The sequence below is a fragment of the Bacillus sp. FSL K6-1033 genome (assembly GCF_038630765.1).
GTDB classification, from domain to species: domain Bacteria; phylum Bacillota; class Bacilli; order Bacillales; family Bacillaceae; genus Bacillus; species Bacillus altitudinis.
Window position 1 is genome coordinate 461,371 of the sequence record NZ_CP152041.1, and the last position, 57,671, is coordinate 519,041.

Annotated in this window: 55 protein-coding genes and 1 riboswitch (1 of these 56 running past the window's edge); of the genes, 36 read left to right on the top strand and 19 right to left on the bottom strand. The window is 42.6% G+C overall.

Going from position 1 to position 57,671, the window contains the following annotated elements:
* Positions 1-20 precede the first annotated feature (20 nt).
* Positions 21-1,445, bottom strand: coding sequence for a PLP-dependent aminotransferase family protein (locus MHH31_RS02195; RefSeq protein ID WP_342495221.1), 1,425 nt, complete (start codon positions 1,443-1,445; stop codon positions 21-23).
* 108 nt (positions 1,446-1,553) lie between these two features.
* On the opposite strand from MHH31_RS02195, the gene gabT reads away from it, so the two are divergent.
* From gabT to MHH31_RS02210, 3 genes are read left to right on the top strand one after another with little or no spacing between them, the layout of a single operon-like run.
* Positions 1,554-2,870, top strand: a complete 1,317-nt coding sequence (gene gabT, locus MHH31_RS02200; protein ID WP_024720201.1) for a 4-aminobutyrate--2-oxoglutarate transaminase — start codon at positions 1,554-1,556, stop codon at positions 2,868-2,870.
* Positions 2,871-2,891: 21 nt separating this feature from the next.
* On the top strand, positions 2,892-4,280 hold the full coding sequence (locus MHH31_RS02205; protein WP_008347228.1) for an APC family permease: 1,389 nt from the start codon (positions 2,892-2,894) through the stop codon (positions 4,278-4,280).
* Positions 4,255-5,649 carry an NAD-dependent succinate-semialdehyde dehydrogenase gene (locus MHH31_RS02210; RefSeq protein ID WP_008347226.1) on the top strand — a complete coding sequence of 465 codons (1,395 nt, stop codon included), beginning with the start codon at positions 4,255-4,257 and terminating at the stop codon, positions 5,647-5,649. The genes MHH31_RS02205 and MHH31_RS02210 overlap by 26 nt, the downstream gene beginning before the upstream one ends.
* A 45-nt stretch (positions 5,650-5,694) precedes the next feature.
* Here MHH31_RS02210 and MHH31_RS02215 read toward each other — a convergent pair whose 3' ends face one another.
* The 3 genes from MHH31_RS02215 to MHH31_RS02225 form a co-directional block, all read right to left on the bottom strand.
* Complete coding sequence (locus tag MHH31_RS02215; RefSeq protein ID WP_008347224.1) at positions 5,695-6,291, bottom strand: NAD(P)H-dependent oxidoreductase; 597 nt, start codon at positions 6,289-6,291, stop codon at positions 5,695-5,697.
* 130 nt (positions 6,292-6,421) lie between these two features.
* Positions 6,422-7,036, bottom strand: a complete 615-nt coding sequence (locus tag MHH31_RS02220) for a DUF1775 domain-containing protein (protein ID WP_048001278.1) — start codon at positions 7,034-7,036, stop codon at positions 6,422-6,424.
* A 16-nt stretch (positions 7,037-7,052) separates the two neighbouring features.
* Entirely contained in the window at positions 7,053-8,687 is a 1,635-nt protein-coding gene (locus MHH31_RS02225; protein WP_342495222.1) for a copper resistance protein CopC, read from the bottom strand.
* Positions 8,688-9,194: 507 nt separating this feature from the next.
* Here MHH31_RS02225 and MHH31_RS02230 point away from each other — a divergent pair.
* The 4 genes from MHH31_RS02230 (at position 9,195) to MHH31_RS02245 (ending at position 14,340) form a co-directional block, all read left to right on the top strand.
* The gene (locus tag MHH31_RS02230) at positions 9,195-10,637 is read left to right on the top strand and encodes a PTS mannitol transporter subunit IICB (RefSeq protein ID WP_041508263.1); all 1,443 of its coding nucleotides are present in this window, start codon (positions 9,195-9,197) and stop codon (positions 10,635-10,637) included.
* Between the two features lie 95 nt (positions 10,638-10,732).
* A complete protein-coding gene (locus tag MHH31_RS02235; protein ID WP_019743148.1) occupies positions 10,733-11,167 on the top strand; it encodes a PTS sugar transporter subunit IIA in 435 nt (144 codons plus the stop codon).
* A gap of 1 nt (position 11,168) precedes the next feature.
* The gene (locus MHH31_RS02240; RefSeq protein ID WP_342495223.1) at positions 11,169-12,290 is read left to right on the top strand and encodes a mannitol-1-phosphate 5-dehydrogenase; all 1,122 of its coding nucleotides are present in this window, start codon (positions 11,169-11,171) and stop codon (positions 12,288-12,290) included.
* A 301-nt stretch (positions 12,291-12,591) separates the two neighbouring features.
* Positions 12,592-14,340 (top strand): methyl-accepting chemotaxis protein, encoded by a 1,749-nt coding sequence (locus MHH31_RS02245; RefSeq protein WP_039166197.1) that lies wholly within the window; start codon positions 12,592-12,594, stop codon positions 14,338-14,340.
* A gap of 45 nt (positions 14,341-14,385) precedes the next feature.
* On the opposite strand, the gene MHH31_RS02250 is transcribed toward MHH31_RS02245, so the two are convergent.
* Genes MHH31_RS02250 through MHH31_RS02260 form a run of 3 tightly spaced genes read right to left on the bottom strand, consistent with a single transcriptional unit; the run spans position 14,386 to position 16,664 of the window.
* Positions 14,386-15,252: an RnfABCDGE type electron transport complex subunit D gene (locus tag MHH31_RS02250; protein ID WP_259254012.1), complete on the bottom strand. Its 867-nt coding sequence runs from the start codon at positions 15,250-15,252 to the stop codon at positions 14,386-14,388.
* On the bottom strand, positions 15,210-16,187 hold the full coding sequence (locus MHH31_RS02255; protein ID WP_259254011.1) for an FAD:protein FMN transferase: 978 nt from the start codon (positions 16,185-16,187) through the stop codon (positions 15,210-15,212). The genes MHH31_RS02250 and MHH31_RS02255 overlap by 43 nt, the downstream gene beginning before the upstream one ends.
* A 15-nt stretch (positions 16,188-16,202) precedes the next feature.
* Positions 16,203-16,664, bottom strand: a complete 462-nt coding sequence (locus MHH31_RS02260; protein WP_096881014.1) for an FMN-binding protein — start codon at positions 16,662-16,664, stop codon at positions 16,203-16,205.
* A gap of 350 nt (positions 16,665-17,014) precedes the next feature.
* Here MHH31_RS02260 and MHH31_RS02265 point away from each other — a divergent pair, with 350 nt between their 5' ends.
* Positions 17,015-17,407: a RidA family protein gene (locus MHH31_RS02265; RefSeq protein ID WP_007498112.1), complete on the top strand. Its 393-nt coding sequence runs from the start codon at positions 17,015-17,017 to the stop codon at positions 17,405-17,407.
* 43 nt (positions 17,408-17,450) lie between these two features.
* On the opposite strand, the gene MHH31_RS02270 is transcribed toward MHH31_RS02265, so the two are convergent.
* The 3 genes from MHH31_RS02270 to MHH31_RS02280 are packed head-to-tail and all read right to left on the bottom strand — an operon-like array spanning position 17,451 to position 18,421.
* Positions 17,451-17,693: a DUF2651 family protein gene (locus MHH31_RS02270; RefSeq protein ID WP_096881015.1), complete on the bottom strand. Its 243-nt coding sequence runs from the start codon at positions 17,691-17,693 to the stop codon at positions 17,451-17,453.
* 31 nt (positions 17,694-17,724) lie between these two features.
* Entirely contained in the window at positions 17,725-18,018 is a 294-nt protein-coding gene (locus tag MHH31_RS02275) for a DUF5316 family protein (protein ID WP_017358499.1), read from the bottom strand.
* A gap of 25 nt (positions 18,019-18,043) precedes the next feature.
* Positions 18,044-18,421 carry a VOC family protein gene (locus MHH31_RS02280; RefSeq protein ID WP_058336799.1) on the bottom strand — a complete coding sequence of 126 codons (378 nt, stop codon included), beginning with the start codon at positions 18,419-18,421 and terminating at the stop codon, positions 18,044-18,046.
* A gap of 185 nt (positions 18,422-18,606) precedes the next feature.
* Here MHH31_RS02280 and MHH31_RS02285 point away from each other — a divergent pair, with 185 nt between their 5' ends.
* The 8 genes from MHH31_RS02285 to MHH31_RS02320 all read left to right on the top strand — a co-directional run bounded on the left by MHH31_RS02285 (position 18,607) and on the right by MHH31_RS02320 (position 25,281).
* Positions 18,607-18,873 (top strand): excalibur calcium-binding domain-containing protein, encoded by a 267-nt coding sequence (locus tag MHH31_RS02285; RefSeq protein ID WP_080673874.1) that lies wholly within the window; start codon positions 18,607-18,609, stop codon positions 18,871-18,873.
* 127 nt (positions 18,874-19,000) lie between these two features.
* On the top strand, positions 19,001-19,756 hold the full coding sequence (locus MHH31_RS02290; RefSeq protein ID WP_008347194.1) for a Cof-type HAD-IIB family hydrolase: 756 nt from the start codon (positions 19,001-19,003) through the stop codon (positions 19,754-19,756).
* Positions 19,757-19,929: 173 nt separating this feature from the next.
* A complete protein-coding gene (locus MHH31_RS02295; protein WP_039166171.1) occupies positions 19,930-20,688 on the top strand; it encodes a 5-oxoprolinase subunit PxpA in 759 nt (252 codons plus the stop codon).
* Positions 20,689-20,712: 24 nt separating this feature from the next.
* The gene (locus MHH31_RS02300; RefSeq protein ID WP_007498097.1) at positions 20,713-21,930 is read left to right on the top strand and encodes an NRAMP family divalent metal transporter; all 1,218 of its coding nucleotides are present in this window, start codon (positions 20,713-20,715) and stop codon (positions 21,928-21,930) included.
* A 4-nt stretch (positions 21,931-21,934) separates the two neighbouring features.
* Complete coding sequence (locus MHH31_RS02305; RefSeq protein WP_342495224.1) at positions 21,935-22,726, top strand: putative hydro-lyase; 792 nt, start codon at positions 21,935-21,937, stop codon at positions 22,724-22,726.
* Between the two features lie 19 nt (positions 22,727-22,745).
* Positions 22,746-23,492: a 5-oxoprolinase subunit PxpB gene (gene pxpB / locus MHH31_RS02310; RefSeq protein WP_335352086.1), complete on the top strand. Its 747-nt coding sequence runs from the start codon at positions 22,746-22,748 to the stop codon at positions 23,490-23,492.
* Positions 23,489-24,493: a biotin-dependent carboxyltransferase family protein gene (locus MHH31_RS02315; protein WP_342495225.1), complete on the top strand. Its 1,005-nt coding sequence runs from the start codon at positions 23,489-23,491 to the stop codon at positions 24,491-24,493. The genes pxpB and MHH31_RS02315 overlap by 4 nt, the downstream gene beginning before the upstream one ends.
* A gap of 14 nt (positions 24,494-24,507) precedes the next feature.
* A complete protein-coding gene (locus tag MHH31_RS02320) occupies positions 24,508-25,281 on the top strand; it encodes an IclR family transcriptional regulator (protein ID WP_342495226.1) in 774 nt (257 codons plus the stop codon).
* 34 nt (positions 25,282-25,315) lie between these two features.
* Here the strand turns inward: MHH31_RS02320 and MHH31_RS02325 are convergent, their stop codons facing one another.
* Positions 25,316-25,951, bottom strand: coding sequence for an FMN-dependent NADH-azoreductase (locus MHH31_RS02325; RefSeq protein ID WP_024720223.1), 636 nt, complete (start codon positions 25,949-25,951; stop codon positions 25,316-25,318).
* Positions 25,952-26,366: 415 nt separating this feature from the next.
* Here MHH31_RS02325 and MHH31_RS02330 point away from each other — a divergent pair, with 415 nt between their 5' ends.
* The 3 genes from MHH31_RS02330 to MHH31_RS02340 all read left to right on the top strand — a co-directional run bounded on the left by MHH31_RS02330 (position 26,367) and on the right by MHH31_RS02340 (position 30,378).
* Positions 26,367-26,993 carry a GDSL-type esterase/lipase family protein gene (locus tag MHH31_RS02330; protein WP_135010105.1) on the top strand — a complete coding sequence of 209 codons (627 nt, stop codon included), beginning with the start codon at positions 26,367-26,369 and terminating at the stop codon, positions 26,991-26,993.
* A gap of 93 nt (positions 26,994-27,086) precedes the next feature.
* Complete coding sequence (locus tag MHH31_RS02335) at positions 27,087-28,169, top strand: C45 family peptidase (protein ID WP_135010103.1); 1,083 nt, start codon at positions 27,087-27,089, stop codon at positions 28,167-28,169.
* 121 nt (positions 28,170-28,290) lie between these two features.
* The gene (locus MHH31_RS02340) at positions 28,291-30,378 is read left to right on the top strand and encodes a BglG family transcription antiterminator (RefSeq protein ID WP_342495227.1); all 2,088 of its coding nucleotides are present in this window, start codon (positions 28,291-28,293) and stop codon (positions 30,376-30,378) included.
* A 15-nt stretch (positions 30,379-30,393) separates the two neighbouring features.
* On the opposite strand, the gene MHH31_RS02345 is transcribed toward MHH31_RS02340, so the two are convergent.
* Positions 30,394-31,005: a class I SAM-dependent methyltransferase gene (locus tag MHH31_RS02345; RefSeq protein ID WP_259254005.1), complete on the bottom strand. Its 612-nt coding sequence runs from the start codon at positions 31,003-31,005 to the stop codon at positions 30,394-30,396.
* 155 nt (positions 31,006-31,160) lie between these two features.
* Here MHH31_RS02345 and MHH31_RS02350 point away from each other — a divergent pair, with 155 nt between their 5' ends.
* Entirely contained in the window at positions 31,161-32,030 is an 870-nt protein-coding gene (locus MHH31_RS02350; protein WP_342495228.1) for an SDR family oxidoreductase, read from the top strand.
* Between the two features lie 293 nt (positions 32,031-32,323).
* A complete protein-coding gene (locus MHH31_RS02355; protein ID WP_216896158.1) occupies positions 32,324-32,746 on the top strand; it encodes a pyridoxamine 5'-phosphate oxidase family protein in 423 nt (140 codons plus the stop codon).
* 593 nt (positions 32,747-33,339) lie between these two features.
* Here the strand turns inward: MHH31_RS02355 and MHH31_RS02360 are convergent.
* Both MHH31_RS02360 and MHH31_RS02365 read right to left on the bottom strand, forming a co-directional pair.
* Positions 33,340-33,522 (bottom strand): hypothetical protein, encoded by a 183-nt coding sequence (locus MHH31_RS02360; RefSeq protein WP_113767193.1) that lies wholly within the window; start codon positions 33,520-33,522, stop codon positions 33,340-33,342.
* Positions 33,523-33,535: 13 nt separating this feature from the next.
* A complete protein-coding gene (locus MHH31_RS02365; protein WP_144668130.1) occupies positions 33,536-33,754 on the bottom strand; it encodes a hypothetical protein in 219 nt (72 codons plus the stop codon).
* Positions 33,755-33,914: 160 nt separating this feature from the next.
* On the opposite strand from MHH31_RS02365, the gene MHH31_RS02370 reads away from it, so the two are divergent.
* Positions 33,915-36,164, top strand: a complete 2,250-nt coding sequence (locus MHH31_RS02370) for a hypothetical protein (RefSeq protein ID WP_342495229.1) — start codon at positions 33,915-33,917, stop codon at positions 36,162-36,164.
* Positions 36,165-36,221: 57 nt separating this feature from the next.
* On the opposite strand, the gene MHH31_RS02375 is transcribed toward MHH31_RS02370, so the two are convergent.
* Together MHH31_RS02375 and MHH31_RS02380 are read right to left on the bottom strand one after the other, a co-directional pair.
* Positions 36,222-36,518, bottom strand: a complete 297-nt coding sequence (locus MHH31_RS02375; protein ID WP_008347156.1) for a DUF3817 domain-containing protein — start codon at positions 36,516-36,518, stop codon at positions 36,222-36,224.
* 128 nt (positions 36,519-36,646) lie between these two features.
* On the bottom strand, positions 36,647-37,321 hold the full coding sequence (locus MHH31_RS02380; RefSeq protein WP_342495230.1) for a GntR family transcriptional regulator: 675 nt from the start codon (positions 37,319-37,321) through the stop codon (positions 36,647-36,649).
* Positions 37,322-37,474: 153 nt separating this feature from the next.
* Between MHH31_RS02380 and MHH31_RS02385 the strand changes: the two genes are divergently transcribed.
* The 14 genes from MHH31_RS02385 (at position 37,475) to MHH31_RS02450 (ending at position 56,245) form a co-directional block, all read left to right on the top strand.
* On the top strand, positions 37,475-38,302 hold the full coding sequence (locus MHH31_RS02385) for an AraC family transcriptional regulator (RefSeq protein ID WP_342495231.1): 828 nt from the start codon (positions 37,475-37,477) through the stop codon (positions 38,300-38,302).
* Positions 38,292-39,224, top strand: coding sequence for a DMT family transporter (locus tag MHH31_RS02390; protein WP_138278124.1), 933 nt, complete (start codon positions 38,292-38,294; stop codon positions 39,222-39,224). Before MHH31_RS02385 ends, MHH31_RS02390 begins: the two co-directional genes overlap by 11 nt.
* A 99-nt stretch (positions 39,225-39,323) precedes the next feature.
* Positions 39,324-40,379, top strand: a complete 1,056-nt coding sequence (locus tag MHH31_RS02395) for a tartrate dehydrogenase (protein WP_342495232.1) — start codon at positions 39,324-39,326, stop codon at positions 40,377-40,379.
* A 72-nt stretch (positions 40,380-40,451) separates the two neighbouring features.
* On the top strand, positions 40,452-42,638 hold the full coding sequence (locus MHH31_RS02400; RefSeq protein WP_342495233.1) for a DNA topoisomerase III: 2,187 nt from the start codon (positions 40,452-40,454) through the stop codon (positions 42,636-42,638).
* Positions 42,639-42,835: 197 nt separating this feature from the next.
* Entirely contained in the window at positions 42,836-43,918 is a 1,083-nt protein-coding gene (locus MHH31_RS02405) for a glycosyl hydrolase family 8 (RefSeq protein WP_342495234.1), read from the top strand.
* Positions 43,899-44,750, top strand: a complete 852-nt coding sequence (locus MHH31_RS02410; protein ID WP_342495235.1) for a GGDEF domain-containing protein — start codon at positions 43,899-43,901, stop codon at positions 44,748-44,750. The genes MHH31_RS02405 and MHH31_RS02410 overlap by 20 nt, the downstream gene beginning before the upstream one ends.
* On the top strand, positions 44,740-46,455 hold the full coding sequence (locus MHH31_RS02415; RefSeq protein WP_342495236.1) for a DUF2334 domain-containing protein: 1,716 nt from the start codon (positions 44,740-44,742) through the stop codon (positions 46,453-46,455). The genes MHH31_RS02410 and MHH31_RS02415 overlap by 11 nt, the downstream gene beginning before the upstream one ends.
* Positions 46,448-47,716 (top strand): glycosyltransferase, encoded by a 1,269-nt coding sequence (locus tag MHH31_RS02420; protein WP_144679558.1) that lies wholly within the window; start codon positions 46,448-46,450, stop codon positions 47,714-47,716. Before MHH31_RS02415 ends, MHH31_RS02420 begins: the two co-directional genes overlap by 8 nt.
* A 4-nt stretch (positions 47,717-47,720) precedes the next feature.
* On the top strand, positions 47,721-49,802 hold the full coding sequence (locus tag MHH31_RS02425) for a cellulose biosynthesis cyclic di-GMP-binding regulatory protein BcsB (protein ID WP_342495237.1): 2,082 nt from the start codon (positions 47,721-47,723) through the stop codon (positions 49,800-49,802).
* 66 nt (positions 49,803-49,868) lie between these two features.
* Positions 49,869-50,016: riboswitch (cyclic di-AMP (ydaO/yuaA leader) on the top strand.
* Positions 50,017-50,128: 112 nt separating this feature from the next.
* Positions 50,129-51,955: an APC family permease gene (locus MHH31_RS02430; RefSeq protein ID WP_035703793.1), complete on the top strand. Its 1,827-nt coding sequence runs from the start codon at positions 50,129-50,131 to the stop codon at positions 51,953-51,955.
* Positions 51,956-52,025: 70 nt separating this feature from the next.
* Positions 52,026-53,747, top strand: coding sequence for a pyruvate oxidase (locus MHH31_RS02435; RefSeq protein ID WP_342495238.1), 1,722 nt, complete (start codon positions 52,026-52,028; stop codon positions 53,745-53,747).
* A gap of 194 nt (positions 53,748-53,941) precedes the next feature.
* On the top strand, positions 53,942-55,468 hold the full coding sequence (locus MHH31_RS02440) for a T7SS effector LXG polymorphic toxin (RefSeq protein WP_342495485.1): 1,527 nt from the start codon (positions 53,942-53,944) through the stop codon (positions 55,466-55,468).
* A 16-nt stretch (positions 55,469-55,484) separates the two neighbouring features.
* Positions 55,485-55,940, top strand: coding sequence for a hypothetical protein (locus MHH31_RS02445; RefSeq protein WP_035390392.1), 456 nt, complete (start codon positions 55,485-55,487; stop codon positions 55,938-55,940).
* Positions 55,941-56,020: 80 nt separating this feature from the next.
* Positions 56,021-56,245 (top strand): hypothetical protein, encoded by a 225-nt coding sequence (locus tag MHH31_RS02450; RefSeq protein WP_047946989.1) that lies wholly within the window; start codon positions 56,021-56,023, stop codon positions 56,243-56,245.
* Between the two features lie 39 nt (positions 56,246-56,284).
* Here MHH31_RS02450 and MHH31_RS02455 read toward each other — a convergent pair whose 3' ends face one another.
* The 3 genes from MHH31_RS02455 to MHH31_RS02465 all read right to left on the bottom strand — a co-directional run.
* A complete protein-coding gene (locus tag MHH31_RS02455) occupies positions 56,285-56,548 on the bottom strand; it encodes a hypothetical protein (RefSeq protein ID WP_008346966.1) in 264 nt (87 codons plus the stop codon).
* A gap of 98 nt (positions 56,549-56,646) precedes the next feature.
* Positions 56,647-57,216, bottom strand: coding sequence for a GNAT family protein (locus MHH31_RS02460; protein WP_008346964.1), 570 nt, complete (start codon positions 57,214-57,216; stop codon positions 56,647-56,649).
* A 67-nt stretch (positions 57,217-57,283) separates the two neighbouring features.
* Positions 57,284-57,671: the final stretch of an Nramp family divalent metal transporter gene (locus MHH31_RS02465; protein ID WP_342495239.1), read on the bottom strand. It continues 890 nt past the right edge of the window; the window shows 388 of its 1,278 coding nt (coding positions 891-1,278); the start codon falls outside the window, past its right edge; it ends in the stop codon at positions 57,284-57,286.

Genomic DNA, 57,671 nt, shown 5'->3' on the forward strand with positions numbered 1-57,671 from the left:
ATTCATCTACATGAGCTGTTTCATTTCCCATAAATCGAGTCATACAGGCGTTTCACCGCTGGCTTAATATCCTCTGGCCGCATATGCGAGAAACCGAGGACGAGCGGGACAAAGCCTTCTTTGTGACCAGGCACATGCTCATCAAGGGTGAAACGGTCCATCCCGTACATTTTCAGCTTTCGGTCTTTGGCACGTTGTAAAATCTCATGCTGCGTGCGGTTTGAACGGAACTCTGCGATAAAATGCAGCCCTGCATTTTCCCCGATAATCCTTACGTTGTCACGAAAGACAGTATCGAGCTCTCCAATGAGTTGTTTTCGTTTTTCCTCATATAGCCCATTCATTCTTTTAATATGCCGCTGATAGGCGCCATCTTTTATAAAATAAAGAAGGGTGTATTGTGTAAAAAGGTTAGCCGTTTGAATAAAAAAGTGCTGTTCTTCTTTATAGCGTCTTAATAAATGCTGCGGTAGCACCATGTAGCTGATCCTCAAGCCGGGCAGCAATGATTTCGAAAAGGTCCCCATATAAATGACTTTGTCATAGCGGTCAAGGCTCTGCAGCGCCGGTATGCTGTCTGTGCCATACTTAAATTCACTGTCATAATCGTCCTCAATGATATAGCGGTCTGGCTTATCAGCCGCCCAGTTTAACAGCTGTATCCGCCGGGAAATCGGCATGATCACCCCTGTTGGGAACTGATGAGAAGGCGTAATGATCAAGACATTTGGCTCTTTCTTCTGAATATCGCTCATCCGCACCCCTTTTTGATCAATGCCAATCGTTTCAATCCGGTGATGATTGTTTTTCAGCATTTGATACAGTCTGCGATAGCCGGGGTTTTCTAATCCATATATTTGATCAGCTGGAAGGATGCTAGATAATGAATGAATGAGTGACTGTGTACCCGCACTTAAAATGAGCTGTTCAGGGTAGCATTTGACCCCTCGTGCAAGTCCAATCAGCCGGGCGATCGTTTCCCGTAGCTCATAGACGCCTTGTGGGTGCGGCAGCTCACCAAAGGCTTCTTGGTGGAGATGAATCGCTTTTTGCTCACTTTTCAGCCAGCTTTTAAAAGGAAAATTGGCTGTATCAACAGAAATATGTGAAAAGGAATACCAGTCATCTCGCTCAATCGGATTCTCTTTTAAATCCGCTGGAAGGGAAGAGGGTTTCAGCTGACCTGACTCATGAAACGTTTCAAGTGATTCCACGAAAAAGCCTTTCCGTTCAACTGAATATAAATATCCCTCGGCAAGCAGCTGCTGATAGGCGCCATTCACTGAATTGACGCTGACGTTTAAAGTATCTGCTAACTCTCGTTTAGATGGTAATTGATCGTGTGGTTGCAGGTTGCGGTTTAAAATTTCCTCTTTAATTTTCGTGTAAATTTGATGATAAATAAACCCGTTTTCCCCTGTTTGATCTAGTTGAATTGTCAGCATCTCGTCATTCCATCCTCTCTGGTACCATGAAAAAAATGATATTGGTACTTTCTATCATACCAAAAAATATTCAGAATAATAAAAAAGACATAAAGGGGATGGATGACAATGAGTCAAACGACAACAAACCGTTTTTCAACAGAGGAATGGCAGGGGAAAAGAGATCAATACGTCGCAAGAGGCGTAAGTAATGGCAACCGTCATCTTGCAGCGAAAGGGAAGGGAGCCGAGCTTTTCGATATTGATGGCAATCGTTTTATCGATTTTGCAGGCGCCATCGGTACATTAAATGTAGGACACTCCCATCCAAAGGTTGTGGAAGCAGTCAAAGCACAGGCAGACAGCCTGATTCACCCAGGATTTAATGTCATGATGTACGAATCCTATATCGAATTGGCAGAAAAACTATGCCACCTCACACCAGGCGACCACGACAAAAAAGCCATTTTCTTAAATTCAGGTGCAGAAGCAGTTGAAAACGCAGTGAAAATTGCCCGTAAATATACGAAAAGACAAGCGGTTGTCTCTTTTACAAGAGGGTTCCACGGAAGAACGAATATGACGATGAGCATGACAAGCAAGGTCAAGCCTTATAAATTTGGATTCGGACCATTTGCGTCAGAGGTGTATCAAGCGCCGTATCCTTATTACTATCAAAAACCTGAAGGATTAAGCGATGCAGCCTACGACGAATACATCATTGATCAGTTCAATCAATTCTTTGTCGCAACCGTTGCACCAGAAACAGTCGCTTGTGTGGTGATGGAGCCAGTCCAAGGGGAGGGCGGATTCATTGTACCATCGAAGCGTTTTGTCCAGCACGTCGCTTCATTCTGTCAGCAGCATGGAATCGTATTCGTGGCAGATGAAATCCAAACAGGATTCGCAAGAACAGGGAAATATTTTGCGATTGAGCACTACGATGTGGTGCCAGACTTAATCACTGTGTCAAAATCACTTGCAGCTGGCCTGCCGCTGAGCGGTGTTGTTGGCAGAAAAGAATTACTTGATGCAGCGGACCCAGGGGAGCTAGGGGGGACGTATGCTGGCAGTCCATTAGGATGTGTGGCGGCATTGGCTGTACTTGATATTATTGAAACAGAACAACTGAATGAACGATCTGAACACATTGGACAAGTCATTGAGGACAAAGCGAATGAGTGGAGAAGTAAGTATTCATTCATCGGGGAAGTCCGGCGATTAGGGGCAATGGCGGCCATTGAAATTGTGGAAGATCAAAAAACGCGTACACCAGATAAGAAGACAGCCGCAGCGATTGCAGCCTATGCAAACAAGCACGGACTACTCTTATTAACGGCAGGGATCAATGGGAATATTATTCGCTTTTTAACACCACTTGTCATCACAGATGAGCTGCTGCAAGAAGGATTAGGGATTATCGAAGACGCCTTCACAGCACGCTAAACAACAAAGGGGGATGGTTGTATGCAAAAACAACAAATGGCTAAAACCATGTCGCAGTCAGACGTACTGTTTTTATCCATTGGTGCAATGCTTGGCTGGGGCTGGGTTGTACTTTCGGGAGATTGGATTTTAACAGCTGGATTTTTAGGAAGTGTGATTGCCTTTGTCATAGGGGGCATTCTCGTCATCTTTATTGGACTAACGTATGCAGAGCTTTCCTCTGCGATTCCAGAAACAGGCGGAGGACTCGTCTTTGTCCAGCGGGCATTTGGGATTAAATCAGCGTTTGTCTCCGCATGGGGCGTATTGTTCGGTTATGTGTCCGTGATTACGTTTGAAGCGGTCGCACTTCCGACAGTCATTGACTATGTCATTCCAACACAGCATGTTGGTTTCCTATGGAATATAGGAGGATGGGATGTTTACTTTACATGGGTATTGATTGGATCTGGCGGTGCGCTGTTTTTAACAGCTCTGAACTACATTGGCGCAAAGCCTGCTGCTATTTTTCAATCGGTGTTCACAGTGGCCATTATCCTGACAGGTTTTCTTCTATTAGGCGGAGCTACATTTAATGGAGATTTTGCAAACCTTGAGCCGATGTTTCAAGGCGGGGTTGGCGGTCTGATGGCTGTGTTAGTGATGATTCCCTTTTTATTCGTTGGGTTTGATGTCATCCCGCAGGTAGCGGCGGAGATTAACGCACCGAAGAAAATCATCGGGAGAATTTTGATTATCTCCATTGTGAGTGCGGTTGTATTTTATCTACTCATTGTCTTTGGAGTAGCGGCAGGATTGTCAAAAGGTCAGCTTGAGGCTTCATCACTAGCAACAGCAGATGCCATGGTACAGCTTCTTGGTCATCAGGCGTTTGGGACTGTGCTTGTCATTGGCGGTGTAGCAGGTATCGTAACGAGCTGGAATGCTTTTATCATTGGTGCAAGCCGTATCCTCTACGCAATGGCGGAAAGAGGCATGATTTCCAAATGGTTTGCGTATATTCATCCGAAGTATAAAACTCCGACAAATGCCATTTTGTTCTTAGGTGCATTGGCCTTTTTTGCACCATTACTAGGCCGACCTGCCCTCGTGTGGATTGTCAATGCAGGCGGTGTGGGCATCATCGTTGGGTATTTGATTGTGTCCATTGCCTTTATGAAACTTCGCAAGACAGAACCTGAGCTTGAGCGTCCATACCGCATTAAATATTGGCGGACGACCGGCGTTTTAGCCATTGGACTCAGTTTCCTTTTTCTTTCATTTTATTTTCCTGGGATGCCGGCTTCCTTATCATGGCCAGCTGAATGGATATTGCTTTTAGGTTGGGCACTCATTGGGTATATACTATATGTAATGAATCCAAGAACGAAGGAGAAGGTAGAGCATGACAAACGAACTCAAAGTGTATAATCCTGCAACCGGAGAAGAAATTGCCTCAGTTGCTCAGCATACAAAAGAACAGATTGAAGATGCGATCACTCGCTCACACAAAGCATTCAAAACATGGGCAAAAACGTCAGCCCATGAACGTGCAAATATCATTCGCAAGTGGTTTGATCTCATGATTGAGCATAAAGAAAGGCTTGCAAAAATCATCACAGAAGAAAACGGGAAGCCGTATCAAGAAGCATTAGGGGAAATCGTCTATGCCGCTGGATATATTGAATGGTACGCGGAGGAAGCAAAGCGGATTTACGGCAGAACGATCCCGTCTCATACGACAAACAAACGCCTATTTGTCACAAAGCAGCCAGTCGGTCCTGTTGCGGCCATTACACCGTGGAATTTCCCTGCGGCGATGATTACAAGGAAGGCGGCACCAGCGCTTGCGGCGGGCTGTACGTTTATCGTGAAACCTGCTGAAGACACGCCGCTTACGGCCATTGAGCTTGTCAAATTAGGCCATGAAGCCGGAATTCCAGAGGATGCCTTGCAATGGGTGGTTGGAGATGGAAAAGAAGTGGGGGAAATCTTCACAGATAGTCCATTGATCCGCAAGATCACATTTACTGGCTCAACACCAGTTGGAAAACATCTCATCAAAAACAGTGCGAGCACGGTTAAACACGTTTCTATGGAACTTGGCGGTCATGCCCCGCTGATCGTAGATAAGGACGCCAACCTTGAGCTGGCTGTCAAACAAGCAGTGGCATCTAAATTCCGTAATGCAGGCCAGACCTGTGTTTGTGCCAACCGATTAATCGTCCATGAAGAAATTCATGAAGCATTTGCGCAAAGCTTTAGCAAAGAAGTGGAAAAGCTGAAAGTAGGAAATGGGTTTGAGGAAGGAACGTCCATCGGACCGATTATTAATAAGCGAGGCTTTAATAAAATTGTCGACCAAATTCAAGATGCTGTGGATAAAGGGGCGAAAGTTCTTGTCGGTGGCGATACACATTTTGACGATGAGAAGTCGTATTATTTTGTTCAGCCGACGGTGCTAACTCATGTCGACCCTTCCATGAACATTATGCATGAAGAGACGTTTGGTCCAGTTGCACCAATTACGACATTTAGCACTTTAGATGAAGCCATTGAATTAGCAAATGATACACCTTTTGGACTTGCGGCTTATTTCTTTACAGAGAATTACCGCAATGGTCTCTATATATCTGAGAATCTAGATTACGGGATTATTGGCTGGAATGACGGCGGACCATCCGCTGTGCAGGCACCTTTCGGCGGTATGAAAGAGAGCGGTATTGGTCGTGAAGGCGGCATCGAAGGCATCGAGCCTTATTTAGAAACGAAGTATGTGTCAATTGGTTTAGACGAATAACATGTGAAAAAGACTGTCCGAGAAGTCTCGGCAGTCTTTTTTATGTTAAACAGCCGGTGGGAAAAGTTGATCCACCGTTTCTTTTGTTTCTTTGAGAATCTCGTGGATGTCGTCTGCAGATGCTTGTTCCATGCTGCTGAACAAGAGCCGTTCGACTGGCTCAACGCCGATCAGATCGAAGGCGGCTGTATCTGTCGTCATGTGATGGCTGGGGGTGATGATCATATTGGAATCAAGAAAGGTCCTCGGTGCATCATGCGTATTAATAATGACCCCTTTTTTGTCTCGAAGCAGATTTTTCACCACTCCGTTTTCATTGATCTCATACGCAAACCCCTCTGAAAAAACGCGCTCCACATAACCCTTTAGCATCGCCGGCAAGCCTGTCCACCATATTGGAAAGATAAACGTGAGGACATCAGCTTGTTGAATCAGCTTCTGCTCTCTTTGAACCGGTGCCGGCACATGTCCGTTTCTCATGGCAACCTTTTCTGCTGTTGTCAGCTCTGGCGGAAAGCCAATGCTATACACATCACGAACCGTCACATGATGACCATTGTTCAAAAGAGTGCTTACAACAAGATCTAATAGGGTTTGATTTAAGCTTTGCTGGGGATGAGCAAATATGATTAGATGGTTCATCTCATAGCCTCCTAGGTGGTCATGTGTCTCATTATGGCACGCACAAGTATCCTATTCAATCCTATATTGGAAATGATAGGTTGGGAAAATAAAAAGCGACCGCTTGAAAAAACGATCGCTCATGTAAGGTTTATTTCTTTCTAAAAGTAAGTCCAAGTGCAATCAATGCCACAACTAAGGCTGCAATGGACAGACCAAGAACAAGTGGTGAAGAAGAAGCAGAGGCTGTTTCAGATGCCTTTTCTTCTTTTGGTTTTTCTTGACCATGTGAATCCGTTACGGTATTAGACGCAACAATGTTTGTGATCGAATGAGGCTTATCAGCGTCCTTGTCGCCAGTCCATTCAACTACTGTTCCATCCTTGTAATATTGATACGCATCCCATGCCGCTTCGCTGGCTTTTTCAGGGTTTTTTGCGACAAACACGAATTGCTGGAACTGCCCAGCAAGAACACCATCGCCAGTTGCTTCCCAAGTGACTCTTGTGACTTTTCCGTTTTTCTCTTCAGTTGTTGTTTTCCAGCCAGGCACTGGCTCGTATTGCTGGAATTCTACGCCTTTAGGCATCGTGATGACAACCTTTGTTGTCGGACTGTCGCTTTCAGAAGGTACTTTTAACGTATAGGTTTCCCAAGCATTCGTTGCAGATGTATCAGGTTTGACTGTCACGTGTGCACTCACAGGAATCGCCAGTAAAAATGAAGCGAGAAGCATTGGTAATAAAGCTTTAACGTATTTTTTCATATGATATGAACTCCTTTTAGTTTCTTCTAATGAATGTCGTATCGATGTTGTCAAAAGAACCAGTTAATGCATGAATCTCAATTTTCCAAGTGCCTTTTTCATTTAGTAAGAGGTTTTCAGCCGAGAAGTGTCCATTCTTTAATCGTTTCAGCTGAAATTCGTTTGGCGTTTCATCACCGAACAAGGAGACTTTGTGGATCTTAGCTGTCACAGATTGAATGTCTGTGATCGTTTGTCCATCCTTCTTCGTAAATGCCACCTCGAACGTGTTTTTACCAGGAGCATTCGGGGTAATGCTCAAAGACACAAGGTCACGATGCTCCACCTGATTGGCTCCAAAGAATGGCTCTGGTGCAGGCGGCGGAGGGCTTGGGATATTGGTGAATACGGCTGTTAATAGTAAAATAGCGATCCCAATGATCCACTCTGCTCGTAAAGATACGTTTCGTTTCTGCTTCTTTTCCCATCTCAGCATCAAATAATGGACGAGCCCAAGGAGACCCATGATGATAAATAAACCAAGTTTGATTAAGAAGGTGCGTCCATAAGCTGATTGGAAAAGGGCATCAAATGATTGCAGAATAAAAATCGCATTCACAAACCCAGAAAACACAATCAGTCCAACTGAGAGCAGTGCCCACGGATGAAAAGCTGTCAGGGTGCTGCGTATGAGTGGCTGATCTTCATTCGGCAGTTTCTTCATCAAAAGAAGGACAATGGCTGTTAAGCCGCCGACCCAAATAGATGCAGAAATGAGATGAATGAAATCAAGTGACGTTGTCAGTATTTTATTATCTGTAGCGGCTGGATGACCGATTTGTGCTTTCAGCCAAAGAAGCACGATGAAAATGAGCAGTGGAAACAGCCATACCCGGAAGGAAGTGAAGTTTCCTTTTTTCATCGCCACAATTGTCCAGATCGTCAGTAGAACAAATGACGCCATTAGCATAATCCACAGACTCCCGCCCGAAGTCGACGCAATGGTTTCTTGTAAAAGCGATGGTTGAAATGCCCCTAAAAAGGACACGTCTGCCGCTGATTTTGTTTGAATCGGCAGCTGAAACAAGAGTGCTCCGCCCATCATGATCAGTGAAACAGTCAAAAGTCGCTTCATTCGCCGGGCTAAAACGTCGGTTATGGGCGCTTTAAACCATAGAAGCCCAAATAAAATGGTTCCAAGAAATAAGCTAAATGACGTATACAGAAAGGCTTTGTCAATGGTTGAAGCCATATCGATGGATTCACTTGATTGTCCTTGATCTAATTGATCAAATCCTCCATCCGCTTTTCCGATACTAAACGGAATCATGCCAGACACAGAGTGCCCATCGGCTGATACCGCATTCCACTGAATGGTGTAAATGCCTTTAGGTAAATTCTTTTTTAAAGCTGCTTCCATGATCTTTTGCTCTTTGATGACCGTATCTCCTTGATCCACACGATCCCCTTTTGCATTAAACACCTTAATGGCATGAAATCCGCTTTCGATTCCTTCACTAAAGGTGATCGAGACTGCAGGAGGCTGCTGATCCAGCTCTTCATTTGCTACTGGATTTGAGCTCACCACATATGCATGAGCAAATGCTTCTTTTGGAATGAAAAATGAGAACATGAAGAGAAGCAGCAGAAGCCACTTACGATATTTCAACAATGTGAATAACCGCCTTTCTACCTATGAAAATGTCTCATGTATCAGAAAGAAAGCGGCAGTAAACTGTGAGTCACAGAAAAAACCGCTCTTTCTATTGTACCGCCCACTCTAAAAGGTAAACGAAACAAATAGCAAGATGGTTCACTTTTTCTGTGTCATGTCTGCGCAGACATTTCTTGTTTAAATAGGTTTGATCAATATAAGCCTATTCGATTTAAGAAGAGGAAACAAGAAGTGACGATTTGAAAGTTGTGAAATTCCAATGAATTTTGCGCCAAAACAACAGTAGATTCAACTTTTACCCCGCTATCATCTATGGTATGCCGAGAGGTGTCACATTATTTTTCAATTTTGTCACACACTAAGTGACAAAGTGACATTTAGTTTCAATTGAAGGGAAAGTGAAAGCGTTTTACGATAGGTATAAGGGCTTCACTGACTCTCGTTCTTATATCTTTTGACCTATAAAGCCCGAAATAAAGGGAGAGAAGAAAGGGGTTTTCACAGATGCAGGAAAAAAGCGGATTCCGCGTGAAAGTACAGCGCTTTGGAAGCTATTTAAGCGGCATGATTATGCCGAATATTGGTGCATTTATTGCATGGGGACTCATTACAGCTTTGTTCATTCCAAGTGGTTATCTTCCGAATGAGCAATTAGCTACACTCGTTGGACCGATGATTAACTACTTACTACCGCTCTTAATTGGTTACACAGGCGGTAAACTCGTCTATGACCATCGAGGCGGAGTGCTCGGTGCTACGGCTACGATTGGCGTCATTGTTGGCTCAGATATTCCAATGTTTTTAGGTGCCATGATCATGGGACCGCTTGGCGGTTATCTCATAAAGAAAATTGACCAGCTGTTCAAAGACCGAATCAAATCTGGCTTTGAAATGCTTGTGAATAACTTTACGGCAGGTATCCTCGGTGCCATTCTTGTTGTCATTGCATTCTATGCCATCGGCCCAGTGGTACTAGGTCTGAATAAAGCCCTTGCGGCAGGTGTAGATATCATTGTCAATGCTCATTTACTGCCACTAGCAAGTATCTTCATTGAACCTGCAAAAGTATTATTCTTAAACAACGCGATTAACCAAGGTATTTTAGGTCCGTTAGGGGTCGAGCAAGCAGCGAAGACAGGGCAATCTGTTTTGTTCTTGCTTGAAACAAACCCAGGGCCAGGCTTAGGGGTTCTTCTTGCGTATATGTTCTTTGGAAAAGGAAATGCGAAACAGTCTGCACCAGGTGCCATTGTCATTCAGTTCTTAGGAGGAATCCATGAAATTTACTTCCCGTACATCTTAATGAAACCAAAACTTATTTTGGCTGTCATCGCAGGGGGAGCAAGTGGTGTCCTGACGTTCACATTATTAAATGCAGGATTAAAAGCTGTGCCGTCACCAGGAAGTATTATTGCGCTTATGCTGATGTCTCCAAAAGGCGGTCACCTTGCCGTTTTAGCAGGTGTTGTCGTAGCAGCTATCGTATCGTTCCTTGTTGCATCTGTCATTTTGAAAGCGTCTAAAGAAGTTGACGAAGATTTAACAGCAGCAACAGAAAAGATGCAGGACATGAAAGGCAAGAAAAGTGCAGCAGCCGCTGCTCTTACGGCACAAAAAGAAGACGCTCAAGCAAACGAGCAAGCAGCATCTCCAAGTGATGTCAATCCAGATGACGTGAACAAAATCATCTTTGCCTGCGATGCAGGGATGGGTTCAAGTGCAATGGGTGCGTCCATTCTGAAAAACAAAGTGAAAAAGGCAGAGCTTGATATCGATGTGACAAACACATCTATCAGCAACATCCCAGACGATGCGGATGTGGTCTTTACTCATAAAGATTTAACAGACAGAGCAAAGGCAAAGCTGCCAGGCGCTGTGCATATCTCAGTGGATAATTTCTTAAACAGCCCGAAATATGATGAGCTGATTGAGAAATTGAAAAAATAACATGACGAAACGGGTTGAGTCCAATTTTTCCTAATTGAACTCCCCGTTTTGGTTGTTTTCCTGATTTTTATTCTAAAAAAGGTGTGTGATCATGTATGAAACAAGTACTTTCTAAAGACAATATTTTTCTAAACGAACAAGCAGGTTCTAAAGAAGAAGCCATCAAAAAAGCAGGCGAAGTCCTCGTAGCAAACGGCTATGTCACAAGTGATTATGTCGACAAAATGTTTGAAAGAGAAGAGATTTCTTCTACATTTATGGGGAACGGCATTGCAATCCCTCATGGAACAGAGGATGCGAAAGCGGCAGTCCTTCATTCAGGGATTTCGATTATCCAAATTCCAGATGGTGTTGAATATGGTGAAGGAAATGTGGCGAAAGTCGTCTTTGGGATCGCTGGGAAAAACAACGAGCATCTTGATATTCTGTCTCAAATTGCGATTGTCTGTTCAGAAGAAGAAAATGTAGAACGGATCATTCATGCAAAGGATCAGGATGAACTGATCGCCATCTTTAACGAGGTGAACTAATATGAAGGCACTTCATTTTGGAGCAGGGAATATCGGCAGAGGGTTTATCGGATCTTTGTTAAAGACATCAGGCTTTGAACTTGTCTTTACCGATGTGAATGAAGCGGTCATCAATGAGCTGAATGAAAGAGGAGAATACACGGTTGAACTGGCAGCACCAGGGCAGAAGCAAGAAATCGTCGGGCCCGTATCAGCGATCAATTCTTCGCAAAATCCAGCAGCATTAACAGAGGCCGTTGCCACAGCCAATTTGATTACAACAGCTGTTGGACCAGCCGTATTGAAGATCATCGCCTCATCGATTGCTGAAGGATTAAAACAAAAAAAGCCAGACCATATCATCAACATCGTGGCATGTGAAAATATGATTGGGGGAAGTGCTCATTTAAAAGAAGCGGTGTTCTCTCATTTAACAGTAGAGGAGCAAGCAGCGATATCACAAACCGTGGGTTTTCCAAACGCTGCGGTTGACCGCATTGTTCCGATTCAGCACCATGAGGACATTCTCAAAGTGTCGGTTGAACCATTTTTCGAGTGGGTCATTGATGAGACGGGCTTTATTGGAGATGTTCCGCAAATTGACGGAGCGACCTTTGTCCAAGATTTGACGCCGTATATTGAACGGAAGCTTTTCACCGTCAATACAGGACATGCACTAGCGGCTTATGTCGGGTATCAGCAAGGCGTAAAAACCATTAAAGAAGCTGTTGATACACCAGATATTCGTCAAGTTGTCGAAGGTGCCCTTCATGAAACGGGCAGTTATTTAATTGACGCGTATGGCTTCCAAAAAGAAGAACATGATGCGTACATTCAAAAAATCATCAAACGATTTGAAAATGCTTTTATCTCCGATGAAGTGACTCGTGTCGCACGCTCTCCTCTTAGAAAGCTGGGAGCAGATGACCGTTTAATCGGTCCAGCGAAAAAGATCAAGCAGCCAGTGTACTTAATCAAAGGGATCGCTGCTGCTTTGGCTTACGACTTTGCAGAAGACGAAGAAGCGGTTCGCTTGCAGGCATTAAGGAAAGAAAAAGGCATTGAAGGTGTGCTTCAAGAGGTATGTGGACTCAAACCTGAAGACGATCTCTATCAAGCCATCCTCAAAGAAACCGAGCGATAATCAAAAAATCCCTTTCTAACGTGAAAGGGATTTTCAGCGTATAGACAAACCCCCGCATTCGGTGTCAGTCCTGTGTGTCGGTGCTCACGAATCTCTCATTCGCTCCGCTCCGATACTCGTCCTTCCTAGACTGCAAAGGTTTTCTATCACGCTGAAAAGAAGACAAAGGGCTAAAATCAAGTTCATTTTAGCCCTTTGTCAACAATCTGAGATCCCTTTCTAACGTGAAAGGGATTTTTTCTATGACTTTTTTAATACTTTCCCCTGCATGACGATATATGTAGTAAGGGGGAATTAGAACATGAAAAAGAAAGCGTTTGCTTCAAGAAGTGTCTTTTTTCAATTGATGTCAGCCATTATCGTTATTACGATTTTAACAGGCGGACTTGTAGGAACAACGGGGTATTTTTTAGCGAAAAATGTCTTAATTGATGCAGGGAAAGCAGATTTAAAACACATCGTAAATGGAGCGATGGCCACTCTTGAACAATTGAACGACCGTGTGGAGAACAAAGAACTGACGCTTGAACAGGCGCAGGAACAAGCACGTATTTACTTGAGCGGGCCTAAAAATGACGACGGCAAAGGGTATCAATTTCAAAAATCAGATTTCATCTATAAAAATAAAGGCTACCTTGTCGCATATGGAGCCGATTATTCATCACAGGTTCATCCGGTTAACGACATCGGCGTCATCCCAGATAACACGACAAATCGTCAAAAAATGGTCGCTGGCGCTACAGCAAAAGGCGAGGATGCACACTATATCACCTATATGGATAAAGACGATGCCACGGGGGAAGAAAAGCAAAAACTCGCTTATATGAACCAGTTTACACCGTGGAATTGGAGTATAGGAATCGCCGTATTTCAGGATGAATTTTATAAAGAACTAGAGCAGATGAAGCTCTATATTATTCTCATTACAGCAGGTGTCGCTCTTTTAAGTATGGGTGTCTTTTATTTGGCAGCCCGAGGAAAAGTGAGACTGCTCAAGCAAGTTACGGCTGCTTCAAAAGAAATTGCGGCGGGCAATATTGAACGCACCAGCTTAAAAGAAACCTCGGATGAAATTGGGCAGTTGGCAAAAGGCTTTAATCATATGTCAGGAGAGCTTAGAGCACTTGTGAGCGGTTTGCAGGAAACGAGCAGCCAGCTCGTCGAATCTGCGACAGATCTATCCGCCATCTCTGAAGAAACATCCGCTAGCAGTGAAGAAATTGGCCGAGCGATTGGGGATATCTCAACTGGGACACTTCATCAAGCATCAGACCTTGAGGTAGCCAATCAACAAATGACTCAGTTCAATCAATCCATTGAAAACGTCAAAGAACAAAGCGACCAGATCAAACGAATTTCAGACCAGTCGAACCAATCTTCCGAGCAGGGTCAGCAAATTGTCCAGCAATTAAAACAATCAAATGAGCAATCCATTCAGGCATCTCAAGGTATTCGATCAGGGATTGAGCAGTTAAGTACAAAAGTACAAGATATTTCTCAAATCACAGATACCATTGAAAGCATTTCAAATGAAACGAACTTACTGGCCCTGAATGCGAGCATTGAAGCAGCTCGTGCAGGAGAGCATGGCAAAGGATTCTCGGTTGTGGCGAGTGAAGTGCGGAATTTAGCTGAACAGACAAAGCAATCAGCCGTTCAAATCCAGCAGATGATTCAAGGCATTAAAGAAGAAACGACGGCTACAGCTGGCATGATGTCCAAAACAATGGATCGTTTTGCCGAGCTTGATGAAGCGGTTCACGCAACAGAACAAGAATTCAATTCCATCTCTACATCGATTTCACAAACCATCGTTGAAACAAATGCGATGGCAAAAGAGCTGAACACATTACTGGAACAAAACGACCTCATCACAAAAGCGATGCATGGTGCAGCCCATATTTCTCAAGAAAATGCCGCAGCGATTGAAGAAATCACTGCATCTACAGACGAACAAGTCACCGCCATCTCCAATGTGGCGAAGGCAGCAGAAAGGCTCAATGAGCTAAGCATGCGATTGAATCAAGATATTGCACGTTATCGTTTATAAGGTATGGTCAAACGGACGTCGAGAAGTCGATGTCCGTTTTTTTATTTAGACAACTTTCGTCCTTATTGCCCGTCGCTTTTGATTTGTTTGGTACGTTCGATAGGCTTTCCAAGCATTGGCACATAAAAGCCCTGTGAGTAAGTAAGATAGGCTGTTAAATAAATAGAAGTCCACACACGAAACGACAGCACACAGGATACCAAAGATGATTTGATCACGATTCTTTGCTGGTGAAGTAGGTGGATCAGTCAACATAAAGAACGCAAGAAACAAGACAGCATTCAAGTAGGGCGTAATAAAAGCAGATGAAGCATCCGTTAAGCCAATGAATCCCAATATGAGGTGGATCAGGCCGTATGCTGCTAGAAAGGCGAAAACTTGCGGGAATTTTTGTACGCGGCTGGTCACCAAATAACCGCCGACCACCACAAGGAATAGGGTCCACCAAGGTAGAAGAGACATACCGCCCCACCAGCTTTGATTGGAAGAAAATAAAATGACTGAGAGCCATAAACCAAATGCGGCTGGATTCAAAATTGGTTTCTTTTGATAAGTGATGACATGCTTAGATAAAATGGCTGCTGCGGCTGTGAAAACAGAAACAGCAAAAGAAGTAGCTGGACTTAGAACAATGCCAATAATCAGCCCTGTGAGCAGAGCTCCATCAGGGAATGTGTGTTTATTGTTTTTCCAAATCACTCTTGAGATGAAAGAGTCAAGAATTAGTGCTGTCCCGATGCTGGTAGCAACTGTAGCGAGACCACTAAGAAAACCAGCGTGCAGACTCCCGGCGGATAAAAGGACCAAAAGAATGGCGATGACATACCGTTTCGGTGTCCGAATGTAGGCTTTTAGTGAGGGTGATGGTTTCAAAAATGTTTGGTTTGTGATAGGTGCTGGTTGTGATTCCATGAGTGAACCTCCTTCATCTCCGGTGTTACGATCATATCAGCGGTTTGATCTACCATCACGGCAGGTATTTCATGTTCGGCTAAAAATGAATAACCCTCTTCTCGACCTAATAAAAAAGCAGCTGTGGATAGACTATCGGCGAGCATACCGAGTGGTGCAATGACGGTACAGCTTAACAAACTTTGTTCAGACTGTTTCGTTTGAGGGTGTATCAAATGGTGCGTATGAGGATCATAACGACTGATCCGTTCATAGCTTCCAGATGTACAAATCGCACAATTAGTCGTTCGAATGACCGAGATGTTGGTCTGTTTGTGAATGGGATGCCGAATCCCAATTGTCCACTCTTCTTGTTGTTCGTTAAATCCAGATACCAACACATCCCCACCAGCATTCATCATAAAGCCTTCCCATGCTTCAAGCTCTTTTGCGGCAAGATCGCACGCAAATCCCTTTGCAATAGAACCAAAATCCAAAATCAGCGGTTTGTTCAAATAAATCGTCCGATTCGTCTCGTTTAACTGGACGTCACGATAATGAACGGCTGCATGTGGAACGTCATGTGATGAAAAAGTTTGTCCTGTCGTATATAAACGATCGAATCCTTTTTGTTCCATGATTTTTCCGATGGTTGGATCATACTTGCCATTTGTTAACTCGGCTAACTCTAGCGCATAGGCTGTTAAATCGAAAAGCATTTCACTGACTAATACCTCTTGCTTTGAACGATTGGCTAACTTCATGACTTCAGAATCAGAGCGGAAACGGCTAAAACGATGCTCGATATCGTAAAAAATGGAAAAGGCACGGTTGATGTCCTCTAAAACAGCCCGTCGATCTTTTTCATAGGCAACCACTTGAATATTGATAACAGTTCCCATAGCCAGCATGGATTTTTGAAAAGTAATGAGTTTTTGTTGTCCTAACCATTTCATCATGGTGTCTCCTCTCTATGCCTTTGCCTGCTCTAAAGCCTGAGCAACAGCTGTTTCAAAATCCTGTGTACTTAATGTTGCACCGCTCACCGTATCTACATCAGCACTTTGTCTGATGACCACTTCATTGGGTAATGAGGAAATGGAGCTTTGTCCGTATCTAGTGTTATCACTCGTAATCTCGACAGAAGTGATATTTCCTTGTTTGATGGTAACAGATACACTAATAGAGCCAATCTCATTTGATCCAGTACCAGAGAAAGTACCATCCTTGAGTTCAGTTTCTGAAGTGGTATCTTCTGTTTGAGTGGCGGTAGTATCTGATGTGAGAGATGTATGATTAGAAGCGTCTGTTTGTGTATTTGATTGTGCTGTCTGAACGGCTTGCGCATGATGGGTAGTTGCATAACCAGTGATGTATAAGCTGCTGATAGCTGCGGTGCAAAGACTAATCATTTTCTTATTTATTTTTGCCATGATGTATCCTACCTCCTATTACGATCTACTATATAGAAGAAATTTGAACAAACCATGAACAAGAAAAGAACGATTTTAGATAATAGGCAATAAGAATCAAGATATTGCACGTTATCGTTTATCATTTATTTTTGACTGTGGTTCATTTATCAGGTAGGATGAAATGAATCTAAACCTTGCTCACGCAATCAAAAAGGAGTGTTTCGTCCATGAAAAAGAAAATATTGATGTTCTTACCTTGTGGCTACGGATACTCCACTGCTGTTTTCTTTTAGGATAGACAAAAATTGGTGAAGTCTGTCTACAGGAAGAAAAACACGCAGAAAAATCATAGTGAGTGAGGGATTTACATGGAGAAAATCACGAGAAAAAATCCAGAAAGTATGCCGAAACCCGTTGGCAACTACAGTCATATCACAAGGGTGCCAAAGGGTGCGGGGTTATTTGTGACATCAGGTCAAGTAGGGACAGGAGCGGATGGACAGATCCCATCAAGCTTAAACGACCAAGTCACCAATACGTTTGAAAATATAAAGAGAATCCTTGCATCAGAAGGGTTGAATGAAGAACACGTCATCAAAGTCAATATTTGGGCAACAGAAGAAATTGATTGGGATCATCTATACCCACAGTGGGATGCAATCTTCAAAACGGCATATCCATCAATGACCGTTGCCTATGTGACTGCATTAGGGTGGCCAGAGCTGAAAATCGAAATAGAGCTATGGTGTGCCGATATTTAATCAAAAAAAGAACAGTGCAAACTGTTCTTTTTTTGATGAGTATTTATGAAACAGCTTGGAATCGCTTTGTAATGAATGCACCGAGAAATGCACAGACTGTGTAAATGATGACCCAAATGAGAAAAGATTCATTTCCACCAATAGAGGTGAACATCAGAATCACACTCGCAACCAGCACAATCAATGTAGGAAACCAAATGTTCTTTAAAAACAATGTGCCGAAAATACCAATCAGCACAGAGATCATAGGTAAACCAAATACAACGAATAAGACAAAAACAGCCATGTTAATTACTCCTTTGAACCAAATCAACTATTTACATAAAAACATACAACAGTGCTGCACCCATATGCGGAAGGGCAAAGATGATGAAAAGAAAAGCCGTATCAAGACGAAACATCCGGTGTTCTTTTGTTTCAGAGTGATAGGCCGCTCGTGCCTCTTCCCCGTTGGTCCATGCACCCATAAGAAATCCAGATGCAACGAACGCAATAATAGAGATTCCACCACTGACGAATCCAATCCATTCATGGTGCTGTAATATGAGCGCCGCACTGCAAATCAACAGCATGGAGCAAACACCAGCAAAAAAAGCATGTTTCTTTCTCATTATGCTTCACTCCTTCAGACAGCTATTAGGAGACCGCATCACATATTTCAATGAAATGTCCATCAGGATCAGACACATAACTGACCGTTTGTCCCCACGGCTTCTTGGCAGGTTCCTTGATGACAGGTACTCCTTTTTCCTTCAAGGATGCAATTGTTTCATTCACATCATCCACAACAAAGCCAATCTCAAACGTTTGTGACGAGCTAACTGCCTCTGGAACAGGCAGACCAAGTGACTCTTTCACATCTTGGCGTGAATTAATTGATAAGGTCACTTCTCCTGTATCAAACTCAACATAGGATTCAACTCTCAATTTAATCGGGAAACCGAGGATATGATGGTAGAACTGAATACTTGCTTCAACATCGTTTACATATAGAATGGTATATTTCATTTTCATGTGGAAAGCTCCTCTCTTCATATACGTGTCAAAACCGGAAAGGTTTCCCACTCATTTTACCACATAGGCAATAAGATTCATTTAATTCCAAAAAAAACAATATTCCTATCTCAATCGTCTTGAAAAACAAAATGTGGTGACATATGATAAAAATGTAAAATGAGAAAAAATAGGGGGGAACTTACATGTTGAAAAAAATCATGGTGGCTGTCATATCTTTCGGTCTTTTACTTAGCTTTACACAAGTTGACACTCACACAGCGGATGCAAAGACAGTCAAGTACAAAAACTGCAAAGCACTCAACAAAGTGTATAAAGGCGGCGTGGCAAAAAGCAAAAATACGAAAAACAAAGGTGGAAAAACGAAGTACAAGCCTTATGTATCAAAAGCACTCTACTTAAAAAATACACACCTTGACCGTGATAAAGACGGCATCGCATGTGAACGTTAAGAAGAAGAAAAAAGACCTGTCACAAGGTCTTTTTTCTTTGGGATCAAACTCGTCCCTTTGTGCCATCTTCATCTTTATATTAAAATAAAGATAGATTCAAAAAATGATACAAAGTGGGGTACTCAATTTGTCAACACAAGCTGATAAGAAAGACATCCGATTGATTGCCATTGATATGGATGGCACGCTGTTAAACAGTGAGCACGTCATTCCTGAGGAAAATAAACAAGCCATTAAAGAAGCAGAAGCCAAAGGGGTCCATGTGGTGATTAGCACAGGACGTACGCTGATGACATGCCGAGAGCTGGTCGAGCCGCTGAAACTCTCTTCTTATCTTGTCACAGCGAACGGAAGTGAAATTTGGGATTCAAACTTCCAGTTGATTGAACGGGAACTGCTGCATCCCGATCACGTTCAGATGATGTGGGATCTAAAAAACAGATACGAAACCGATTACTGGGCATCTACTGTGGATAAAGTGTGGAGAGGAGAATTCCCAGAACGCATTCATGACCACGAATGGTTGAAATTTGGTTTTGATATTCATGACGATGCTGTTCGTGAGGAAGTCCTCCATACATTGAAAACAAATGGACAGCTAGAAATCACGAATTCCAGTCCAACCAATATCGAAGTCAATGCAGCAGGCATTAACAAAGCGGCAGCTCTTGCAAAAGTAGCAGAACGCATTGGCTGCACAATGGACAACGTCATGTCACTTGGCGACAGTCTGAATGATATGGCGATGATTCAAGAAGCCGGATTAGGCATTGCAATGGGCAATGCACAAGAAGTTGTGAAAGAAGCGGCTGATTGGATTACGGCTCCTAATACAGAGCACGGGGTAGCAAAAGCCATCCAACATTGGGTGCTGTCTAAATAAACGAGTAGAAAAAGTGAGAGGACATGACCTCTCACTTTTTTTGTTTTCTCCTAGTTCTATTGTTATATTTTCTGACAATTTCATGTGCAGTCTATTCAAAGTTGGTATAATCAATATAAATTCGAATATTCGGACTTTCTATTCCGTAATTCGGAACGACAAGGAGGGGTCCTATGTATCAAGTGGATATTAACTGTGATTTGGGAGAAAGTTTTGGTCAATACACCATCGGTTCAGATGAACAAATTCTTGAATATGTTACCTCAGCCAATATTGCATGCGGTTTTCATGCGGGAGATCCAACTGTGATGAGAAAGACGGTTAAAATGGCACTGGATAAAGGGGTCCAAATTGGTGCACATCCAGGTCTGCAAGATTTAGTCGGTTTTGGCAGACGTCCAATCGCTATCTCAGCAGAGGAAGCCTATGATCTTGTGATCTATCAAATTGGTGCACTATCAGCCTTTCTGAAAGCAGAAGGCGGCATGATGCAGCACGTCAAACCACATGGTGCCCTTTACAACATGGCGGCTAAAAATACTGAATTATCTGAATCAATCGCAAAGGCTGTGTATGATATTGATCCTAACCTTGTGTTATTTGCGCTGTCAGGCAGTGAACTTGCGTCAGCAGGGGAAAGAATCGGTCTTCAAGTGGCACATGAAGTTTTTTCTGATCGCACGTATCAACCAGACGGGACACTGACATCCCGCCGTGAACCTCATGCACTTATTGAAGAGGATGAAAGGGCGGTTCAACAGGTCATCCGTATGGTAAGAGAGGGAAAAGTGCAGACAGTGCAAGGGGAAGATGTTCAGCTCAAAGCAGATACGGTATGCATCCACGGGGATGGCAGTCACGCGCTTCAATTTGCAAAAACCATTACAGCGAAGCTAAAAGAAGCCACTATTCAACTCAAGGCCTTTCGATAAATCGTCATCAAAGGGGGAAACAGCATGAAAAGAGAGAAAGCCAAACAGATGAAAGCTCCAAAAGGGAACCGTTCTATGCTGATGGGCGCAGCCTTTTTAATGGCAACGTCAGCCATTGGACCGGGATTTTTAACACAAACAACGGTGTTCACACAGCAGCTCGCAGCTAGCTTTGGGTTTGTCATCTTGATTTCTATTTTACTAGACATTTTTGCGCAAACAAATGTATGGCGTATCATTGCCGTCTCGGAAAAAAGAGGACAGGACATTGCCAATATGGTTCTGCCGGGGCTCGGATATGTGTTAGCCTGTTTGATTGTCATTGGGGGTCTTGCCTTTAATATTGGAAATATCGCTGGTGCGGGTCTCGGTTTTCAGGTCATATTCGGCGTCGATCCCCGCATAGGGGCTGGGGTCAGTGCAGTCATTGCCATTCTCATTTTTGTCATCAAAGAGGCAGGAAAAGCGATGGACCGATTCACACAAATCGCTGGTTTTGTCATGATTGGTCTGATGCTGTATGTGGCTATTTCCACAGCACCGCCAGTTGGAGAAGCGGTTATGAGAACTTTCGTGCCAGAGAAAATTGACATGTTATCAATTGTCACACTGGTCGGCGGGACAGTTGGTGGCTATATCGTTTTTGCTGGTGGTCATCGTCTGCTGGATGCTGGCATTAAGGGGAAGGAAGCATTGCCGCAAGTGACGAAAAGTTCCATTTTCGGTATTTTGATCACATCCGTGATGCGTGTGGCTTTATTTTTAGCCGTTCTAGGAGTTGTCTCAAAAGGCTTACAGATTGATCCGTCGAACCCGCCTGCGTCTGTTTTTCAATTAGCATCTGGAAATGTTGGATATAAAATGTTCGGGATTATTATGTGGGCTGCTGCCATTACCTCAGTCATTGGAGCAGCATACACCTCCGTTTCCTTCTTTAAAACCTTCTCACCAAAAATCGAGAAAAATCAACGAGGCATTATCGTTGGATTCATTGCGCTCTCGACCATTTGTTTTATAACGATTGGAAGACCTGTGAACATATTGATTTTGGTTGGGGCCATCAATGCATTGATCTTGCCGCTTGCACTCGGAACATTGCTGATTGCTGCCTATAAAAAAGAAATTGTCGGTGATTATCGCCATCCATTCTTTTTGACCGCAACAGGTGCGTTTGTTGTTGTCATCATGGCAATCATGGGCGGATATACCATCATGAATGAAATTCCAAAACTATGGAGCTGATCACATGAAAGCATATCAAACCTATAAGCCGTCACAAATAAGGGAATTGATTCGTAAGCAGAAGATCACAGGACCAACGGCTGGCTTTGCTGAGGGATTTGCTCAAGCCAACTTAATGATCGTCAAAAAAGAGCTGGCCTTCGATTTTCTTTTATTTTGTCAGCGGAATCCGGCTTCGTGTCCTGTGCTTGATGTGCTCGACCCAGGTGATCCAGTGCCAAGGCGTTCAGCACCTGATGCCGATATTCGAACGGATTTCCCTAAATACCGTGTTTACAAAAAAGGGGTTCTTCAAGAAGAGGTAACAGATATTTCTTCCTATTGGGAGGATGATATGGTCGCCTTTCTCATCGGATGCAGTTTTACGTTTGAGCATGCACTCATGCTGAATGACATTCCTGTCCGCCATATTGAAGATGGACATAATGTCCCAATGTATCAAACGAACATTCCCTGTGAAAGGGCAGGTGTATTCCATGGTCCGATGGTTGTCAGCATGAGGCCGATCCCAGCGCATCAAGTCACAAGAAGTGTTCAGGTGACGTCTAGATTCCCATCGGTACATGGCGGTCCTATCCATATAGGTGATCCAGCTGTGATTGGCATTGAACATGTAGATCAACCAGACTTTGGAGAACCATCTGTGATCAAAGAAGGGGAAGTTCCGGTGTTTTGGGCATGTGGTGTGACGCCGCAAGCCATCGTCATGCACACTAAGCCAGACATTGCGATCACCCATGCACCCGGTCATATGTTTATAACAGATGTAAGAGATCAAAAGCTCGGTGTCCTGTAGAAAGAGAGGTGTCATAAGAGTGGCATTTTCAACGATAAAAGATACGATCACGTTCCACCCGCTAGGAGACGCAGCCATTGTCATCCAAGCCGGGACTGACATAAGTGAAGACATTCATGAGCGTGTGAAGCAGCTGTTTTCGTGTATTGAACAGCATCCATTTGAAGGATATGTGGAAGCTGTTCAAGCTTTTACAAACGTGACCGTCTTTTATGAGCCCTATAAGGTGTATCAATCTGCTCAGCTTAAGCAACGTGCGATCTCTCCGTATGAATGGGTCAAAGACTATATTGAAAACCTCCTTGAAGACAACTGGCAGGAGGGGAATCAGGCAAAGCGCCGGATCGTCGACATTCCTGTATGTTATGGAGGAGAGCTCGGTCCTGACTTAGAAGAAGTCGCCCGTATCAATGATTTGACGCCTGAAGAAGTTGTACGCATTCACACCTCCGGAACGTATCTTGTCTATATGATTGGGTTTGCTCCTGGGTTCCCGTTTTTAGGCGGACTTTCTGAAAAAATTGCAGCTCCGCGCAGACAAACACCAAGAATGTCGATTCCAAAAGGATCTGTGGGTATTGCGGGGAAGCAGACAGGGGTTTATCCGATATCTACACCCGGAGGCTGGCAGCTCATTGGACAAACCCCTTTGTCCTTATTTCGGCCGAATGCTGAGAGACCTAGTCTACTAAAGGCAGGGGACGAGGTTCGATTTGTTCAACTGTCTGAAAAGGAATTTTTCAGCATGAAGGAGGAAGAACGTTGAGTATGCATGTCATCAAGCCAGGAATGTTCACCACCATTCAAGATAAAGGGAGAATAGGCTATCAGAAGTACGGTGTGTTAACGAGCGGCGGCATGGACCCGCTCTCGCTCCGAATCGCCAATATCCTCACCGGGAATCAAGAAAACGAAGCGGTGCTGGAAATCACTTTAATGGGGCCCGGCCCAGTGTTGACATGTCAGAAGGATCAGCTGATCGCTGTGACTGGTGCTGATGTGGAGATTGAGATTGACGGGGAACAAGCGCCTCTATGGAAACCACTCTTCATTCGAGCAGGAAGCACGATCACCTTTGGCCCTTGTAAGAGGGGATGCCGCTCCTACCTCGCTGTAGCCGGTGGATTTGATGTTGAGCCGGTGATGAAAAGTAAAAGTACGTACGTCAGAGCGAAGATAGGCGGGATAGAAGGGCGTCCGCTAGAAAAAGGAGACGTCCTGCCAATTGGAGAACCGTCACCACTGGCGGAGCGCCTCGTTCACATGTTAAAAAGCAAAGGGGAACGAGCGCCAGACTGGACAGTCAATCATGCTCATTTTTTGCCTCTTGGGAAATCACCAGTCATTCGGGTGCTGGCAGGCAGACATCTATCTCATTTTCAGGAAGAATCGCAGCAAGCTTTTTTCGAACGGTCTTATCAGGTCACTCCCCAATCTGATCGTATGGGATGCAGATTGAAAGGGGAACCGATTCGTTTAAAGCAAAAACTTGAATTGATTTCAGAAGCGGTTGCTTTTGGCTCTATTCAAATTCCTCCTGACGGCCAGCCGATTATTCTGCTCGCAGATCGCCAAACGACAGGTGGATATCCTCGTATTGGTGAGGTGGCAACAGTCGATTTGCCGCTCATTGCGCAGGCGATGCCTGGAGCGAATCTCATGTTTCAACAAATTGGCCGCCAAGAAGCAGAGCAAGCCTTATTCACACAAGAAGCAGAGATGAAGGACCTGACGGCAAGATTAAAGCTCGAAGCATTTTCATTTTAGAAAAGGTGAGAAACATGCAGAACACAAATAAAACCGTTGTGAAATCAATGGAGATATTACGGCTTTTTATCACACACGAACAATTAACGTTAAATGACATGATTGAGCTCTCGAACATGCCCAAAACATCTGTACACCGAATGGCCAACTCGTTAGCCGATATGGGGTTATTAGAAAAGCATCCTTCAGGTGTTTACCGATTAGGATTGATGTTCCTTGAATACGGTCAGCTTGTCGCAGACCGCCTCGATATCCGTAGAATTGCAAGGCCCTTTATGGAAAACTTGCGTGATGAGGTAGGTGAGGCTGTTCAGCTCATTATTCGTGAAGGAGATGAAGCCATTTATGTGGAGAAAATGGAAGGAACGCAGCCTGTCCGGCTCTATACCGCTGTCGGAAGAAGATCCCCATTATATGCGGGAGCTTGTGCGAGAAGTATTCTTTCCTTTTTGCCAGAGGAAGAGAGACTTGCCTATATTGATTCGGTAGAGCTAGGGAAAATCGGGATCGGAACCATTACCGATAAAGATGTCCTGCGAAACATGATCGAAGAATCAAACAGGCGTGGATATACGTTAAGCTATTCAGAGCTTGAAAACTATACTGCGGCTATTGGAGCACCCATTTTCAATCATCATGGAGAGGTGGCAGCAGGCATTAGTATTGCGGGGTTTGAGGCCGGCTATCAAAAGGAACGGCTTCCTTATTTAATTGAGCAGGTCAAAAAAGCGGCCAGCGGCATTTCAAAAGAATTAGGTTTTACAACTGAACAAATAAAAAGCCAATGATCGTTAAGATCATTGGCTTTTTGCGTGTTCATGATTAGAAAGTTTTACCTAAAGCTTTTGCACGTTCGATCGCATCTGCTTTAATTTGTTCTGCTTTTGCAGGCTCAGCATTGTGACCTTCAACAATAAGACCTTCGAAAGAAGGAATACCGAAGAAGTTTGCAATTGTTCCAAGGTAACGGTGACCTGCTTCTAGTTCAGCAGCAGGACCTTCAGTGTAGTATCCGCCACGTGCTTGGATGTGTAGCGCTTTTTTGTCTGTTAGTAATCCAACAGGACCTTGCTCAGTGTATTTGAATGTTTTACCAGCTACAGCAACAGAGTCGATGTATGCTTTAAGAACTGGTGGGAATGAGAAGTTCCAAAGTGGTGAAACAAATACGTATTTGTCAGCAGAAACGAATTGATCGCTTAATTCGTTTAGGCGAGCAACTTTCGCTTGCTCTTCAGCTGAAAGTGTATCGAAGCCAGCACCAGATTGAAGCTTGCCCCATCCAGCGAATACATCTGCATCAATGTGAGGAATGTTTTCTTTGTACAAATCGATATGTACAACCTCGTCACTTGGATTTGCTTCCTTATAAGATTCGATAAATGCTTTAGCAGTAGCCATACTGTAAGAAACTGTTTCATCATGCGGATGTGCAGTGATGTATAAAACTTTTGCCATGTTCATTCAATCCTTTCTGTTTCAATGATTTTTTTTAGCGTATCCCAAAGATACACTGAATATGTGGCATCTTTAATCATATTGGAATGCTATGAAAAAGATGTAACAAGCACAGTTACATAAAAACTGATATTTTCATTGTAATCACTATATAGTTTGAAGTCAAGGTATAAAGTCTTGAAATCAAGATAAAAAGTTTGTAAATTTTTCTGAAACGCTTCAAGTCCGCGATTTAAGCAAAAAAACCCTACTCCCATTGAACAAAAAATGGATCGATATCGCAAGTAAAGTGTTTGTAAATGCGCTCATCCTGCATTTTTGAAAAAAAGGTGGATGCCTTTAAGCCATCTGCTACAAGCATTTCTTCTTCTTTTTCGTATATATAAGAGAAGGCAGGAGAGAGTGAGGGATAAGAGTGGGACGATCCTATGTTGCGATTGGAGATTCCTTAACGGTTGGGGTGGGGGCACGTTTATTTGGCGGCGGTTTTACGGAGCGATATGCGGCGAAGCTTGAAAAGAAGCTGCATATACCGGTGAAACTGTCCGTATTTGCGAAATCAGGGCTAACAACGGAAGAGATCTTGCAGCTTTTTCAGCGGTCTGATGTAAGACGGGCGATTGCTCATGCTGACATCATCACCATCACAGGCTGCGGGAATGATCTTGTTCAAGCTGTTCTGCAGTATGAAAAAGGTGAAGATGAAAAGACACTGCTGCAAGCGTCTATGCATTGTCAGGCGAATTTTAGCAAAATGGTTCAAGAAATCGCTCTGATAAAAAGAGGGCAGCATCAACCATACTGCGTATATTTATTGAATTTATATAATCCTTTTCCTGAGATTCCGATCGCCGAGAGATGGCTGAAGCAATACAACCATCACCTTCGCCAGCTTGCTGCGAATCCACATGTAGAAGTGGTGGATATTTACGGTGTATTTGAAGGTCATCAAAGCGCATACTTATCGATTGATCAATTTCATCCGAACCACAAAGGATATGAAGCAATGGCAGAAGCGCTGTTTCAACAATCCTTTAAGTAACTGTGATCCTGCGGGATTACAGTTTTTTTCATTCTTTTAAATGAAGGGCTGTTTCGATATGATAAAAGAAACTAAGACAAAAGAGGTGTATGCATGCAGGAGATGAGTGCGTATTTTCATGAATTGAAAGGAACAGCTTATGAGGTAGGAAAGCAGCAGGCTATTTGGCTGAAGGAACGCCCTTTGCTTAAGAAACAATACATTCAATCAGAACCGTTATCAAAAGAGGCTGTGAAGGAAACAAAGCAGCTGATTCGACCGTTTCTTCCTCAGTTAGAAGAAGAGCTCTCGGGATTTTGTGATGAAATGCAAATAGATGAAAGCGATTTGACCTTTTTCTATTCTTCGCATCTTCAGCCAGGCTGTTCCCATTGTGTGATGCAGGGGAATGAGGCTGCCAATCAACAGACGGTGATGCTGCGCAACTATGATTTTTCTCCGCTGTTTGATGATATGCGTCTTGTATCTACGCATGTGAAGGGCTCAGCAGTCCATACAGGCTCATCATTAATCTTATTTGGTCGATCGGATGGGATGAATGAACATGGTCTATCGGTGACATTTTCTGCATGCGGTCCGCCTGTTGGCAACGAACCAGGCTTAAAGCCGCCTGCTGTTGCTGGCTTGCAAGTATATCATGTCATTCGTGCTGTGCTAGAGTCCTGTAAAACGGTGGAGGATGCCGTCCGTTTGGTACAGGAAATGCCCGTCGCGTCTAATGTTCACCTCATGCTTGCTGACCGGAAGGGAGAGGCGGCTGTGATCGAAATGATTGATGGGCAAAAAAAGGTGAGAAGGCCGGAGCGTGGATTTATTGCGGCTACGAACCATCCGCTCGCTGATCACACGGCAAAAGGGTTGACGAAACATCATTCTGTTGTCAGGTACGACATGTTAATTCAAGCTTTAGAAGAACAGCCGTCAAGCGAGTCTCTTACGGAACTATTTCAGGCAGAATACCCTGCTGGTCTGACTGTGCACAATTATGAAGAGCTGTTTGGGACGATGCGAACCGTCATGTTTCGGCCGGAGGAAGGGACGATGGAGTATTGCTTTGGCTCTCCCGTCTATAATCCTACCTATTCATTAAAGGTCGGGGGCACACTGCCATTTCATGAACAAACGATTCAATTTCATCAAAAGGATTATGGACCTTCCTTTTGGAGAAACGTGTGAGTCTTTCATTTTGTCACAGCCTGTGTGCCAAATTTAGATCAACTTCAGGTTGCATCGATCAGTGAAAGCGTTTTATATTAAAGTGTGACAATAGACCTATTTAAGCAGAAGGAGGCATTTCATGTACATAACGGCACGAGAACAGAAAGTGATCAAATATATGATTCAGCAAAATCGTTATGTCACCATTCGTGAGATCGCCGATTCTGTTCAGGTAAGTACAAGAACCATTCATAGAGAACTTAAATCCATTAAACCTATTTTAAAGAATTACAACCTATCACTTGATAAACAGCCGGGGAAGGGTTTGAAGGCGGTCGGTGAACAGGAAGACAAACAGCGGCTTCTGTCTCATATTTCAAATGAAGACCAAATTGAATATAGTTCTGATGAACGGAAGCTCTTAATCCTGTGTGCCCTGCTTGAAACAAAAGAACCGGTGAAACTATATACACTTGCAGCCGACTTGCAGGTCACAAATGCGACCATCAGCTACGACTTAGATGAACTGACGGACTGGATCGCTCCTTACGGTTTACTGCTTATCCGCAAGCGTGGGTACGGCATTGAATTAAAAGGACCGGAGGAAGCCAAACGAAAAATTGTCGGGAACCTGATCGTTGACCGTCTCGACATTCAATTATTTCTCGAAACGATTGAGATGAATATTAAACATCGAACGAAAGCGACTGAAAAGGTGTTTGGGGTAGTCAGTCGAGGACAGCTGCTCAAGGTAGAAAGGCTGCTCTTTCATTTGAAAAACAGACTCTCTCTCTCGTTGTCAGATAGTGCCTATATTGCACTTGTCGTTCACTTAACCTATGCCATTGAACGCATTCAAATCGGTGAAACCATTCGGATGGAAGAGGAAGAATTGCTTGAATTAAAGCGGACGAAGGAATTTGAATCTTCACTCAGAATCGCGCGAGCATTAGAACGCATGTTTAATGTAGAGATTCCTGAAGCTGAAGTTGGATACATGACCATCCATTTGCGCAGTGCAAATCGAAGCTTTACGGCAGAATACCGCATTGATGAGATTGAGTTAGATATCGCGCTGCGAACGAAGAAACTCATTGACTTTATTTCTCATAAAACAGGCTATCATTTAAATGAAAACGATTCATTGTATGAGGGACTCGTGTCTCATCTTGAACCAGCTATGAACCGATTAAAAGAAAAGATGCGGATTTACAATCCGCTCACACAACAAATAAAAAAAGACTACTTCTTGCTGTTCATGGCGATTGAAGAAGGTGTGGAGCGCTTCTTTCCTGAGATCGAATTTCCAGAGGATGAAATTGCCTTTATCGTGCTTCATTTTGGTTCGGTGCTTGAAATTAAAAAAGAAGAAACCAAGATTCATGCATTGGTCGTTTGCTCAAGCGGTATCGGTTCGTCAAAAATGCTCGCATCACGATTAAAAAAAGAATTGCCTGAGATCGCCAAATTCGATCTATCTTCCTTAATGGAGCTAAAGGAAATCGACGCTGCAAGCTATGACATGATTGTATCAACCGTGCCGATCCCCTATGAGCATATTGATTACATTATGGTCAGCCCGCTCTTAAACGAGGATGACGCAGTGCGGGTCAAGTCTCATATTAAACGAAAAATTCCTTATCTGATTGAGAAAAAAAGAGCGCAGGAATCTGCAAAAGAATCGGTGGAGGAAAAGGTTGATATGATAGGGATGGCAGAGCAAATCACGAATTATATGTCAGTGATTCGCAGCATCTTGTCCCATTTTACAATCGAAAAAAAGAAGACGACAGAGCAGCATGAGTCAACAATGAGAGAGCTGATGCGTCAGGTTGAAAGTCAAGGCTATTTAGAACGTGCAGACGAAGTGACAGCCGGTTTGCTTGAGCGTGAGCAGCAAGGTGGTTTAGGCATTCCAGGAACCGAGTTTGCTCTTTTTCACTTAAAGCATGATCTCATTAAGAAACCGGTCTTTCATATCTATGATCTTGATGAGGCATATGAGATCAAAAGCATGGATGGCGGGCAGCAGCTCATGTCCAGAATGCTCCTCATGCTGGCGCCGCTAGAGCTTGGCAAAGAAGGGTCTGAAATGTTTAGCCTGATCAGTTCATCCATCATTGAAAGCGAAGAAAGCATGGCACTTTATGGACAAGGAACAAAGGAAGAGATTGAACAGAAATTACATCAACTTTTTTATCAATTTGTCAAAGAGGCAAAATGGTAAAAAAAAGCCGAGAGCTTATTCGCTTCTCGGCTTTTTTGCTGTGACACAGACAGCGAGGGTGGGACGAATCTCCTCATATTCAACAGAAAACTGATCAAATCCAGCAAATTCTAAATCATTGAGGATGCTTTCGCTCATTTCTTTTGTTCGATTGGCGTCCGCTCCTTTTTCTCTTGGTTGCATCACAATGACGAGTGTTCCGCCCGGTTTCAAGGTGTGATAAAGGTTGAGTGCGCCAGCCTTTGGGTCATCCCAAATCGTATAATTGTTAACAGAAAGTACTTTGTCATACTGATCCGCCGGCAGGCGTGTTTTTTCAATTTTCCCGACATATAGCCGGACCTGCTTCTCTTTGGATCGTTTCTTTATACGCGAATGCGCCTGTTCCATCATAGTTGAAGAAGCATCTAGTCCATCAATGTGAAGATCGTCATAATGCTTGAGCATATGTTTGATGCTATAGCCGGGGCCATAGCCTATTTCCAATATGTTTTCACCATCTGATAAATCTAAATGCTGGATCGCCCATTGATTCAGTGCCTTATTTTCATTTGCCATAATAAAACCTGCGATGCTTCCGAGCCAGCCTTTTGGTCTGCTAAAGGTTTTAGAAATGGTTGACAGCATGTGAGAACGCTCCTTTTTTATGTTTATGTAACCGATTTTTCCCATCATGAAACCTGTCAGTTTTCAAAACGCATCGATGACGCATAGGGATGTTTGAGTGAAAAAATGAAGTGGTAATGAAAGGATACATCAACAAATCAAGGAGGAGCTTACACATGGATTTACGTGAATACTTAACAAATGGCATTCCGCGCCAAACGCAGGATCAGCAGCCAGGCAGTGAAAGAGAAATGAATCCTGCCCCGATCTATGAGGATGAATCGTATAAAGGGTCTGGTAAGCTAAAAGGTAAAGTAGCGCTGATTACAGGTGGAGACAGCGGAATTGGACGTGCTGTTTCTGTTGCGTATGCCAAAGAAGGAGCTCATGTCGCGATCGTATACTTAAATGAACATGAGGATGCAGAGGATACGCAAAAACGTGTAGAACAGGAAGGCGTCAAATGTTTAACGATTGCAGGGGATGTCGGGGACGAAGCCTTTTGTGAGAAATCGGTAGAAAAGACAGTTGAAGCCTTTGGACAGCTGGACATCTTAGTCAATAATGCGGCCGAACAGCATCCGAAAGAACGTATTCAAGATATTTCTAGTGAACAGCTTCACCAAACCTTTAGAACCAATTTCTATTCTTATTTTTATTTTACGAAGAAGGCACTCGATTACTTAAAACCGGGAAGTTCCATTATTAATACAACATCTATTAACCCGTATCGAGGCAACAAGGTACTGATTGATTATACAGCGACAAAAGGGGCCATCAACGGCTTTACTCGTTCTATGGCACAGTCGCTTGTGAAAGATGGAATTCGGGTAAACGGTGTAGCACCCGGTCCAATATGGACGCCGCTCATTCCATCTACATTTGATGAAGACAGTGTCGAAAGCTTCGGGGCCGAGACACCAATGGGAAGACCAGGACAGCCTGTGGAGCATGTAGGCTGCTATGTACTGCTTGCTTCGGACGAATCGTCTTATATGACGGGACAGACACTTCACGTCAACGGCGGTTCCTTTATGAATACATGATCAATAGCACGCCGCCCAGATTTAATTGGGCGGTGTATTTAGTATTTCTTCCGATTCTTCTGTACAGATGAGACAGACCATATGATAATGCCCACAACAACCGCTGCAATAACAAGTGAACTCAAATGGAACATCGTTTCATGATGCATATTCAACTTCCCCTTTCAATGTGTCCGTTTTTTATAGCATCAGCTAGAAGATGTCTTTTTATGAAAAACACATTTCTTTGTTTAATGAATGGATTGTCGTGGAAACCTAAGAGTACGGATGACATTTTGAAGGAGTGAAGATACATGTCACAAGAAGAGTTAAAGAAAAAGGTAATGAACTTATTAGACGAACAAAAAGTGGGAACATTGGCGACTGTTGAACAAGATAAGCCGCATACCCGCTATATGACTTTTTTTCATGAAGGGCTGACATTATATACACCAACAAGCAAAGAAACACATAAAGCTGATGAGATTGAAAAAAATCCGAATGTTCATATTCTCATTGGTTATTCAGGTGAAGGATTTGGGGACACATATGCAGAAATCGCAGGTAAAGCCACATTAACGGATGATCCAGAACTGATCGACCGCCTTTGGTCTGATGAGATGGAGAAATGGTTTAAAGGAAAAGATGATCCAAACTTAGTGATCCTTAAGATTGACCCAACCTCCATTCGTTATATGAACGAAGGAAACCGGACACCAGCAGAATTATCACTTTAACACTTGCGTAAGTTGGGGGAATGTGTTATAGTTTTATATTAAGTGTTGAAATAGCAAATAAATAAAGAAAGTAAACTTTCTTTTTTCTATGACATAATGAGAAGCAATAGAGCTTCTACTTGATAAGAACGAGACGCTGTCAAAGCGAACAAACTTATTCTTTTCCTTCTGCAACCGCCCCCTATAAAAGCGGAAGAATGGAAAAAAGACGTTTTGATTTACAATTCACACTGGCACGGCTTCGGAGCCGTAAGGACGAATGAGAGGTAGGGCTTTCGTTGTCTTGTTATCCAGAACTTCCATGGCGTTTACTTTCAAACGTAGGTTCACTCGGAACACATATGACACACTGATATGATCGAATCTTAATTCATACACTCCGTGACGGAGATTAAACATTGATTATTTATTTGCATGAAAAGAGTAAGAAACGGGCTGCCATCTATTTGGCAGCCTTTTTACGTTTTAAACAATAAAATAGGAAAAAGGAAGATAAAAGCGGATACCGTCCGCATGATATCTCCTTCAAAAAGATCCGTCGCCAACAATAGAACAACGAACACTCATCGACAGAAAGAGGAAATGCTTCATCATTACTCACTTCGCCCTTTCTTCTGATACCTCCAAATCCGGCCAATAAAAAAGAACATCACCGTAAACAAAATAGAGAAGATCAACATGTCCAGCAGTGTCACGCCTCTATCTGAATGCACAACCCCAAACCAAACCCATTGAAGAACAAAAGAGATAGCAAAATAAAAGATGGATTCTTTCATGAAATTCTCCTTTTTACTTATTTTTTTGACTGTTTAGCCACACCAACCAGATGAAGAAGGAACAAATGGCGCATGCGAGCAAAGTGACAGGCGGCAAGGTGTGCCAGCTAGTCAGCCCCTTTACAAAGCACATATAAAAAAAGAAAATGGTAATAGATACGAGCACCCCTTGCTTGAACCAACGGGGAACACGCAGCCAAGCCGCTAGAATGATCGATGATAGCTTATCCATTGAGATAACATCCTTTTTTTGAATCTGATTGGATTTTATCGTAAATAATCAAATATGTAAAATATGGATTTAGAAAGTTGGAATGGTATTCTGCTAGCATGAAACATTCTCGCTGCACTGACGTATAAGAAAAAGGAACTCCATGAAAGGAAGCGATCAAGTGAAAAGAATACCAGTGATTTTCCTCAGGTATATTGTCTTCTTTATTCCAGCAATCATTCTTAGTGTCTTGGTGTGGAACCATTACCAAGATGATTTGTCCGCAGGGAAAGCGACGCAATATGACGTCAAACAAATATTTACATTTGATGAAGGAAAACGAGTGGTGAGTGCTGTATCAAAAAACCAGCAGCTCCATTTTGCAATGTATGATCCCCAATCAGGAAAAAGAATCAGTGAATGGACCACGGAAAGCGATACGTTTAATGAAATGTTGCCATCCACTCAAGGTAACAACCTCTTACTTGCTTTAAAAAATAAAGACGAGCAGCTGTTGATCGAGAAACTGTCTCCAAGCGGAGCAAAGAAAGAACTTGTTAAGCAAAAATTACAGATTCCCTCATTTTTAAAAACGAATACATATCAATGGAATGGACGACTCTTGTTTACAGGAGAAAAGGAAGGCGCTGCTGCGGTCCTCGGTGAGCTAAAGAATGGTCAGTTTCATGTCCACAATCTCAACGAGCTGAAGCTGCCAGCAAGACCTGTTTCCATCGATGTCGTCATGAATTCTTTTAGAGGGCAGACCCCATTCCCTATGTTTGAATTGACTTTGAAAAATGACCAGAAGGCGTATGTCAGCGGAATCTCAAACGAGAAACATCAGCTTGGGGTCTATGTCTCCAAAAGTGCAGAACCGTTCAGCCTCATTGAAGATAAAGTCGTGCAGCAGCTGCAAAAAACGATCGGATCATCACAAAACGTTGCTGTCGCTGTCGAATCCAACTATCCAAAAAGACCAAGGAAAGTGGATGCAGAGGGAAGGGTTGGGGAAGTCGTCCCAACACCAAAACCGATTTACCAAACCTTTATCTACCAGCTGAATGAAGAAGAAGTTCTTCTTGCAGGCTCTACAGCAAAGGACGAAGCAAAAGGCAAGCTGACTGGTTATATTTATAATCATCGCACGAATAAGGCGACGTCTGCCAGCAAGCTTTTTCAGTCGTTGTCATATGAATCTTTACAAAAAGAAGATCTCTCTTTTCATAAAAATGTGAAGAGCGATTGGCTCTATTATTCACTTGGCAACCAATTAACGGGGGCATTTGAGGCGAAAAGCAAACAGCTAAAGGAATTCCCTTTGCAAAAGGTCATCTCAATCGAAAATGCCAGTCCAGCCCACCAAACGTCTGTTGACACCTTTATACAATATGTCATGAAGGGCGGACCACTCATTCTCAACTGGGCGATATGGCTCTTTATCCCACTGCTGTTATTTGTGCTAGCGATCTTCCTGCCGCCGATTTTGAGACTGGTGAGAAAGAACAAGATAAAAGACAGTGTCACATTAGAAGCCAATATTGTATCTGTCAAAGAAACGGGTACCTACATCAATGAACAGCCGCTGGTCAACATGCAGCTTCAATTTCAATATGATGGTGAAAATATCGAGAAGGCGGTTAAAACGGTTGTATCCTATACTCAGATACCGCAACCGGGTCAGCGTATCGCCATTCTCTACAATCCGAAAAAGAAAAAAGCAATGCTCTTAAAAGAGGGTGACTTCTCGCAGCCGAGCGAGCCAAAGTTCCTCAAAGGCGCTATTTTAAGAAACATAGAATCATATGGAACCGTAGGACGAGGCACCGTCTTATCACTTACATTTGAAGCAGATCAGAAAAGGTATACCATTCCGATGATTCAAGCCGCTGGTTTTGAGTTTAGAACAGGAGAAAAAGCCGATCTCGTTGTCATCAGCGGTCAGTTGAAAATGGCAGCCTATGGGCATGAAGTGCGGAATCGTGCGGGGAAAGACGTGACATTAACAGGAACGATCCAGCGTGTGAAGCAATATCCAATGGCCATCCATGAACAAAAGCCTATTATGCTGGATGTGACGGTTTCTAGCGGAGATCAATCCATCACAAAAACGGTCAGTCAATTCATCCCTGACCATATGGAGGTCGCACCAGGAACTCAAATCACGATGCAGACAAAACAAGAAGAGCTGGATAAAGAAATCAGTCTTATGCAAGAGAAACAAGGAAGTGCAAAAGTGACCCATGTCTCATTTTCCGGTGTCATCGGCAACCAGCCGTTAGCGATCATTCAGATTGAGAGAGATGGCGTGATGTATGAAGTGAAACAGCCAATCGATCCGATCACTAGCGTACTGCCAGGTGATGAATTATGGGTGGCATATCACGAAATGACACGTCAAGCAGCCATTGTGAAATATGCATCGATTTAAAAAATACGTCAGCGTGTAGAAAAAGGGCTAAAACGAATTTCGTTTTAGCCCTTTTGATTAAGCTTTTGTATCATACTGGCGAAGCACCTTATCATAGGCGAAGTTGCCGAAAGGAATGAATGCCGCAAAGAATCCGGCGATGGACCATTTCAAATGCCAGCGAACTTTAAATGTCACATATGCCAAAATGAGCATGTAGATCACAAACAATGCGCCATGAAGAGAGCCCACAATGGTGACCGCCATCGGAATATCCGCAAAATATTTTAGAGGCATGGCAATTAAAAGAAGGGTTAAAAGAGACATACCCTCAATAAAACCCGCCTGTCTCAGACGGCTAATACTTGTATGCATATACAAATCCTCCTGTATAAAAGCTAGTTTCTCATCTTCTAATATAAACGAAAGATCGTCTGGACATGCGAAATCTACGAAAAATTCAAAATATGTTCATGGAATGCTTAAAAAATGGGAAAAGTCCTTTACTCCTTGTTTGTTTCAGAGAGTACTTGCTTTAAGTGCATCACATCATGCAATAAATGCTCCGTCATTGCTTGAACGGCTTCTGTGGAGCGGCGCTTTTTTATTTTAGAATAGATGGCTGCATGCTCTCTTTGAATGGTTTCAGCACGAGCCCCGCCGCTAAAATGAAAGATGCGGCAATAGTGAATGAGTGCATTTACGTGATTCAATTGTTTGGATAAGCGGTCATTGTGACTCGCCAAAATGATTTTTTGGTGAAAGGCTTCATGTAACTGGACGATCTCTTTAGAGGGCAGCTGCTGCTTGATCGCTTCGTCCGCCTGCGTGAGAACCTGCTCAATTTCATCCATTTCTCTTTGCACGGCTTCCTTACAGGCAAGCTCAACAGCAAGTGTTTCTAAAGCTACCCGAATTTGATAAAGCTCCTCGACATCTTTTTCTGTTAACGTATAGACGGAATAGCCTGATCGATGATCCGCGATTAAGAGCTCGTCTTTTTCTAACAGCCTCATCGCCTCTCTTACCGGTGATCGGCTTACGCCAAATTGTTTGGCAAGCTGTGTTTCATTGATGCGCTCTCCTGGCTGAAAGTGGCCATCAAAAATCATTTGCTTCAGCTGTTCATAAAATTGCATGTGATACGGTGTTGGTCTTTCCATCTCGAATGAATTCATGCCATCATTCCCTCTTTTATACATCATCTTTTGTCTCATGTTATCCAAGTTTTTCCCTCTAGGCAAGCCTGCATCAAAAAGTCAATATCGTACAATCCAAGAGAAAAGGGGTGTGCTACACTTATGATCAGTTCAGCGAAAAGAGGGATCGACATGAACACACAAGAGGAACGAACTGTACATTTTGATCAAGACTTACAAATAGAGGCATATCGCTTTCATGGCATCATGCAAAAGTTCCCGAATCATTTTCATACATATTATGTGATTGGATTTATTGAAGACGGTCAAAGACGTTTGGTCTGCCAAAATCAAGAATACATCATTGAAAAAGGTGATATCCTTCTTTTTAATCCGTATGATAATCACGCATGTGAACAAATTGATCACAGGACACTCGATTATCGCTGCTTAAATATTGAAGCAGGTGTGCTAGGGAAGGTCTTTCAGCACAAACCGCATTTTAAAGCCCCTGTGTTTTCACAAAGTGAACTAACAAAGCCATTATATGATCTACATCAAATGATCACAGAAGAAGCTCCTGCTTTGAATAAACAGGAAACCTTCTATTTCTTTATGAAACAATTGATTGAAGCCTATGCTGATACCTCAGAGGAAAAAGCATCAGCCACACGTGCCAACGAACAAAAAGTCCGAGACGTACAGCAATATATCGAAACACACCTCACGGAAAATATATCGTTAGATGACTTAGGCGAGCTTGTGTCCATGAACAAATATTCATTGCTGCGTGCTTTTACAAAGTTTAGAGGCATCACGCCGTATCGTTATTTACAGACAGTCAGAGTGAACTTTGCGAAGGAGCTTCTCGCCCAAGGAGTGAAGCCTGTAGATGCGGCTGCCTCCGCTGGATTTTCTGATCAAAGTCATTTGAGTCATTTCTTTTCAGAATTTATTGGGCTCACGCCAGGGCAGTATCAGCAAATTTTTGTAAAGCAGGTAACAGCTGATGAAAAATAAACAGCTGCTCGGTCATTTAGCGGCCATGTTCACCATTTTTTTATGGGGATCTACCTTTATCTCTACCAAAATATTATTAACGGCTTTTTCTCCAACAGAGATTTTATTTTTCCGTTTTTTTATAGGGTACTTGGCTCTGATGATCATCTATCCGTTTACGATGAAGGTGCAAAGTAAAAAGCATGAAGGGATGTTTGCGCTGGCAGGTTTATGCGGTGTGGTCTTATATTACTTTTTAGAAAATGTCGCACTTACTTATACGTTCGCTTCGAATGCAGGTGTCATCAGCTCCGTTGTCCCATTCTTCTCTTTTTTATTGGCTTATTTTTTATTAAAAGATGAGCCGCTGCACAGCCGGTTTTTCATAGGCTTTTTCATCGCGATGACGGGAATCGTGCTGATTAGCATGAATGGAATGACGACGTTTCAATTGAATCCACTCGGTGATGCCTTAGCATTAACAGCAACCATCGTCTGGGCATTCTATTCCATTTTATCGAAGATGATCAACCAATATGGCTACCATATCATTCAGGTAACAAGGCGTGTCTTCTTTTACGGACTGCTATGGATGATTCCCCTGATCTGGCATTTTAAGGTTCGTTTAGACTGGGAGCGGTTGACCAATCCATCGTTTGCCTTCCACTTGCTGTTTTTAGGCGTCTTTGCATCTGCTATTTGTTTTCTGACATGGAGCTTTTCCGTGAAGACGATCGGTGTGGTGAAATCAAGTGTGTATATTTATGGAGTGCCTATTATCACGATGATCATTTCAATGATCGTTCTTCACGAGAGCTTGACCTTCATGTCTGGGCTTGGAACAGCACTGACCTTAGGAGGTTTGCTGCTTTCAGATAAAAAAAGTGCGGGAAGAAAGAAACAGAAGCCCCATGTGCTGATGCAGGATAAAAAGGCGCTTTGATCAAAAAAAGCGTCTTTTGTCCATTGTAAGAACACGCACTCTTTAGTAAACTCAAATGAAACGGTCGACGGTCGACCGATAACAAAGGGGGAAAAATCAATGAAGCATGTTTCAATTGCAGCGATACCAGGTGACGGGGTTGGAAAGGAAGTTGTGCCTGAAGCTATTCGAGTTTTGAAAGCGGTATCAGATGTGCATGGCGGTCTGTCTTTCACCTTTCAGGACTTTCCGTGGAGCTGTGAGTATTATTTAGAGCATGGCGAAATGATGCCAAAGGATGGATTGGAACAACTAAAAGCCTTTGACAGCATTTTCTTAGGAGCAGTCGGAGATGCCAATTTAGTGCCGGATCATGTATCACTTTGGGGATTGCTCATTAAAATTAGACGTGAATTTGAGCAGGTGATCAACGTTAGACCTGCAAAACAGCTGAGCGGCATTCGCTCCCCGCTTGCTTACCCAAAGGATTTCGATCTTCTTGTTGTAAGAGAAAACGGTGAAGGTGAATATAGTGAAATTGGAGGCCGCATCTATCAAGGGGAAGATCAGCTTGCCATTCAAAATGCTGTTTTCTCAAGAAAAGGGACAGAACGAGCCATGCGTTTTGCCTTTCAATTAGCAGAAAAGAGACGAAAGCATGTGACAAGTGCAACCAAATCGAATGGAATCGTTCATACAATGCCATTTTGGGATGAAGTGTTTCAAGACGTAGCCAAGGATTATCCAAAGGTGACAGCAGACTCGCAGCACATTGATGCGCTTTCAGCCTTCTTTGTGACAAGACCTGAGAAATTCGATGTAATTGTTGCCAGTAATTTATTTGGCGATATTTTAACTGATCTTGGGGCAGCCATTATGGGAAGTATTGGCGTGGCGCCTGCTGCCAACATCAATGTAAATGGCAAATATCCATCAATGTTTGAGCCTGTACATGGGTCAGCCCCAGACATTGCAGGAAAAGGAATCGCCAACCCAATCGGTCAAATTTGGACCGCTAAACTCATGCTTGATCATTTCGGAGAGGAAGAACTCGGTACACACCTGCTCGAAATCATCGAGTCAGTCACAGCAGACGGCTTTTTAACGGCAGACATCGGCGGGGCTTATCGAACACAAGAAATCACAAACGAAATCATCAAGCGCTTGAAGAAATAATCCGTCATTAGAACCGCATCTCCACGTCTGCTATAATAAAAGGATGGATAGAAGAAAGAGATGTGAAATTTCGTGTCAAAAACAGTTGTATTAGCAGAGAAACCTTCGGTAGGACGTGACCTTGCACGTGTGCTGAAGTGTCATAAAAAAGGAAATGGTTTCTTAGAAGGAGATCAATACATTGTCACGTGGGCGCTGGGCCACTTGGTGACACTGGCTGATCCAGAAGGCTACGGGAAAGAATTTCAATCCTGGCGCCTAGAGGATTTACCAATTATTCCAGAACCACTCAAGCTTGTCGTGATGAAAAAGACAGGGAAGCAGTTCCAAGCGGTCAAAGCGCAGCTGGCGAGAAAAGATGTAAAAGACATTGTCATCGCAACAGATGCTGGACGTGAAGGGGAGCTTGTGGCAAGGTGGATTCTTGAAAAAGCACATGTGAAAAAGCCTCTAAAACGTCTATGGATTTCGTCTGTTACAGACAAAGCCATTCAAGAAGGGTTCAAACGATTAAAAGACGGCAGAGAGTATGACAACTTGTACCGCTCTGCGGTTGCGCGTGCAGAGGCCGACTGGATTGTAGGGATCAACGCAACAAGAGCGCTGACAACGAAGTTCAATGCGCAGTTATCCTGTGGACGTGTGCAAACGCCAACGATTGCTATGATCGCCAAGCGAGAGGAAGACATTCAGCAATTCCAGCCGAAGCCGTTCTTTGGGCTGACTGCACAAGTTGACGGACTGACGCTGACTTGGCAGGATGCAAAGACAAAACAAAACCGTACATTCCAAGAGGATGTAGTGAAGGAGCGCTTGGCAGCCTGTAAAGGAAAATCTGCAGTGATTGATGCACTGAAAAAAACAGCGAAAAAAGCCTTTGCTCCAGGGTTGTATGACCTGACAGAATTGCAGCGTGATGCCTATAAACGCTACGGTTTTTCAGCAAAAGAAACACTGTCTACACTTCAGCGTCTGTATGAGCAGCATAAGCTCGTCACGTACCCGCGTACGGATTCACGTTTCATTTCGGCAGATATCGTGCCTACATTAAAAGATCGACTCAAAGGAATGAACGTTAGACCTTACGCGCAGCATGTGAATCGCATTTTACAATCAGGCATTAATGCACATAAAGGATTCGTCAACGATGCCAAAGTGTCAGATCACCATGCGATCATTCCAACCGAGGAAGAGCTGTATCCAGGTGCATTAAGCGATAAAGAGCGTAAATTATATGACCTGATTGCCAAGCGATTCCTCGCTGTACTGATGACCCCTTTTGAATATGAGGAAACAACAGTGATCGCCAAGATCGGCAGTGAGACATTCACAGCGAAAGGAAAAATTGTGCAATCAGCCGGCTGGAAAGCCGTGTACGATGATTCCTATGAAGACGAGGAATCAGCCGAAGCAGATCAGCACTTGCCGGCATTAACAGAGGGGCAGTCACTTGATGTACGCCAATTAAAAGAGACAAAAGGCGAAACGAAACCTCCTGCTCGTTTTAACGAAGCGACCCTTTTATCTGCCATGGAGAACCCGTCTGCATTTATGCAGAACAAGGAAAAAGACTTAGTGAAAACCCTTGGCGAAACGGGTGGATTGGGGACAGTGGCAACTAGAGCTGATATCATTGAGAAACTGTTTAACAGCTTCTTAATTGAGAAAAAAGGCAAAGACATCTTCATCACATCGAAAGGGAAGCAGCTTCTTTCTTTAGTACCTGAAGATTTAAAGTCACCTGCGTTAACAGCGGAATGGGAACAAAAGCTGTCTAAAATTGCGAAAGGCCAATTGAAAGCTTCTCAATTCATGAGTGAAATGAAGTCATATGCAAAACAAGCCGTATCTGAAATCAAACAAACGAACCAAACCTTTAAGCATGACAACATGACAGGCACACATTGTCCTGACTGTGGAAAACTCATGTTAAAAGTGAATGGGAAAAACGGCACCATGCTTGTTTGTCAGGATAGAGAATGCGGACATCGAAAAAATGTGGCAAAGAAAACAAATGCACGCTGCCCGAACTGTCATAAAAAGCTTGAGCTGCGCGGGGAAGGCGATGGCAAAATATTTGCCTGTGTTTGTGGTCATAGAGAGAAACTGTCTGTTTTCGAAAAACGCAAATCACAATCCAATCAAAAACGAGCCAGTAAGCACGATGTGTCCAAATATATGAAGAAACAAAAGAAAGTGGAAGAACCAATCAATAACGCACTTGCAGAACAATTGAAGAAACTAAAATTAGATCAATAGTTGTGTAAAAACCCATGTGAATTCGCATGGGTTTTTTGTTTGTTCGAGTATTTTGACATGTTGTTTTTCTGTAAATGGGAATATGTAAGCGAAAAGACTCGTAATTTGGTATAAAATATTTATTTTCATTTAAACAGAAACGCTCTATAATAAATCGTTAGATGCTTAGAGAGAACAAGGATTGAAAGGGGACACGAATGGATACACCCATATATCGTACAGCTATCGCTATACTCATTGTCATTTTACTAGGCGGATGTACCTGGAAACAGCAGCAACATTCAGCTCAACCAGAACCTGCAAAGCCAGTATTGTCAGGAGAGTACTTTATGACTCACCACTTAATGACAGATCAAGGCATGATTCGCACCTCGCTTGCGGAGCAGCCTACCTACTTATCGGAATCGCTCGGACTTTGGATGGATTATCTTGTTAGAAAAAAAGATCAAACATCTTTTGATCAACAGGTAGACGTCCTGCGCACTCAATTCTTACTGGAACATGATCTTCTTAGCTGGCAAATCGAATCTCATCAAAAAAGCAAAGTCAATGCTTTAGTTGATGACTTACGTGTAGTAACAGCGCTTCAAAAAGCAGATCAATTGTGGCAGAAGTCAGTGTATCAAACCACAGCCAAAAAAATCGCAAAAGCGTTAAAAGACAAAAACATGTTCAAGGGTATGTTGACCGACTATTATGATGCATCGACAAAGCAAACTTCACATACAATCACACTTTCATATCTTGACCCAAAAGCAATCAAAGAACTAGTATCCCTCCACCTATTCACAGAACAAATGATGAACAACCAATTGGCCATTCTAAAAAATGCACCGAGACAAAAAGGATTTTTTCCAAAATCTTATGACATAGCGAAGAAAGTCTACTCGTTTGATCAGGAAATCAACTTGATCGACCAGCTTTATACGGCTCTTTATGCCGAACGTGCACAGGTTGATACAACAGTCATCATGAAATGGCTGAAAACCAACTTCCAAAAGGAAGGAAAACTGTATGGACGATATAAACTGAGCACATTACAGCCAGCAGTGACGTATGAATCACCTTCAGTCTATGCACTGGTGATCTTATATGCACTCAAACAAGGAGAAGATGATTTTGCAAAAGACGTCTATCACCGAATGAAAGAGCTGCAAATCCAAGATCCTCTCAAGCCTTATTACGGAGGCTATATGAACGAAAAAGATACACACTCATTTGATAATTTATTGCCTCTAATTGTAGAAAGGGAGCTTCTAAATGAAAAGGTTATTCAGTAACACCTATCGCACGTATTATACGGTGCTCCTCACGTTTGCGGGACTCATTTTATTTATGGGCTACTTGAATGGACGTGATGCGGAGAGTGTCATGATCATCACACTCACATTTGTCGTGATAGGATGCGGCATTTTATTTGGTATTTTGCCAGCATTGGTTTTTACTTTGTTGATTTTGTTCTTTATAGGAAGCGGGATGTTCTTTACAGAGCTTGGTCACACAAATTCACTCTTTTCTAATCAAACGTTGCAAGATGTCGTGATATGGGGCGTGGCGCTTCTCTTTTTTGCTATTTCTGCTGGAAACGTGCATGAGCGAATAAAAATGATGCGTTACACCATTGACCAACAAAAGAGGGCCATCAAACAATTTGTAGCGATTGACTCAACGACAGGCTTTGACAATGCAGAGCGGATGAGACTCGAGTTGTCTGAGGAAATGAAACGAGCAGAACGATACAAACAGCCATTCGTCTTTATCCTTCTTCATATGCACTACTCAGCGGAATTCAAAACATTATATGGAGAAAAAGAAATGCAGCATCTTTTCCAGCAACTCAGTATGAAGATACGCGAAAGTGTGAGAGAAACCGATAAGAAATTTCGATTATCCGAAGAACGAATCGGGCTGCTGCTCACTCACACACCTGCAGAAAACGTCTCGATCGTTCTTGAAAAGCTAAAAGACAAACTGCAAACGCATGTCCTGCTAAATGGTCGTGAAGTGACCTTAACTTTTCATGTCTGTCATTTAACAAGCAGCTCGGACTATCGGACACCAGAGCAATTTTTAGAAGAACTAGAAAACGAGATGATGATGAATGAACTTTAATGTTTTGACGAAATGTTGTTTGTTAATCGTTCTTTTCTCTATGCTTTCGATCAAAGACAGTACATCAGCCGGTGCACTTGAGAAAGAGTCAAGGACCCTCATCGTCTATTCCACACAATCAGGTGAGGCAACTCCAACTGTTCAAATGCTTGATGTACTTGTGGGGCATTTTTTCACACGAACGACCATTTTATCTGATGAACAAATCACTGAAAAGAACCTCAATGACTCTCAGCTAGTTATCTATATAGGTGAAGAAAAGAGAACGTTGAAAGCACAAACCATTCGTCTCATAAACGAATCAAAACGCTTAATTGCAATAGGATACAATGCGGAACAGCTTCGCCCATTCTCCACGCTTACTTTTCACAAACAAGATCACATCAGTCAAATCAAAGATACTGATGATCAAGAATACCGTCAGCTTGAGAGAGGAATCACAGCTCAGACGGTTCAAGGGACAGATCTGCAACGTAAATTCTTATTGAAGAAAAATCAAGCTGAACAGCCATTTGTGATTCAAACAAAAGAAGGTGCGGCATATGTCGGAATGCTAAATATCCTTCAGCACGACAAGCTGCTTGCAGAGGTGCTGGAAAGTCTCCTGCCGGCTTCTAATCAAACGACGACAAAGTACTTACAGATTGAGAAGATTAACCCCGTCACGGATGAGAAGAAGTTACTTGAACTTGGACGATACGTAACAGCTCGCCATATCCCTTTTCTGCTGGCGGTGACCCCTATATGGATTGATCCAGCAACAGGGGATGAAGTGACGCTCAGTGACCGGCCTAAACTTGTCCACGTGTTAAAACAATTGCAAAGCAATGGAGCTAGTGTCGTTCTTCATGGGTTTAGCCATACGTATCGAACGGAGGAGTCGGGTAAAGGCTTTGAATTTTGGGATGTAAAGTACGATCAGTCCGTTACGTCAAATGAACCAGAGAAAGCTGATCAGCAGCTGAACAAAAGCTTTTTTCCGAATGAAAAAGATTTTAATGCGTATATCACATCCAATCAACATCAAGAAGCCATCTATACAGAAGAAAAGCTGACAAAAGGCATTGAACTGCTCGCGCAGCAGGGGTTATATCCGCTTGCATTTGAAGTGCCAAATGACGCCATTTCCCTGCAAGGCTATGAAGTGATTTCCCGCCATGTGTCCAGCTTATTTGGACAGGTGCAGCTCTCAGACCGTACATGGAAAACAAGAAGTGCATCACCATTTTTGTCGACACCCGCCATGCTTCATGGCATGACTTTATATCCTGAACAGTCTATAGATATAGCATCTGACCAAGAAGGTGCAAACATACTGACTGAGCAGACAATTCAATCCTTGCAGCATATCCAATCCGCCGCCATTGGGCTGTCCTATGATGTGGAAGCGGGGATAGATGGGCTGCAAGATGTAATCACACAAATGGATGCGATCCCTTCTAGTGAATGGCTAGATTTAAAGAAAACAAAACAGACTGTTCAAACTCAGAATGTCCAGATCAAAACAGCAGGAAATGGACATATTCAAATAGAGCAATCCAATATAGCTGAACCAAAAACAAACAAACGAAGCGGGATGGAAAATATGCTTCGAATACTCACAGTGGTGGTGCTGCTCTTTATTGTGGCATTTGCTTTTTACACATTGTATTTAAGGCTGACGATGAAAAAACGGATCTTTAAGGAGAGAAAATCAGGTGGCTGATATCTTATTTTACCTATCATTAATACTGATTTGGATCATGCTCCTATATCATATGTTTCTGATGCAGGGAGGCTTTCAGCACTATTTAACTTACGAAAAAGTGCTGCCTAAATGGACGAAACAAGGGAAAGATCTGCCGACCGTCAGCATTCTCATTCCAGCACATAATGAAGAAGTGGTCATTCGGCAGACGCTAAAAGCCATGGTCCAGTTAACCTATCCCAAACACCTTCTTGAAATCATTGTGATTAATGACAATTCCTCTGATCGTACAGGGGAGATTGTGCAATCATTTAGTGAGCAATACGATCATGTCCATATGATTGAAACAAAGCCGCCATTTGCAGGGAAGGGGAAATCTACTGCACTGAATGAAGGCTTGAAGGCTTCGACAGGAGACGTTATTTGTGTATACGATGCAGATAATATGCCTGAAAAGAAAGCCGTCTACCATTTGGTTCTTGGATTATTGAATGATCCTAAAGCAGGTGCTGTTGTCGGGAAATTCAGGGTCATCAATGCAGCCAAAAACCTCCTGACAAAATTCATTAACGTAGAAACGATCTGCTTCCAGTGGATGGCGCAAGGCGGGAGATGGAAATGGTTTGGCATTGCGACGATTCCAGGCACCAACTTTGCGATCCGCCGGCACATTTTAGAAGAGCTTGGCGGCTGGGATGTCCATGCACTAGCTGAAGACACTGAATTAACGATTCGTGTGTATAATCTGGGCTATGTGATTCGGTTCTTTCCTGCTGCGATTACATGGGAACAAGAGCCTGAAACATGGAAAGTCTGGTGGCGGCAACGAACACGCTGGGCTAGAGGCAACCAATATGTTGTGCTCAAATTTTTAAGGCAGTTTATGAAATTAAAACGAAAACGAATGATTTTCGATTTATTTTATTTTTTCTTTACGTATTTCTTATTTTTCTTTGGTGTACTGCTCTCCAATGGCATTTTTATCGTAAACTTATTCGTTGATCTTCACTTATCTGTGGGAGCTGTGGCACTCATCCTATGGGGGTTAGCCTTCTTCCTCTTTTTAACAGAAGTAATGATTACGTTAAGCATAGAGAAAACAGAGCTGACCAAACAAAACATTCTCATTGTCGTTCTCATGTACTTTACCTATTCCCAAGTATGGATTGCGCTTGTTGTGTACTCCTTATGTGTAGAGGTGAAAAGCCGATTATTGAAACAAGAAGTGAAATGGTACAAAACCGAGCGTTACAATCAACAACAAAAGAAAAGCGGGTGACATATTGAAATCGTTAAAATGGTTGATTTATATATTAGGATTATCCTTAGCGATCCAGCCTTTTTTCATGGCAGGTCAAGCAATGGCGCAATCCAACCGAGTTCAAGTCAAAGATGATTGGGTTCAATCTTCAAAAGAAAACAAAACAAAAACGCAGCATCTATCAGAAGACGTAGTGACCTTATATGGACAAGAAGACCGCACTGAATTTACCTATCAAGTGGATCAGGAAAAAACAGAGTCAAGCACATTGACGTTCAATATAGAGGCTTCACCATTATTGATTTCACCTTCCTCATTCACTGTTATGATTGATGGAGAGATCGAAAAGACCATCCCTGTATCAGGGAAAAACCAGAAGAAGTCGATTCAAATCAAGTTGAACAAAGCACAATTGAAAGAAGGTACTCACCGCATTCAGGTCACCTTTTATGGTGTTTTAAAAGAAGGCGTGTGTATCAACCAAGACACACCTGCTAATTGGCTAAAAGTGTATCCTGAAAGTGAACTTACATTCAAAGGAATCCAGACAAAAGATTTCACATTAGATAGCTTTCCATCACCTTTTATTCAAACAGGTGATCAGAAAGAACAGACAGATATTGTAATTCCTAATTCACCGGATGCAGCTGAATTAGAAGCGGCCATCAAAGTATACCGTACGTTGAAAAACAAAGATCGCCAAAAAGAGATCAAACTGATCCAAGAAAAGGACATCAAGCAAGTGGCGCACCCAACGATTGCTGTGGGAGCTAAAGGAAGCTGGGATGGACGGATGAAATCGATTGAACAAGCTGCAGGAATTAAAACAAAAAGCAGTCATCTTACGGTAGTGATGAGAACTTTGACAGCAAAGAAAACAGAACAGCCCATTTTATTTGTGACAGCGGAAAAGCCTGTGACAATCGCTGGAAAAATCAATGTTCTGACTCAGTCAGAATTAACGGATCAACTGACTGGAACAGACCTAGTGCTTCAAAAGGCTGCAGCTCAAACGTCTAAACCATCTTACAAGATTCCTTTGAAAGATTTTGGCGGAGATGATGTCACGGTTGGGACCAACAAGACGGTATCCGACCACTACTATTATCCGAAAGCGCTACTGGCTAACCAAAAATCAGGTGCAAAGCTCAATCTTTCATTCAAAAAATCTGATACAGCGGCAAGCAAAACAGAACGGTTAACTGTTATGATCAATGACGAACCGCACGACGTACCATTAGCAAAACTAGGCAGTAAAGATGCGAATGGATTCTATCATGTCTCGATTCCAGTCGATTCAAAGATACTTCAAAAAAATGAATATATTGATTTGCAATTTGTCACAAGTGGTTTTAAAAACATGGAATCCTGCAGACATACGGATGAAGAAGGCTGGATATTCATTGACAAAGACAGCTCTCTTCAAATACCAGAAGGAACAACGAGTGAAAAGCCAGATTTAGCCGCATGGCCGCTCCCGTTCACTTCGAAAAATACATTGATCATCATACCAGATCAAATCAAACGTGAAACAATCAATCAAATGGCCATGTTGACGGAATCTTTTAGTCAGCCAGAAGTAGCTCAATATCATTTAATGAAAGCTTCTCAAGTGACAAATGAACAATTGAAAAATCACCCTCTCATTTTCATCGGAGGCATTCAAACATTCTCTCTTCTGAAAGAAAAAGCAGCCGATCTCGTTGTTCCGGTGAAAAAGGATCAGTATGATGTATCTTCTTTCGGCATGATCAACGAAACAACGGCTCGAATTGTATGGACGCAGCCATCTGTTTGGAATAAAGAACAGACAATGACAGTCTTTTCAGGAATGACTGCAGCTGAAGCTAACGTGTCAAATGAAGTAATGCAATTTCTTCAAACAAATACAGAAAAAGCAACAGTTGCAATAGAGAGTAAAAACAAAGGCGTGTTTACTAATCATCAATCCGTCAGTAGCACATCGAGCAGTCTGAAAACAAGTGAAAAACAAAGCAGTAGCGAGTCTTGGATTTACTTTGCGTGTATCGCTGCACTCATCCTTTTGGTGCTTGTGATGATTGTCTATTTCGTACGAAAAAACCGTAAAAAGACTGAGTTCTAAACGATCAAAAGACCTTGAAAAAATCTCTTTACTTTGGTGTCAAACGGGAGTATGATCTCTTTTATAAAAGACCAATCGCTGAATCATTTCGATGAGCGGGGGAACCAATTGTGGTGGTATAAAACACCACGTGGGGTGAATCCTTTTAAGGTAGGGCAAAATCTCATGCGCCCGAATCCGTCAGCTAACCTCGTAAGCGTTAAAGAGAGCAAAGACCAACCTGTGATCTAAACAATAGGCACAGGGGCATTCTATTGCCTCTGTGTCTTTTTGGCGATCCAAATTTTGTAACTCAAATCGTTTGACACTAAAGGAGCGGGCATCACATGTACAGTTTGATGAAGCGTATTTTAATTGGTAAACCATTAAAATCACAGGCAGCAGGAGAACAAAAACTATCAAAAATCAAAGCTTTGGCATTATTGTCATCAGACGCATTGTCGTCAGTCGCATACGGTACAGAACAAATCTTAATTGTTCTATCAGTTGTCAGTGCGGCAGCGTTTTGGTACTCACTCCCGATTGCAGGTTGTGTATTAATTCTTTTAATGGCGTTAATTCTATCTTACCGCCAGATTATTTATGCTTATCCAGAAGGCGGCGGGGCGTATGTCGTCTCCAGCAGAAACTTAGGTGAAAAACCAGGGCTGGTTGCGGGGGGATCATTACTCGTCGATTACATTTTAACCGTAGCAGTGAGCATTTCTGCTGGGACCGATGCGATCACATCGGCTTTTCCAGCTCTATATCCATATCATGTCATGATTTCAATCGTATTAGTCCTAGTGATTATGGTGTTAAACCTTCGTGGACTGACAGAGTCGGCATCTATTTTGGCTTATCCTGTGTACCTATTTGTCTTTTCATTGCTCATTTTAATTGGGGTGGGCGGGTTTAAACTATTAACTGGGCAAGTGCCGCCAGCACCTGAACATACAGCGTTTGGTACACATGTATCAGGCATCACGTTATTTCTTTTATTAAAGGCATTTTCGTCTGGCTGTTCTGCTTTAACTGGTGTTGAAGCGATTTCTAATACAATTCCATCCTTTAAAAAACCAGCTGCACAAAATGCAGCGAGAACTTTATTGATGATGGGGGGATTACTGGCCGTTCTATTTGTAGGAGTGACATTGCTTGCGTTTGGTTTTGGCATCTCGCCAAAGCCAGAAGAAACGGTTGTGTCACAGATTGCATCAGACACTTTTGGACGGACATTTTTCTACTATGTCATTCAAGCTGTCACAGCTTTAATTTTAATATTAGCGGCAAACACAGGTTTTTCAGCTTTTCCATTATTGGCTGTCAACTTAGCAAAGGATAAATATATGCCGCGCATGTTTACAGTGAGAGGAGATCGGCTCGGTTATTCCAATGGTATTATCTTTTTAGGTGTAGCTTCTATGCTGCTTATTTGGTTATTTGATGGGAAAACGGAACACCTCATTCCACTTTATGCTGTCGGTGTGTTTATTCCATTTACCTTGTCTCAGACAGGTATGTGTGTAAAGTGGATTCGTGAAAAACCACAGGGATGGAAAGTGAAAATGCCTATCAATATCGTAGGAGCACTTATTTCATTTACGGTTTTCATGATTCTCATTTTGACCAAGTTCCATCTTGTATGGCCGGTATTTGTTTTCATGCCAATTGTTCTATTTATTTTTTATTCTATTAAGAAACATTATCTGTCTGTTGGAGAACAATTACGTTTATTGAATGAAACCGAGCCTGTCGAAATCAAAGGGAATGTGGTCATCGTCCCAATAGCAGGTGTCACACGTGTCGTCGAACAATCTGTTCAATATGCAAAATCCTTATCAGACCAGGTCATAGCGGTTCATGTATCGTTTGATAAAGAGAAAGACAAGAAAATTGAAGCTGATTGGGAAAAGCTGAATAGTGATGTGCGTCTTGTGATTTTACATTCGTCTTATCGAAGTCTCATTCACCCGCTTGATAAGTTTCTTGAAACGATTGAAGCGAAAGCAAATGCGCATCAATATAGAGTGATGGTACTCGTCCCTCAATTTATTCCGAAAAAAAGATGGCACACCATTTTGCATAATCAATCTGCTTTCTTATTAAGGTTCCGTTTATTATGGAAACGGGATATTGTTGTCGCCACTCTTCCATATCACTTTAAAAAGTAACAAGAGCAAGTTGAAACGTTTGATCAAAAGGGTGCGGTGGTATGGAGTAAGAAAAAAGGAGTTTTCTCACATGCCGCAAAGAACCGCAGGAAAAGAAGTAACAGCGCTACTGGAAGAGTGGGGCGTGAAACATATTTATGGAATGCCCGGCGACAGTATTAACGAATTAATCGAAGAACTAAGGCATGAATCAAGCAAAATTCAATTTATACAAACAAGACATGAAGAAGTGGCAGCACTTTCAGCAGCAGCTGATGCGAAACTAACAGGCAAACTTGGTGTTTGTTTATCAATTGCTGGGCCAGGTGCTGTCCACTTATTAAATGGACTATACGATGCAAAAGCGGATGGTGCACCTGTATTAGCGATTGTAGGGCAGGTTGCCTCAACTGAAGTAGGCAGAGATGCATTTCAAGAAATCAAATTAGAGCGGATGTTTGACGATGTTGCTGTCTTTAATCAGCAAGTACAAACAGCAGAAGCTCTGCCTGACTTATTGAATCAAGCCATCAAAGCTGCTTATACCCATAAAGGGGTGGCGGTTCTCACTGTCTCAGATGATTTATTTTCTCAGAAAATTAAGCGGAGTCCCGTTTATACATCACCTCTTTATGTAGAGGGAGATGTGCGGCCGAAGAAAGATCAACTGCTAAAGGCTGCTCAACTCATTAACAATGCGAAGAAGCCAGTCATCTTAGCAGGAAAAGGATTAAGAAATGCTAAAGAAGAACTTCTTTCGTTTGCAGAAAAGGCAGCTGCACCGATCGTCATTACACTTCCAGCAAAAGGTGTTGTTCCAGACAGGCATCCATACTTTTTAGGGAACCTAGGTCAGATCGGGACGAAGCCTGCATATGAAGCAATGGAAGAGTGCGATTTATTAATCATGCTTGGAACCTCCTTCCCATATAGGGATTACTTACCGGAAGACACACCTGCCATTCAATTGGATATCAAACCGGATCAGATCGGTAAAAGATATCCAGTAGAAGTGGGGATTGTAAGTGACAGTAAGACTGGTCTTCATGAACTAACCTCTTATATTGAATATAAAGAGCAGCGCGGTTTCCTTGAAGCTTGTACAGAGCACATGATGAAGTGGCGAGAAGAAATGGATAAGGAAAAATCTATTGCCACATCACCGCTTAAACCGCAGCAAGTCATCGCTAGATTAGAAGAAGCGGTAGATGATGATGCCATTCTTTCAGTTGATGTCGGTAATGTGACGGTATGGATGGCACGTCATTTCGAAATGAAGCAGCAGGATTTCATTATTTCCAGCTGGCTTGCCACAATGGGCTGTGGTTTACCTGGCGCAATATCAGCTAAATTAAATGAACCAAATCGCCAAGCCATTGCTGTCTGTGGTGACGGAGGCTTCACAATGGTGATGCAAGATTTTGTGACGGCGGTAAAATATAAACTGCCAATTGTCGTTGTGATCTTAAACAACAACAACCTTGGTATGATTGAATATGAACAACAGGTAAAAGGCAACATCAACTATGGTATAGAGCTGGAAGATATTGATTTTGCAAAATTTGCAGAAGCGTGCGGTGGTAAAGGAATCTCGGTGTCATCACATGAAGAACTAGCACCAGCCTTTGATCAAGCACTTCAAGCTGAGAAACCTGTGATCATTGATGTTGCGGTGACCAATGAACCACCGTTACCTGGTAAAATCACGTACACACAAGCAGCAGGCTTTAGTAAATATTTATTGAAAAAATTCTTTGAAAAAGGTGAGCTGGATATCCCTCCACTCAAGAAAAGCCTTAAACGCTTTTTCTAAACAGCAGGTAGTCGGTCTTCTAATTAGAAGACTGACTTTTTTTGTTGAATAGGTAAAATCATTTCAATTGTCACTTGTTTTCTTCTATATAAAAATATACAGACTGGATTTTTTGCAACTTAAAGCCTATTTTTCCAATTCGGTGAGAAAGGTAAAATAGACTTTATGATCAATAATGGAGGGAGTGGCTTAATCTGGGCAAGATACTTGATGCAAAAGCACTAACCAGTGCCATGGATACAAGGGCAAAACACTATCAGGAACTCCGCGAACAAATGATAGATTTAAAAAAGGCATTACAAGGTGTTGCCAATCTCGGTGACGACTTCACTGGAAAAGGTGCCGATAACATTAAAAGCTTCTACAAAGAACTCGCCGGAAATGTGGACATGTTTATTAGCTTCATTGATAAACAAAAAGCCTTTCATGAAGGTGTTTCTGGAACGCTTGATGATACAAATTTTGGCGGCGACACCTTTGTTGAAGAACACTTTTTAGACAATGCCGTTCATATGGGCATCAAAAACGCCAAAAGCATTGTAAAAGATCAAAAAAAGGCACTCAAAACCATTTTTCAAGATATAGATGACCTCATTTCACTAGAGGTATTTGATAGCCAAACTTTTGATGAAAAAATAGAAGATGCGGAATACGAGCGAAAAAAGACAGTGAAAGACCTAAGAGAACTTGATCAAAATCTAAAAGATGAATATGCTTTGTCAGAGACGGAGCAGCAGGCTACAATGGCATTGTACGCAGAAATGATCAATGCCACAAATGACGGAAAGTCCATTTCGCCTATGAATTTTGACAAGAAAGCGTATCAAAATAGCGAAATCTACAAGGCAAAAAGCGATATTGAGAAGCAAACTTCTGAATATCTAAAAATCAAAAAAGATCAAGAAGAAGCCCGCAAGATTGCAAAGGAACAAGAAGCACTAGCCAACCGTCCGTGGTATGAAAAAACTCTTGATTACGGAGGAAATATTGTCAATGAACTGACAGGCGTGAACGATGCAAAACGTGCCGCAACAGGTGTCGATCCGATCACAGGTGAAGAACTCACCGCAGGCCAGCGAGTCGCCGCAGGCGGCATGGCAGCAGCAGGATACATCCCGATCGTCGGCTGGGCAGGACGCATTTTCAAAGGCGGTAAAGCCGTTTATAAAACGACTCAAGCCACCTCAGCCGCAGTAAGAGCGGTCGACATTTACAAGACATCACAGAAGTCTTTCGATGCGTTGAAAACATCACAAAAAGGCTTATATGGCCTCACCGCAACAAACGGCTTCAGTGAAGCGATTACGGGTCGAGATATGTTTGGAAATAAAGTCTCGAAAGAACAGCAGGAAGCGAGTATGAATGCGGCTTTGGGGATGCTTTTGCCGTTTGGGGCGAAGGGAGTTAAAAGTAATTTAGATTCCATTAAAAAGCCCAAATATATCCCGAAAGATATAAATGGTAAAAATGCGAGTCTGCCAAAATACGAGAATGGGAAGTTAATCAATGGAACGGTTCATAAACCAGATTCACAGTTTCCTCATACGCAAATTGGTTATAGGAAAGGGCGTAAAGAGGGGTACATTCAAACCCTCGAATGGGGAAAAGATGGTACGCCGATACAAAGAACAGATTGGACGGATCATGGTAGAGGTGATCACACAAATCCACACTCTCATCTTGCGGTCTTTAAGGATGGATCATGGAGTTTTAAAGAATAATTTGGAGGAGATTTGAATGGGTGTAAAGGAATCAGCGTTTCTATTAAAAATAAGAGGTAGGGAATATTTTAACGATGAATTATCTTGCTTAGGTGATCAACTTGCTGAGATTCTTTTGTGTATTAAGGAATTTAAACAGGATTATCAATGGTATGTATTTGATGTCTTTGGTTCGACTCATTCTTCTCTTTTTGAGCTATTCCCAAGCCAAGATTTGAGTGTAATGTCAACAGATCAATTAATAGATAGTGTAAGACAAGTTGTTCAATTTGAATCAGGTGTCTTTATAGGATTTCAAAAAGGTTTACAGATTGAATGGGATTTGAATTCAATGCCTGAAACAGAAGAAGATGAGGGCATCCAACACTCTTTAGCAGATATTGAAATTAGAGCATTCGATTTTTCTTACTTTGAAGTTTATGGTAATGATGTGGAAATTGAGAAACACCTGGTTCATAACCTGAATAAGTGAGAGAATTTCAATACGTTGTTGAGTATAAATGTATCTTAAAAACGAGGCTAATAAACCACCACAAAAAAGGGGAATAAACCATGCTATGGATTTTCACACAAAACGAACAAAGTTTCGTTAATGTTCACGAAGTCACAGTAACCGGTAAAAAGATTGAAGGGTTTATCGCTGGCAGTGATTCTTGGGTCAAGACGCTCGGCAAGTATGACTCAAATGATCGAGCGTTAGAGATCCTTCAAGACATTGTGAAAGTAATTGAAAAAAACCCAAATGGTACGATGACCTATCGAATGCCTCAGCAGTAAAAAAGAAACCACCTTTCCATCGCGAAAAGGTGGTTTTGTTTATGAAGGTGTTTTGGTAAAGGCTAAAAATAACGGGATGCCTGTGCCGACAAGTGTAGTGGCGAATAGGAACATACCGCAAATGAATAGAAAATGACTGGCTGAAAAGACGAGTGCCAGAATGAGAAACACGATGCTGAGTCCTGCCATGCTATATGATGGGACAAAGCGGCGTTTGTATGTGGCTTTCTTTGTTAGGAATGAGAAGAAAATGCCAAATAATAAAGGGACAATCCATAAGTAAAATAAAATAATAAGAGACATACATCATACCTCGATTTTTCCTTCTATTTTATCAGATGCCAATCACAACGGATACTACAAAGCTTCACTTTGTAAAATAGTTCATGCAATCGACACAATTAAGTGGGCTGATTGATCGAATTCGTTTTTTGTTTCATATATTCAGGCTGTAAAAGTGCGTACACACAGTGATCGGCAAAGTGGTCGCCCAGCCATTCACATTGTCTTAATATGCCTTCAAGTGAAAAAGATAAACGCTCTGCGATGCGTCTACTTTTTTGATTATCAACAGCGGCCCTTATTTCAATGCGATGCAGACCGCACTCTTCAAATAAATAGTGAATGACCGCTTTGCATGCTTTTGTCATGATGCCTTTTCCTTGATAGCCTTCCCCGAGCCAATAGCCAATGGAAACCGTCCGATTAATCCAATGAATTTGGTGGGTGCCAATGATACCAACGAGTTCTCCATGTGACCAGATTCCAGCCTGAAAACCATTGTTTTGCAAAGCTTGCTGCATGGCACCTTGAATAAACGCCATGCTGTCTTCTTCTGTCTGCGTCGAATCGACCCATAGCATCCATTCACGTAAGTGCTCTCTTGAGCGTTGGATGAGCAGATACAGACTTCTCGCGTCTCTTGGTTCAAGCAGCCGCATGGATAGATCTTGATCCTGATAAAAAAACATGTGATCACATCCTCTCAAGGGAAATTCTACCACAACCCGATATAAAAGACAGCCTAATCACTGTCTTTTACATAAACGTATCCACAATTAAAAACACATTAAGTGCGACAACAAGAGCTGCTATCACCCAAGATATTCCGGTCACCCAGCGAGCATTCGTCAAATCGCCCATAATTCGTTTTTTACTTGTAAACAAAATGAGCGGAATTAAAGCAAACGCAATTCCAAATGATAAGACCACTTGACTCATCACAAGCGCAGATGTCGGATTGACTCCAGATGCAATGATCGCAATAGGTGGAATGATGGTAATCAGCCGGCGGACATACAGCGGAATTCGGTACTGAATAAAACCTTGCATAATAATATCGCCTGACAGTGTACCGACAGAAGAACTGGAAAGCCCGGCTACAAGCAGACCTACACCAAATAAGATCGCTGATACAGGACCTGCG

Excerpts from the sequence above, each read along its gene's own strand:
- MHH31_RS02435 (WP_342495238.1), top strand. The coding sequence starts at position 52,026 with ATGCCGCAAAGAACCGCAGGAAAAGAAGTAACAGCGCTACTGGAAGAG.
- MHH31_RS02350 (WP_342495228.1), top strand. The coding sequence starts at position 31,161 with ATGGATTTACGTGAATACTTAACAAATGGCATTCCGCGCCAAACGCAG.
- MHH31_RS02285 (WP_080673874.1), top strand. The coding sequence starts at position 18,607 with ATGTTGAAAAAAATCATGGTGGCTGTCATATCTTTCGGTCTTTTACTT.
- MHH31_RS02245 (WP_039166197.1), top strand. The coding sequence starts at position 12,592 with ATGAAAAAGAAAGCGTTTGCTTCAAGAAGTGTCTTTTTTCAATTGATG.
- MHH31_RS02220 (WP_048001278.1), bottom strand. The coding sequence starts at position 7,036 with ATGAAAAAATACGTTAAAGCTTTATTACCAATGCTTCTCGCTTCATTT.
- MHH31_RS02195 (WP_342495221.1), bottom strand. The coding sequence starts at position 1,445 with ATGCTGACAATTCAACTAGATCAAACAGGGGAAAACGGGTTTATTTAT.
- MHH31_RS02390 (WP_138278124.1), top strand. The coding sequence starts at position 38,292 with ATGAAAAATAAACAGCTGCTCGGTCATTTAGCGGCCATGTTCACCATT.
- MHH31_RS02215 (WP_008347224.1), bottom strand. The coding sequence starts at position 6,291 with ATGAACCATCTAATCATATTTGCTCATCCCCAGCAAAGCTTAAATCAA.
- MHH31_RS02250 (WP_259254012.1), bottom strand. The coding sequence starts at position 15,252 with ATGGAATCACAACCAGCACCTATCACAAACCAAACATTTTTGAAACCA.
- MHH31_RS02405 (WP_342495234.1), top strand. The coding sequence starts at position 42,836 with ATGGATACACCCATATATCGTACAGCTATCGCTATACTCATTGTCATT.
- MHH31_RS02275 (WP_017358499.1), bottom strand. The coding sequence starts at position 18,018 with ATGAGAAAGAAACATGCTTTTTTTGCTGGTGTTTGCTCCATGCTGTTG.
- MHH31_RS02260 (WP_096881014.1), bottom strand. The coding sequence starts at position 16,664 with ATGGCAAAAATAAATAAGAAAATGATTAGTCTTTGCACCGCAGCTATC.
- MHH31_RS02415 (WP_342495236.1), top strand. The coding sequence starts at position 44,740 with ATGAACTTTAATGTTTTGACGAAATGTTGTTTGTTAATCGTTCTTTTC.
- MHH31_RS02295 (WP_039166171.1), top strand. The coding sequence starts at position 19,930 with ATGTATCAAGTGGATATTAACTGTGATTTGGGAGAAAGTTTTGGTCAA.
- MHH31_RS02450 (WP_047946989.1), top strand. The coding sequence starts at position 56,021 with ATGCTATGGATTTTCACACAAAACGAACAAAGTTTCGTTAATGTTCAC.
- MHH31_RS02235 (WP_019743148.1), top strand. The coding sequence starts at position 10,733 with ATGAAACAAGTACTTTCTAAAGACAATATTTTTCTAAACGAACAAGCA.
- MHH31_RS02385 (WP_342495231.1), top strand. The coding sequence starts at position 37,475 with ATGAACACACAAGAGGAACGAACTGTACATTTTGATCAAGACTTACAA.
- MHH31_RS02360 (WP_113767193.1), bottom strand. The coding sequence starts at position 33,522 with ATGAAAGAATCCATCTTTTATTTTGCTATCTCTTTTGTTCTTCAATGG.
- MHH31_RS02270 (WP_096881015.1), bottom strand. The coding sequence starts at position 17,693 with ATGGCTGTTTTTGTCTTATTCGTTGTATTTGGTTTACCTATGATCTCT.
- MHH31_RS02320 (WP_342495226.1), top strand. The coding sequence starts at position 24,508 with ATGCAGAACACAAATAAAACCGTTGTGAAATCAATGGAGATATTACGG.
- gabT (WP_024720201.1), top strand. The coding sequence starts at position 1,554 with ATGAGTCAAACGACAACAAACCGTTTTTCAACAGAGGAATGGCAGGGG.
- MHH31_RS02395 (WP_342495232.1), top strand. The coding sequence starts at position 39,324 with ATGAAGCATGTTTCAATTGCAGCGATACCAGGTGACGGGGTTGGAAAG.
- MHH31_RS02430 (WP_035703793.1), top strand. The coding sequence starts at position 50,129 with ATGTACAGTTTGATGAAGCGTATTTTAATTGGTAAACCATTAAAATCA.
- MHH31_RS02335 (WP_135010103.1), top strand. The coding sequence starts at position 27,087 with ATGCAGGAGATGAGTGCGTATTTTCATGAATTGAAAGGAACAGCTTAT.
- MHH31_RS02305 (WP_342495224.1), top strand. The coding sequence starts at position 21,935 with ATGAAAGCATATCAAACCTATAAGCCGTCACAAATAAGGGAATTGATT.
- MHH31_RS02345 (WP_259254005.1), bottom strand. The coding sequence starts at position 31,005 with ATGCTGTCAACCATTTCTAAAACCTTTAGCAGACCAAAAGGCTGGCTC.
- MHH31_RS02375 (WP_008347156.1), bottom strand. The coding sequence starts at position 36,518 with ATGCATACAAGTATTAGCCGTCTGAGACAGGCGGGTTTTATTGAGGGT.
- MHH31_RS02280 (WP_058336799.1), bottom strand. The coding sequence starts at position 18,421 with ATGAAAATGAAATATACCATTCTATATGTAAACGATGTTGAAGCAAGT.
- MHH31_RS02205 (WP_008347228.1), top strand. The coding sequence starts at position 2,892 with ATGCAAAAACAACAAATGGCTAAAACCATGTCGCAGTCAGACGTACTG.
- MHH31_RS02255 (WP_259254011.1), bottom strand. The coding sequence starts at position 16,187 with ATGAAATGGTTAGGACAACAAAAACTCATTACTTTTCAAAAATCCATG.
- MHH31_RS02230 (WP_041508263.1), top strand. The coding sequence starts at position 9,195 with ATGCAGGAAAAAAGCGGATTCCGCGTGAAAGTACAGCGCTTTGGAAGC.
- MHH31_RS02325 (WP_024720223.1), bottom strand. The coding sequence starts at position 25,951 with ATGGCAAAAGTTTTATACATCACTGCACATCCGCATGATGAAACAGTT.
- MHH31_RS02455 (WP_008346966.1), bottom strand. The coding sequence starts at position 56,548 with ATGTCTCTTATTATTTTATTTTACTTATGGATTGTCCCTTTATTATTT.
- MHH31_RS02355 (WP_216896158.1), top strand. The coding sequence starts at position 32,324 with ATGTCACAAGAAGAGTTAAAGAAAAAGGTAATGAACTTATTAGACGAA.
- MHH31_RS02300 (WP_007498097.1), top strand. The coding sequence starts at position 20,713 with ATGAAAAGAGAGAAAGCCAAACAGATGAAAGCTCCAAAAGGGAACCGT.
- MHH31_RS02445 (WP_035390392.1), top strand. The coding sequence starts at position 55,485 with ATGGGTGTAAAGGAATCAGCGTTTCTATTAAAAATAAGAGGTAGGGAA.
- MHH31_RS02460 (WP_008346964.1), bottom strand. The coding sequence starts at position 57,216 with ATGTTTTTTTATCAGGATCAAGATCTATCCATGCGGCTGCTTGAACCA.
- MHH31_RS02365 (WP_144668130.1), bottom strand. The coding sequence starts at position 33,754 with ATGGATAAGCTATCATCGATCATTCTAGCGGCTTGGCTGCGTGTTCCC.
- MHH31_RS02380 (WP_342495230.1), bottom strand. The coding sequence starts at position 37,321 with ATGAATTCATTCGAGATGGAAAGACCAACACCGTATCACATGCAATTT.
- MHH31_RS02410 (WP_342495235.1), top strand. The coding sequence starts at position 43,899 with ATGAAAAGGTTATTCAGTAACACCTATCGCACGTATTATACGGTGCTC.
- MHH31_RS02240 (WP_342495223.1), top strand. The coding sequence starts at position 11,169 with ATGAAGGCACTTCATTTTGGAGCAGGGAATATCGGCAGAGGGTTTATC.
- MHH31_RS02210 (WP_008347226.1), top strand. The coding sequence starts at position 4,255 with ATGACAAACGAACTCAAAGTGTATAATCCTGCAACCGGAGAAGAAATT.
- MHH31_RS02340 (WP_342495227.1), top strand. The coding sequence starts at position 28,291 with ATGTACATAACGGCACGAGAACAGAAAGTGATCAAATATATGATTCAG.
- MHH31_RS02265 (WP_007498112.1), top strand. The coding sequence starts at position 17,015 with ATGGAGAAAATCACGAGAAAAAATCCAGAAAGTATGCCGAAACCCGTT.